Origin of the sequence: Pseudomonas sp. TWP3-2 (genome assembly GCF_049897765.1) — a bacterium.
In the GTDB taxonomy this organism is placed as follows: Bacteria; Pseudomonadota; Gammaproteobacteria; order Pseudomonadales; family Pseudomonadaceae; genus Aquipseudomonas.
The window spans coordinates 1-55,768 of the sequence record NZ_JAFCWW010000010.1 but is presented as its reverse complement, the minus strand read 5'-3'; the positions used below and the strand labels follow the sequence as shown (position 1 = coordinate 55,768).

The window sequence follows — 55,768 nt, the reverse complement described above, 5'->3', positions numbered from 1 at the left end:
GGGCGGCTGCGGATCAAGGCTGACTACACCGCGCAAATTCGGCAGGCGCTCGCTGCGCAATTGGCCGATGGATTGTTCCGCCAGTTCCGGCAGCAGGCCCTGCAACATGCCGTGGTAGTCGGAGGTCTTGAACGATCCCGCGCACACCAGCCATTGGCAGCCGGATTGCTTGAGCACGTATTCCAGTTCGGAGCTGCGATAGGCCGGATTGATGTTGACCAGGATCACGCCGATTTTTGCGCTGGCGAACTGGCTGATGCACCACTGCGCGCAGTTTGGCGCCCAAATGCCGAGGCGGTCGCCGGTCTGCAAACCCAACGCCAGCAATGCTCGGGCATGCACATCCACCGCGTCGGCCAGTTGTTGCCAGGTGTAACGCAGCTGCTGATGGCGCACCACCAGCGCTTCGCCATCCGGGTATTGCGCGACGGTGTCGTCGAACTTCTGGCCGATGGTCATCGCCAGCAAGGCTTTGTCCTGGGAGCCGCGAGAGTAGCTGCGCTGCGGGTTTGCACTGGGTTGATCCATGACGACCCCTATTGTGTTTATTTATGGGTTGCCGACGCTTACTGGAGGAACACTTGTGGCGAGGGGATTTATCCCCGTTGGGCTGCGAAGCGGCCCCAAATCCTGCTGACTGGGACTGTCTGACACACCTCGGTGCATGATTCAGGTCTGCTTCGCAGCCCAACGGGGATAAATCCCCTCGCCACACGAGCTTACTCCTCCAGGTTTGGTCCGCTTTCTATCTTGAACTGGCCCTACTCTCGCCTAAGTTGACGTTAACGTAAAGGGTGATTGACAGCCATCCGCAGCAAGCTTACGTTAACGTAAAGGTGAGAGCCGAACCGCAGCCCTCCCCACCCTACAAAAAAGCCAAAAGGTGACCCATGAGCTACCCATCCCTGAACTTCGCCCTCGGTGAAACCATCGACATGTTGCGCGATCAGGTGCAGTCCTTCGTTGCCAAGGAGATCGCCCCACGCGCGGCGCAGATCGATATCGACAACCTGTTTCCGGCTGATCTGTGGCGCAAGTTCGGTGACATGGGCCTGCTCGGCATTACCGTGCCGGAAGAGTACGGCGGCGCGGGTCTGGGTTACCTGGCGCACGTCGTAGCGATGGAAGAAATCAGCCGTGGCTCGGCATCGGTGGCGTTGTCTTACGGCGCGCATTCCAACCTGTGCGTCAACCAGATCAACCGCAACGGCAACCACGAACAGAAAAGCAAATACCTGCCGAAACTGATCAGCGGCGAACACGTCGGCGCACTGGCGATGAGCGAGCCGAACGCCGGTTCCGACGTGGTTTCGATGAAACTGCGCGCGGAGAAACGCGGCAACCACTACGTCCTCAACGGCAGCAAAACCTGGATCACCAACGGCCCCGACGCCAACACCTACGTGATCTACGCCAAGACCGACCTGGAAAAAGGCCCGCACGGCATCACTGCATTTATCGTCGAGCGCGACTCGAAGGGTTTCAGTCGCAGCAACAAGTTCGACAAGCTCGGCATGCGCGGCTCGAACACCTGCGAGCTGTTTTTCGATGACGTCGAAGTGCCGGAAGAAAACATTCTCGGCGTACTCAACGGCGGCGTGAAAGTGCTGATGAGCGGCCTCGACTACGAACGCGTGGTGCTGTCCGGCGGACCGACCGGGATCATGCAGGCGTGCATGGACCTGATCGTGCCGTACATCCACGACCGTAAACAGTTCGGCCAAAGCATCGGTGAATTCCAGCTGATCCAGGGCAAAGTCGCCGACATGTACACCCAACTCAATGCCAGCCGCGCCTACCTTTACGCCGTCGCGCAGGCCTGCGAGCGCAATGAAACCACGCGTAAAGACGCGGCCGGCGTGATCCTCTACAGCGCCGAATGCGCCACGCGCATGGCGCTGGACGCGATCCAGATTCTCGGCGGCAACGGCTACATCAACGAATTCCCGGCCGGTCGTCTGCTGCGTGACGCCAAGCTGTACGAAATCGGCGCTGGCACCAGTGAGATCCGGCGCATGTTGATCGGTCGCGAACTGTTTAACGAGACGAAATAAATTTCGTTAGCGGCAAGCCGCAAGCTTCAAGCCGCAAGAGCAATCAGCTTTTGCTTCACTTGTAGCTCGTAGCTTGAAACTTGAAGCTGCTACGGAGTAGCCCATGATCTTGCATACCCAGCTCAACCCGCGTTCAGCGGAGTTCGCCGCCAACAGCGCGGCGATGCTCGAACAGGTCGACGCGCTGCACACCCTGCTCGCCCAAGTGGCACAGGGCGGCGGCGCCAAAGCCCAGGAACGGCATACCTCGCGCGGCAAATTACTGCCGCGTGAACGGATCAATCGCTTGCTCGATCCCGGCTCACCGTTTCTGGAGATCAGCCAATTGGCCGCACACGCGGTGTACGGCGAAGACGTTCCGGCCGCTGGCGTGATCGCCGGAATCGGTCGCGTTGAAGGCGTCGAATGCATGATCGTCGCCAACGACGCCACGGTGAAGGGTGGCTCGTACTATCCGCTGACCGTGAAAAAACACCTGCGCGCGCAGACCATTGCCCAGCAAAACCGCCTGCCGTGCATCTATCTGGTCGACTCCGGCGGCGCCAACTTGCCGCGTCAGGACGAAGTATTCCCGGATCGCGAACACTTCGGGCGGATCTTCTTCAACCAGGCCAACATGAGCGCGATGGGAATTCCGCAGATCGCCGTGGTCATGGGCTCGTGCACCGCTGGCGGCGCCTATGTGCCGGCGATGGCTGACGAAGCGATCATGGTGCGCAATCAGGCGACGATTTTCCTCGCCGGCCCGCCACTGGTGAAAGCCGCAACCGGCGAAGTGGTCAGCGCCGAAGACCTTGGCGGTGCCGATGTGCACTGCAAGATTTCCGGGGTCGCCGACCATTACGCCGAGAGCGACGAACACGCGCTGGCCATTGCTCGACGCAGCGTTGCCAACCTGAATTGGCGCAAGCTCGGCGAACTGCAACAACGCGCGCCGATTGCCCCGCTCTACGCCAGCGACGAGTTATATGGCGTGGTCTCGGCCGACGCCAAGCAGCCGTTCGACGTGCGCGAAGTGATTGCGCGACTGGTCGACGGCTCGGTGTTCGATGAATTCAAAGCACTGTTCGGCACCACGTTGGTGTGCGGTTTCGCTCATCTGCACGGCTACCCGATCGCCATCCTCGCGAACAACGGCATCCTCTTCGCCGAGGCCGCGCAGAAAGGCGCGCACTTCATCGAACTGGCCTGCCAGCGCGGGATTCCGCTGCTGTTCCTGCAAAATATCACTGGGTTCATGGTCGGCCAGAAATACGAGGCCGGCGGCATCGCCAAACACGGCGCAAAACTGGTCACCGCTGTGGCCTGCGCCAAAGTACCGAAGTTCACCGTGATCATCGGCGGCAGCTTCGGTGCGGGTAATTACGGCATGTGCGGCCGCGCTTACGATCCGCGTTTCCTGTGGATGTGGCCGAACGCACGGATCGGCGTGATGGGCGCCGAACAGGCGGCTGGCGTGCTGGTGCAGGTCAAGCGCGAACAGGCCGAACGCAGCGGTCAGGCGTTCAGCACCGAGCAGGAAGCCGAGATCAAGCAACCGATTCTCGACCAGTACGAAGAACAGGGTCACCCCTACTATTCCAGCGCACGGCTGTGGGACGACGGCGTCATCGACCCGGCGCAAACCCGTGATGTACTGGCCCTGGCCTTGTCCGCGTCGTTGAACGCGCCTATCGAACCGAGCCGCTTCGGCGTGTTCCGGATGTGATCGGGAGAACCTTATGAGCGATTTCAACACCCTCGAACTGCAAACCGATCCACGCGGTTTCGCGACCTTGTGGCTCAACCGCGCAGAAAAGAACAACGCGTTCAATGCCGAAATGATCCGCGAATTGATTCTGGCCATCGACAAAGTAGCCGGCGACAGCAGTCTGCGCTTTCTGCTGCTGCGCGGACGTGGCAAGCACTTCAGCGCCGGCGCCGATCTGGCGTGGATGCAACAATCGGCCGAACTCGATTACCACACCAACCTCGACGACGCCCGCGAACTCGCGGAGCTGATGTACAACCTCGCCAAACTGAAAATCCCCACCGTTGCTGTAGTGCAGGGCGCGGCGTTTGGCGGAGCGCTGGGTTTGATCAGTTGCTGCGACATGGCAATTGGCGCCGATGACGCGCAGTTCTGCCTGTCGGAAGTGCGCATAGGTCTGGCGCCAGCGGTGATCAGTCCGTTCGTGGTGCAAGCCATCGGCGAACGCGCGGCCCGGCGTTATGCGCTCACTGCCGAGCGCTTCGGTGGCCAGCGTGCACGGGAAATCGGTTTGTTGTCCGAGAGTTTTCCCGCCGCTGAGTTTGAGCAAAAAGTCGAACAGTGGATCGACAACTTGCTGCTCAACAGCCCGGCCGCGATGCGCGTCAGCAAGGACTTGCTGCGTGAAGTCGGCAACGGCGCACTGACCCCGGCCCTGCGCCGCTACACCGAAAACGCCATCGCCCGGATCCGCGTCAGCCCCGAAGGTCAGGAAGGCCTGCGCGCGTTTCTGCAAAAACGTCCGCCGAGCTGGCAAGCCGCAACCACCCCCAAGGAGCCGCGTTGATGAGCGCACCTGTTCTCACCACCCTGCTGGTGGCCAACCGTGGCGAAATCGCTTGCCGCGTCATGCGTACCGCCAAGGCCTTGGGCCTGACCACCGTCGCCGTGCACAGCGCCACCGACCGCGATGCGCGGCACAGCCGTGAAGCGGACATCCGCGTCGATCTGGGCGGCAGCAAAGCGGCTGACAGTTATCTGCAAATCGGCAAGTTGATCGCAGCGGCCAAGGCCAGCGGCGCGCAGGCGATTCATCCGGGTTACGGTTTTTTGTCGGAGAACGCCGGGTTCGCTCGTGCGATTGAAGCGGCTGGCCTGATCTTCCTCGGCCCGCCCGCCTCGGCCATCGACGCGATGGGCAGCAAGTCCGCCGCCAAGGCGTTGATGGAAACCGCCGGCGTGCCGCTGGTGCCGGGTTATCACGGCAAAGCACAGGATGTGGAAACCTTCCGCGAAGCCTGCGAACGCATCGGCTATCCGGTGCTGCTCAAGGCTACGGCGGGTGGTGGCGGCAAGGGCATGAAAGTCGTCGAGGACGTCAGCCAACTCGCTGAAGCGCTGGCCTCGGCGCAGCGTGAAGCGCAATCGTCGTTCGGCGACTCGCGGATGCTGGTGGAGAAATACCTGCTCAAGCCGCGTCATGTGGAAATTCAGATTTTTGCCGATCAGCACGGCAACTGCCTGTATCTGAACGAACGTGATTGCTCGATTCAGCGTCGCCACCAGAAAGTCGTCGAAGAAGCGCCGGCACCGGGCCTCAGCCCTGAGTTGCGCCGGGCAATGGGCGAGGCGGCGGTGCGTTCGGCGCAGGCGATTGGTTACGTTGGCGCCGGCACGGTCGAGTTTTTGCTCGACGCGCGCGGCGAGTTTTTCTTCATGGAAATGAACACCCGGCTGCAGGTCGAGCATCCGGTGACCGAGGCGATTACCGGGCTGGATCTGGTGGCCTGGCAGATCCGCGTCGCGCGTGGCGAAGCGTTGCCGATCACCCAGGAGCAAGTGCCGCTGAACGGGCATGCGATTGAAGTGCGCTTGTATGCGGAAGATCCGGCGAATGACTTTTTGCCGGCCACCGGACGTCTGGATTTGTATCGAGAGTCGTCTGAAGGCCCGGGGCGGCGCGTAGATAGCGGGGTTGAAGAAGGCGATGAGATTTCACCGTTCTACGACCCGATGCTCGGCAAGCTGATTGCCTGGGGTGAGGATCGCGAGCAGGCGCGTTTGCGGCTGTTGAGCATGCTCGATGAATTTGCGATTGGCGGGTTGAAGACCAACATCAACTTTCTGCGGCGGATCATTGCGCATCCGGCGTTTGCGGCGGCGGAGCTGGATACCGGGTTTATTCCGCGTTATCAGGAGCAGTTACTGCCGGCGCCAAGTGCGCTGAGTGATGAGTTCTGGCAAGTGGCGGGACAGGCGTTTATGCAAAGTCTGCCGCATGTAGGTCGGGGAGATGATCCGGCTTCACCTTGGGCGTTCAATAGCGGTTTACGCACTGGGCTGCCTCGGGAGATCGCACTGCATCTGAGTTGCGAAGGTCAGGATCGGGCGTTGACGCTCGGTGCTGGCACCGACGCAAAACTGCTCGGTGAGCACTTGCGGATTGAGCACGCTGGTGTGCGTCGTCAGCTGCGAGCGATCCGTCAGGGCAACGCGGTGTATTTGCAGTGGGACGGCGAACTACGGCGCATCGAAAGCTACGATCCGATCAGCGCCGTCGAAGCCAGCCACAGCCATCAGGGCGGACTGACCGCGCCGATGAACGGCAGCATCGTGCGCGTGTTGGTGGAGGCCGGCCAAGCGGTCGAGGCTGGCGCACAACTGGTGGTGCTCGAAGCGATGAAGATGGAACACAGCATCCGCGCGCCGCATGCCGGAGTGATCAAAGCGCTGTATTGCCAGGAAGGCGAAATGGTCAGCGAAGGCAGCGCGCTGGTCGAACTGGAAGAAGCGTAAAAGGGAGATCGATCCTACGCCTGGCGAGGATCGATCTGACTAGAATCTGGCCGTTGCCTCCACCACAACACCGATGATTCGGCACTCGTCGGTGAACAATGCCTTCGGCCAGGTCGGATTGAGCGGTACCAGATAACGCTGGCCGCCCTCTTCCACCAGCTTGCGAAAGATCGCTTCGTCGCTGTCCGGCCATTGGGCGATTACCAGTTTGCCGGGCACGGCTTCAGCCGCAGGATCGACCAGAATCAGCATCCCTTCAGCGATACTCTGACCGCTGGGCGCGGTCATCGAATTTCCGCTCACCATCAGCCAGAACGCTGCGCCGCCGGGGGCGTGATAACCCGTCAGCTCGAAACGCCGCTTGTCCTTCGCGCCTGAATACGCCGGCTCGCTTTCACGCACCTCGCTCGGCACGCTCCAGTCGCTGACCGGGTAGCGAAAGTATGGGTTGTACTTTTGCGCGAGAGGCATTTCATCGTCCGCGTCCACCTGCGGCTCGCGGATCACCACCGCCACTTCGAGAAAGTCCATTCCCAAGGCTTTGAGCACCTTATTCATTTCAGTGACGCCCGGCTCGCGACGCTTGTTCAGCCAGTGGCCAATGCCACCCTGAGACATGCCGACGCGCTCGCCGAGCACGACTTGAGTGACTTTGAGTTCACTCATTTTGGCTTTGACCAACTCAATCCATTTATCCATGTGCCGCACCTTACTGCGCTGCCTTCGGCCAACAAAACACATACTGTAGTATTTAAATTCTGGTCACAACTACGATAGGTATTATGCTTGGGCCACGGATTTGAATCGACCAAGGAGTGACCTTTCACCATGAATATCACCAGTAAAGACTTGCCCGATCTGCAAATGGACACCACGTTCACCTCGCCACAAGGCAACGCCGCCGCGCAGCGAGCGATGGACTATTACTTGAAACCAGCTGTGTCAGAACCTGACGTTGACGAGCGCTTCTTCGGCGTCAACCGCAACCTGAGTGGCGAAGAATCCTTGGTGCACGCATCGGATCTGTTGCGCTGTGCAGCGGCAACCGCGTTCAAGGCAGCTGACGGCCTGCAGGGCGTGAGTCGAGACCTGGCTTTTTCGGTGGTGCACATGGTGGACATGGCACGGGCGATGGTCGACCACTCGATTGATGGCGCTGGTCGCTGAGGGGAAAGCTGCGGACGTGCAGGAAAGAGTTTTCCAATCGCGCAGATAAAAATGTTTGACTTGCAAATGATAATGATTATTATTGCAGGCAGCTGGTCGCGAGATCAGTCGATGGACCAGAGACCTTAGGTCGGTCTTCTGGACTATCTCCTCATCAGGCTAATCACGGTTTTTGACCCGGCTTTTTGCCGGGTCTTTTTTTGCCAGTTTTTCTGGCTTGTGTCTTCAGGCTAATGAAGTCTTTGGGTGCTGCAAATTCGATGGCGCGGATAATAGCAAAAGAATATCGCTTGGCAAGGGACACCCGGCTGCATTGGACCAAAGTAATGCCAAATAGCACTTGAGAATCAATCGCATAGACACTAAGCTGCCTCCGCGTCATGGAGGACGCCCCCCGCCCTACCCTCTAAATCCCCTCGGTTTCAACCCTGTCTTGCGTGTAAAGTGGCTGCCATAAAATCATATTCAGGAAGCGACTATGACCGTGGCCAAATCTTCGTTCGACATCAGCGCCAACTTCGACAGCGGCAACATTCAAGTGCTGGATATCAGCAATCCGCTGCAAGCCCTGCTGGCGATCAAGCCAGACACCCGCAGTCAGCATTTCCAGTGGTTTCACTTCAAGGCCAGTGGCCTGCATGTCGGCCAGGAACATTGGTTTCGCCTGAACAACGCCAGCCAGTCCTCATACAACAAAGCGTGGGATGGTTACCAGGCCGTTGCCTCCTACGATCACGTCAACTGGTTCCGCGTCCCGACCATTTTTGAAGGCGATTGCCTGCGCTTCAGCCTCGAAGCCACGGCCACTCACGCCTGGTTCGCCTATTTCGAACCTTACAGCCGTGGTCGCCATGACTGGTTGATCGAGCAAGCAGTAAGCAAGGCCGGCACTGAGCTGCTGGCCACCGGCAAAAGCGTCGAAGGTCGCGACATTCAGCTGCTGCGCAAAGGCACTGGCGCCGAAGGCCAGCGCAAAATCTGGATCATCGCCCAACAGCATCCCGGCGAGCACATGGCCGAATGGTTCATGGAAGGCGTGATCGAGCGTCTGGAGCGGCACGACGATCCAGTGCTGAACAAACTGCTGGCCAGCGCCGACCTGTATCTGGTGCCGAACATGAACCCGGACGGTGCCTTCCACGGTCACCTGCGCACCAACGCCATGGGCCAGGATTTGAACCGCGCATGGCAGAACGCTTCGCAGGAAATCAGCCCGGAAGTACTTTTCGTACAGCAGCAGATGGAAAAGTACGGCGTGGATCTGTTCATCGACGTACACGGTGACGAAGAAATCCCCCACGTGTTCACCGCCGGTTGCGAAGGCAATCCCGGTTTCACGCCGCGGATCGAGAAGCTCGAAGAGCACTTCCGCAGCCACCTCAAGCGCACCACCAAAGACTTCCAGACCAAATATGGCTACACCCGCGACGAACCGGGGCAAGCCAACATGACGCTGGCGTGCAACAGCGTCGGTCAGAAGTTCGACTGCCTGGCACTGACGTTGGAAATGCCATTCAAGGATCACGACGATCATCCGAATGTCGAAACCGGCTGGTCGGGCAAACGCTCGAAACAACTGGGCAAGGACGTGCTGACCACGGTTGCCGACATGGTCGACAGCCTGCGCTGACACCCTATGCGCGCCGCACAAAAAATCGCAGCCAGTCTGCGATTTTTTGTGCGTGCTCCGCAGCAATCAGTCGCGCGGCTTGCCGTGCAGCATGCTGTCGAGCACTTCATCGCGGCGCACCCAGCCATGGAACAGCGCCGCTGCCAGATGCAGCAACACCGTCAGAAACAGCAAATACGCCAGATAACCGTGAGCCTTGCGCAACAACGCAAACACCTGCGCATCGGCCGGCAGAATCGACGGCAATTGCAACGAACTGCCGAGCATCACCGGATCCCCCGCCGCACTGATCATCGCCCAGCCCAGCAGGGGCAAGATCAGCATCAACGCGTACAGCAACACATGCGAAGCCTTGGCCGCCATCACTTGCCAGCCCGGCAAGTCATCGGGCAGTGGCGGCTGACGGGTGGACAAACGCACCAGCAGACGCACGATCACCAAGGCGAGTATCGCAATGCCCAGCGGCTTGTGCAGGTTGATCAGCCATTCATGCCGCGCCGAGACCGAGGCCACCATGCCCGCGCCAATAAACAGCATGGCGATGATCATCAGCGCCATCAGCCAGTGCAGAAGCCGCGCGAAAAGAGCGAAATGAGTTGGGCGCGGGCTCATGGGCGAGCCTCCTGTTTGGTGGCGGGCAATTGACTGACTTCGCTGGTGCGACGCAGGTAGGAATCGGCGTAACCAGCTGACCGTGCGGCGAGCAACGGGTCGGCGGAACCTTCGATACCGGCCGGCAAAACCAGCGGATCGTAATTGATGTCGCGGCACTCACCACTGAGTTGTGGCTGAGTCTTTTCCAGCACCAGCGTACCGGCATTCAGCACTTTGCGACCTTGCGGCCAGGCCTTGCTTGCGTCATTCACCGGATCGTCGGCGTTGGCCAAGGTGATGTTCAACTGGAAGCGCAGCGGCCCGGAGGCCAAGCGTTGCACCAGATCTTTTTCCAGAAAGTCTGCGCCCTCCGGGGCAGTCGCGCCCGCCGCATCTTGTGCCAGTGGCGTCATGCTCCAGCGCACCGCTTGTTTCTTGCCGCTGGCATCGACCAGATAGAACGCGTTGACGCTGTTGTAGGTTTCCGTGGCATAGCTGGCCGATGGCTTGGCAGTCTTTATCCAGGTCAGGAACGGTACGGCTTCCGGATGACTGCCGAAAAACGCCGGGACCTTGGCCGGATCGGGTTTACCCGTGGCCGGATCCGGTGACTGCGCCTGCTGCAATTGATAGAACGCCTCAGGCGTACCCACCGGAAACACCGGCATGCTGTTCATCCCGGTGCGCCACTGCTGGCCGTTGGCTTGAGTGAAGCGCAATGCCAGACTGCGGATCGGCACGCTGCTGTCCGGCGCGTAGGGGCTACCGGCCGGCAGTGCGAAACGTCCGACCACAGGCGTGCGCGACTCACTGAATACTTGCGCTACGGAAAACGAGCGCGCCTCGCCGCTGTTCTCGAAATGCCCGATCACGCAGACACCTTTGGCGTGATTGCGGCGAAATCCCGCGTGCACGCCGCTGTTCTTTTCCAGCACATCGACCAACGCCTTGGGCGTCAGACGTTGTGGGTCAAAGGTGCCATGCACGTAGGCAAACGCCCCGGCCACCGCCGCGACAACCACGGCAATGCCGCCAAGGCGCAGCACCAGGCTCGCGGCACTCAGTGGCGGGCGTTGCGGCCCACCAGAAGGTGAGTTGCGATCAACCATGAACGACTCCAGGGCCAGCGGCCTCAAGTAGGAAGAATCAACAAGACGCACGCCATGCGGATTTATTCCACGGCCCGGTTTTTATTTTTCCGAACGTGGAATAACCTCGAACGCCGGGCGTCTTCCTAGTCCACAGCGTAGTGACTAGCAGAACTTCATGAGCGAAATCGACGAACAACTGCGAGAAATCATTCCCGGCATGCGCCGCTTTGCCCTGTCGTTGACGCGCAACAGCAGCAGCGCCGACGATCTGGTGCAGGCCAGCCTGGAACGTGCCCTGTCGAGTTGGGCCGGCAAACGCGCGGACGGTGATTTGCGCGCGTGGCTGTTTTCGATCCTCTATCGGCAGTTCCTCGATGCCCATCGACGTTCACGGCGTTATGCGCGGATGCTCGAATTTCTCACCGGCCGCGACGATGCCGAGCCCTCGGCGGAACGCACGGTGATCGCCCAATCGACTCTGCAAGCTTTCGACCGCTTACCCACCGAGCAGCGCGCCCTGCTGCTGATGGTTTCAGTCGAAGGTTTGACCTATAAAGAGGTTGCCGAGATTCTCGACGTCCCCACCGGCACCGTGATGTCGCGTCTGTCCCGCGCGCGCCAGGCTTTGCGTCAGCTCAGCGACGGCGAAATCAGCAGCCCTCCCTTGCGGATACTCAAATGATCAGCCTGCCGCCCAACAAGCGTGATCTGCACGCCTACGTCGACCACCAACTCAGCGCTGCCGACCGGCTTGTGCTGGAAACCTGGCTGGCCAGCCACCCTGAGCAAGCCGCGCAAGTGCGTGCCTGGCAACTGGATGCCCAGCACCTGCGTGCCGCACTCGGCGGTGCATTGCAGCAGCCGGCCAATCCGGAACTCGATCCGGCGCTGATCCGCCAGCGCCTCCAACGGCAGTCGCGCAAGGCCTGGGCCAGCGCCGCTGTGTTGCTGATTGCGGTCAGCGTCGGTGGATTCGGTGGCTGGCAAGCGCGGGACATGACCGTGGTGCATTCCCCGGCGCCGATGACCGATGCCTTGCAGGCTTACCGCCTGATTGCTCAGCAGGGCATTCTGCCGGCGGACTATAAGGTCGATGGCGACGGCGACATGCAGCGTTGGCTCGACCGTTATTTCACTCAGGCCAATCGCCTGCCGGATCTGAGAGCCGCCGGGTTTTCTCCGGTCAGCGGACGCTTGCTGAGTACCGATGAAGGCCCGGCGGCGATGGTCATGTATGAGGATCACGGCGGACACAAAATCAGCTTTTACGTGCGCCCACCGGGTCCGAAGAATACTTTTCTGCCGCGCGGCAGTCGCAGTGACGGCGAATTGCGCGCGGACTATTGGTCGGGTAGCGGTTACAACTATGCGATGGTCAGCCCGACCGATACACCGGCGGCGCAGGTGCTCAAGCAATCGCTGCAATTCTGAGAAATCAGAACCCGACATCCAGCACCACATTGTCCACATAGGTCCCGCCCGGCGGCGTGGCCTGATCGGTATAAATCTTCGCGTTGTAGTTGAAGATCTGACTGCCGGTGCCCAGTCCGTTGCCGGGATTCACTTCGGCATCCGTGCTGGCGCGGCGGGCGGCACCGACGCTGCCCCAACGCGTGGTGCCAGCGCTTTTGAAGATGTCGTAGGCCAGATAATTGCCCGAAGACACCATGCGCCGCCGACCGCCGACGCTCAGCGGATTTTGTCCGTCGCTCAAACCCACGGTGTAGGCGCTGCCCTTGGTGCAGGCCAGATTGATCGTCTGCCCGGTCACCGGGGTAAACGCGCTGACCACCGGGGCGCTGCCGAACGCGATGTTCGGCGCGGTAATCGTGCAATCGTTGGACACCGTCAGGTTGACCGTCAGCGTGGTGGTGCCGCTGCCGATATCGCGGCCCAGACAAATCGCGCCGATGCCGATTCCGGAGCAGTAATTCCAGTTCCAGAAGATGCTCAAAGTTTCGGTATACACCCCCGCCGCGACGTTGCTGCCGATGGTGGTGCCGAGGTACAGCGGCACGGTTTTCGGCACCGGGCCAGCGAGCAGGCCGAGCGCATCGATGATGCCATTGCGGGCGAAGTCGTAAGCGGTGCCGCGTGTCAGCGGGTAGCTGGTGCTGTTGTTGGCGTAGATCGTGTAGCCGATCACATCGCCGGTCGGCCCGAGCAAGCCACTTTGACTGGAAGTGACAGTCGCCCAGAAGTGATCGCCGCTGCTCAGCAGCGACAGCAAAGACCCGGTGCAACTCAAACCGCCGTTCAAGGTGGAGCTGTTTTGCGCCGTGGTGCGTAGCGCAATCGAACTGATTGAACCGAACGCTGCCGGCGTGGTGCTGACCACCGAGCACGCGGCTTGCACCGCCCCCGGCAGCATCAGCAACAACCACAGATAAAACCTGCTCATCGGCACACCAGCGGGCCAATCAGCGGCACTTGATCCTGATTCATATCGACGTCGAATTGCACCTGACAGCTTTTTCCATCCGCCAGACTCACCTGCAGCGAGTTCTGCGGCTGGAGATTTTCCAGATAGACCAGGCCGTCCCAGCCAACAACCGTGCGCGCGCCGCTCTGCTCATGCAGCACGCCACTGCCGAGGGGCAATTCGCGCTGTTGCGCATCCACCAGCACGATGCTCGCGGCGATCACCCGACTCAATGGAAACTCCAGCAAATACCCGCTGCCACGCCGCACCGCGATGCGCTGTTCGACATTCGGGGTGCGCACGTTGGCCGGCAGGTTCAGCGGATCGATTTCGTATTTGCCGCGGTAGTAAGCGCTGCTCCACGCCACCAGCAAGTGACCGTTGCGATCGGTCTGGCCGACTTGCTGATTCTCGTAGCGCACCGGAATGTCCGCATAGCCATCGGTGCTGACCACCACAAACGCGTCGTCGATGCGGTTGGCGGCGAACATCTGCCGATCCATCCACACCAACGAACCGCTGGCGTCCGCCCAACGGGTTTCGGCATCCGCTGAGCCATAAACCCCGGCCTGCAACTGCACCGATTGCAGACGCCAGGTCACGTCGGCCTGACGGTAATCGGCGCCGTCACCCTTGGCATACCCCAGATTAAAACCCACCCCGCCTTCGGAAGGCACGGCGCGGCTGTAGTTGACCCGGTGCTGCGATTGCCCGGTTTTGCTGCGCTCGCTGCTGATCGCCAGACTCCCACGCAGGTCGAACGGGACCACCAGTTGCGCCTGCACCGCCCAGTTGCTGTCGCCGATCTCGCGGTTGGCCGACAGGTAGAAACTGCTGTTGCGCCACAGCGGTTTGCTCCAGCTCAGGTTGAGCAAGCGGGTGCGTGAATCGTCCGCCGCGCGAATGTCGAAATAACCGGCGCCGAGGCTGCCCCAGCGCTCGAGGTTGAGGCTCAGGGTCGCCTGTTCACTACGGCGACTGAGGCTGATGTAATCACTGTCGACCACCGTCAGATCGGCGTACTGATCGCGGCGTTGCAAGCGTTGATACGAGAAGCTGAAACGCTGGTTGCTGTACTGATAGCCGAGGCTCAGTTGCTGGCCGCTGTCGCCATCGAAACGGCTCTGGCTGAGCGCACTGTTGAGGACGCCGAAATTACCCAGACGCAGATTGCCGCCGAGCCCGCCAAGGGTCAGGGTATCGGCTGCTTCGGCGTGGCTCTCGAGGGTGAAGCTGTCGCTGATGCCGTAGCGCAGACTGGCCGAGGACACGCCCGGCCCGTAACTGAAATCCTTCAAACCGTAATCCCGGCGCAAGGTACCGGCCGCCACTGAAAAATCGCTCAGGCCTTTTTGCAACAGGTTGCTGGTGACGTAGAACGGCACAGTGGTCGACACCTGCCGACCGAGTGCATCAGTGGTGACGACGACCGCTTCGCCCGCGCCGTTGATAAACGGAATATTGGTCAGGGTGTACGGCCCCGGTTGCAGATCGGCGCTGCTGGATTTGTAGCCGTTGATGAACAGATCCACCGAGGACGGCACTGCCGCTTCCCCGGCGAATTGCGGCAGCGGATAGGTCACCAGATCCGGACGCACCGCAAAGTCACGGGAAAACTGCACGCCGCCGAGTCGCACCGAACTACTCCAGGGCAAGGCGCTGCTGATCACGTCGCCCGCCTCGTAGGTGAGCATCTGTTCGTCATCGGAATAGCGCCATGTAGTGTCGTAGCGCAGATATCCGTTGCTCAGCGTACTGACGGCATCGCCGGATAACGTGCGGCGGTACTGCCCGGTGTTGGACAGCGTGCCCCAACTGTCGAATAGCCGCACTTCGTTCCACGCGGCTAGATAAGTGCCGGCGTCATCCGTGTCATTGAGATACAGATCGTAGTTGAACAGCGCGCCGAAACTGCTCAGCGCCGGGGTGCGCGGGTAGACCTCGCGGTTGCCGATGAACTGCTCGGGCAGCCAGTCCGGCGGCACATCCAGCAGCAAGCGTTGGCCGACGCTGTCGTAATCGCTGTGCAGGCCCGGCAAGCCGTCGAGATCGACTTCGGCGCCTAGCGTGTCGGGCAGTTGCATGCCGGTATCGCGCAACACACTGGCCGGCAGAAACAGCCGCCCGCCGCGCTGCGCCACCGCCACCACGCGCCCGGTATTCATCTGATTGACCACCAGCTCCAGAAACAACTGTGCATCGCTCACGGCCTCCATGCCGCTGGGCGGCGGCGGCAGATCGCCGGCCCCCGATGGATCAACAAACACCAGGCAACACGCGCCGGTCATGAGCCACAACGGACGCTGAATACGACGAGCCCATCCCGAACTCATTAGCGCTGTACGTCCATCAATGGACAGAATCCTCCTGATCCCGCTCGCAGCCGCCCGGTCAACTGCCTGCCCTGGCGGTCCCGTATTGCTTGTTTAGCTGGCTAGCGTGCAGGAGCGATGCTCTGTACCTGCGGCGCACCATTGACTCGCCCCGCCAGTTCGCCTGCCACCGGCCCCGGCGCCGGCCAACGCATCACCGCGCCCGGCAGCACGTAACCCAGCAACCCTTCGGCCAGCGGTTTGCTCTGTCCACCCTGCTTGAATGCCACATCGGTCAACCGTGCATGCACCGCGCCCTGATTGCGCACTTCCACGTACGGACGGCCATCCACTGCAACGGTGCGCCAGCTCAATTGCGGCAGGCCGATGCTCTTGGGATCGCGCTGGCGGGTGGTGTCTTCCTTGCTCCACAGCCCGGCGCCATAGGCGAACAGCGGCACTGAATAGCGCATCTGAAAACGGATCGCTGCGGCGGTCTTGCCGCCCTCGGCGGCGGGCGGTTGGGCGGAAGGGATTTCATCGATGATGATTCGGTAGGCGAGTTCCTGCCCCGGTGGCACGTCCCGGGTTCGGGTCAGGCGTACCAGTTGCTTTTGCCCCGGCTCGATCTTCGCCACCGGCGGGCTGCCGATCACGTCGCGCTGATTCTGGTACTGCTCGGCGAAGCCGCTTTGATTCCAGGCGAACACGCGGATCTGCAGGTTGGCCGTTTCAGTGCCGCGATTTTCCAGCCACAGCGCACTGGCCTGTTGATCGGCCTCAAGCACCGGATCGATCGGCCAGATCAGCACCGAACTCGCCGCCTGCGCATTCCCTCCCGTAAACATGACCAGCGCCAGCATCGCGCAACGCACGAACATATGCCGTGACGTGGAAAACCCCATAAAACCACTCCTTGTCATTCACATCACCACGACAGCTGCACCTGCAGCACGTCGCTGTAAGTCCCCCCAGGCTGATTGCCCGGTAATTGCACCTGACCGTAAATCGGCAGGCTGATGTTGTTCGCATCGCCGTAGGCCACCGCCACGCTCTGGCCGATGCCCAGGCTCTGGCTGTAAGCCGCGTCGCGAAACAGCGCATACGCCACCCGCGCGCTGCCGCTGTTGAGCTGCATGTGCCGGCCACTGCTGTTGTACTGGCCGCCATCGACGGTCATGTTCAACGTGACGCCCGGCGTGCATTGCAATTGCACGCCGCCGGTCAGCGCGACCTGCACGGTGTCGGTGGCCAGGGCCGAGCGTGTGCCGAAATTCAAGCCGCCGTAATTCGACACCCCGCCCACCACCAGGCAACCCGGCGTCACCGTGGCGCTGACCTGAAAACTCTGGCTGGTCACCGCCGCCAGCGGCAATGGCACGCTGCACGCGCACAGCGAAAACAACGCCGCGCAACCTGGTCGGCGCATGGCACTAGAACGTCAGTTCAACAGCAATGGTGTCGGTGTAAGTCCCGGCTGGCAGCCCGGCCTTGCCGACGGCCTGACCGTAGAGATTCACCGTTTGCGCCACGCCGGTACTCGCCGAGAGGTTGACCACCCCGTCGATGGCCAACAACTGCGAATGCCCGGCGTCGGTGTACAAGTCATACGGCACGTAGTTGGCGACGCCGTCGTAAAGCGCGCGCGTGCCGCCCGGCGACAGCCCGTCATGCGCACCGGCGCGTACCTTGACCGTCGGCGTGGTGCCGGCCGAGCACAGAATCGACAACGCCCCGCCGCCACCGCCAAGCACTTGCCCGGTGGCAGTGGTGAACAGACTGTTGGCGGTGCCGAAGTTCAAGGCACCAAAGTTCAGCCCGGTGGAACCGCCGGATCCGTTGACCTGGCAACTGCTGGTCAGAATCAGGCTGGAAGTGATCTGCCCGGTGACCGTGGTGGCGGCGTTGACGCTGGAAGCCAGCGTCAGGCCGAGCAACGACAAACCAATCCTTGATGCAATCGTACGCATGGTGTCCGTCCTCTACGGGGTTACCAGTCGAGCGTTACCGTCAGGGTGTCGGTATAGACCCCGGCCGGTACCGCGCGGGTGTTCGCCACCACCGAGCCAAATACCGGGATCGGTATTTGCGCGCCGTTGGTGACAGCGAAGTTGTGTTGTTGACCGATGCTGTAGCTCTGCATGCCCGAAGGATCGAGGGAGAGCTGATAGGGGATGGTCTGGCGCCCGTTGCTCAGGCGTCGGGTGGTGCCGTCGCCATGCGCGCCGCCGTCGATGGTCACAATGAAACCGGTGACTGAAGGATTGCACGCGACATTCAGCTTGCCGCTGCTGTCAGTGCTGAGGCTGGCCTTGATCGGCGCGTACCAGGTCGGGCCTTGCTGACCGAAATCGAGTTTGCCCAGATCGCCGACCGGGCCCGGGCTGGCGCCGTTGGTCACTTCGCAACCTGCGATCAGCACCAGCCGCGCGTGGATTTGCCCACTGACCGCCGCTCGTGCGTGTTCGGTGAGCAACAGCAGCGCGCCCGTGGCGATTACCAGCCAGTGCTTGCTTGTCATTGCGCTTGCCCTACTCCTTCAGGATCACTCGACCATCGCGCTTGTCATTGAGCGCCCCTTCCTTGCGCAACCCGAATCCAGCGGGTTGCCGACTGACCCGATGCAATCACCAGGTCACAGTCACTTTGACCAGATCCGAATAACGGCTGACGCGCGGCACTTCGGCCATGCGCTCAATCCGCGCGTATAACGGCAATTCCACTGTGCCGGTGTCCGGCACTCGGCCACTCACTGGCACATCCACCACCAGCGGCATCCGCCGCGCAGCATCTTGATACAAGCGATACGGAATCGGTTTGCTGCCCGCCTCGCCCGCCATGTAGCGCACCTCACCGACACCGCCGTGCAAGCCACCATCGACACGCATCTGATACGGCGTGTCCGGGTTGCATTGCAGCCGTGGCAGGCGCTGATTGGTGAGTGCCGCACCGAGCGGCCCGGCCGGGTCATCAAGCCGCGCGGTGCTGCCAAAGTCGAGCACGCCCAACTGCTCGATTCCGGCCTCGCGCTGCTGGCCGACCAACTGGCAGCCGCGCTGCACATCGACTCGCACCTCGACCTGCAAGTCGGCGGCGAAGACTGGCGCTGCGAGCCCGCCGAGCAATCCCCAGACCACCCTTGTGTTCACTGCGCGTTCCTTGTGTGCGGTGGTTACTGGGTTCCAGATTAGCAACGGACGGCGATTGCGCCAGTCGATTGGATCCAGTGTTCTGCCGGGATATGTTTCGAAAGGTTGACGAGACTGCCGCTTATGCCGCTGAGAAAAGCTGTACGCGCCGCAGATTGTTGTCCAGCCACAGCCCGGGTGAGCAACCGCAGTGGAAGGCAAACTACCCATCTGGTTACACTACCCCGCCGCGCTCGGGGGAGCCGGTCTGCCGCCATCGGAGTGACCTTACAGTGCCCGCTCGACCACCCAAACGCCCGCCCCTGACCCAGCGCTTTTCGGTGTTGGGCCGACTGCTCGGCAAAAGTCGCCCGTCCAGTGCGGGGCATTGCGTCAGTGCACAAGCGATCCGTGATTACTTTCGCAACCAGGCCCACGCGCAGGGCTATACCCTCAGCCATAGCCAGCAACGCGTCATCGATTGCCTCGCACAACAAGCCGGACTTTTGCTTGGCAACAAGCCGCAGATACCACCAAGCCTGTACCTGCACGGCGCCGTCGGGCGCGGCAAGAGCTGGCTGCTGGACGGTTTTTTTCATGCCCTGCCAATCGAGCAGAAACGCCGCCTGCACTTCCATGAGTTTTTCGCCCAATTGCATCAAGGCATGTTTCGCCATCGCGACCAGGACGATGCCCTCGCCGTTACCCTCGACGCATTGCTCGAGGACTGCCGGGTGCTGTGTTTCGACGAGTTTCATGTGCATGACATCGGCGATGCGATGCTCATCAACCGGCTGTTCAAGGCCCTGTTCAAGCGTGGGATTTTGCTGCTGGTCACTTCCAATTATCCGCCGGAGGGTTTGCTGCCCAATCCGCTGTATCACGCGCGGTTCAAACCGGTGATCGACCTGATCAACGCGCGCATGCAGGTCATGGAAGTCGGCGGCCCGCACGATTACCGCAGCCAGGTGCGCCACCACGCGCATCAGGTATTTACCCACGGGCATTACGTGTGGCCAGCCAGCGCCGAGCAACGCCGGGCTTTGAAGTTGCCGCAAAGCAATGCCCCGGCGCAGCAGCTCAAGGTCGGTGCACGAGAACTGCAAGCGCGGCTGTGCGAAGAGCGCCGCGTCGGTTTCACCTTCGCCGATCTGTGCGAACAACCGACAGCGGTCATGGACTATCTGGAGCTTTGTCGGCGCTTCGACCGCTGGATCATCGACGACCTGCCGCAACTCGGTGCATGCTCGATCGCCGCTCAGCAGCGCTTCATCAACCTGATCGACGTGCTTTACGATCAGGACAAACACCTGACCCTGCTCGGCCAGCTACCCTTGGGCGAAAGCCTTGCCGGTGACGCCATCGACCTCGCCCGCACCCGCAGTCGCTTGGGGCAATTGTCAGAAGTGCGCGAATAGCCAACCGTCTGGCGCTATCATGTCGCGCAATTTCCGGCGCCTCGCGCCTATCTGTCTAAAGCGAACACCTTCATGCACACCCTTGCTCAATTGCGCGCCGGCGAGTTGTCGGGCATCACTCGTCTGGATCTGGCAGAAGGCCTGAGCGAATTTCCGCGGGAAATTTTCGACCTCGCCGATTCGCTGGAAGTCCTCAACCTCAGCGGTAATGCCTTGAGCAGTCTGCCGGATGACCTGCATCGGCTGACGCACCTGCGAGTGCTGTTTTGTTCGGATAACCTGTTTACCGAGTTGCCGGCGTGCCTGGGTCAGTGCCCGGCATTGACGATGATCGGCTTCAAGTCCAACCGCATCGCCCATGTGCCCGGCGCGGCGCTGCCGCCGCTGTTGCGCTGGTTGATCCTGACTGACAACTGCATCGAAACCCTGCCCGTCGAACTCGGCGAGCGCCCGCAGTTGCAGAAGCTCATGCTGGCGGGCAATCGTCTGCAAACGTTACCGCCATCGTTGAGCCAATGTCACAGGCTGGAGTTGCTCAGGATCGCCGCCAATCGGATGACCGAACTGCCGCAATGGCTGCTGACCCTGCCGAGCCTGACCTGGCTGGCCTATGCCGGCAATCCGCTGGAGACCGAAGCAGACGCGGCGGCACTTGAAGCGACGCCGATCATTGACTGGTCGACCTTGCGTCTGGAACAGCAACTCGGTGAAGGCGCTTCCGGGGTGATTTCCCGGGCGATCTGGCAACCTGCCGATCAGCCGACCTCGCAAGTGGCGGTAAAACTCTACAAAGGCGAAATGACCAGCGACGGCTCGCCGCTGCACGAAATGAACGCCTGCATCACCGCTGGATTGCACCCGAATCTGATTCGCGTCGAAGGACGCATCGGCAACCATCCGGATGGTCAGCAAGGGCTGGTGATGCAACTGATCGACCCGAGTTATCTCAATCTGGCCGGATTGCCAAGCCTCGTGTCTTGCTCGCGGGATGTGTATGCCGAGGACTGCCGTTTTACGGCCGAGGTCGCGTTGCGCATTGCGCGGGGCATCGCCGCAGCTGCCGAGCATCTACATCGACAAGGCATCACCCACGGTGATCTATACGGGCACAACATCCTGTTGAATGAGCGTGGTGATTGTCTGTTGGGGGATTTTGGTGCGGCGTCGTTCCATACCACCGAAGACAGTCTGGAAACCCGTGCCTTGCAACGCATTGAAGTACGCGCGTTCGGGGTGCTGCTGGGTGAATTGCTGGCGCGCATCGACTCGGGGTTGAGCGATGGGCAGCGTGTGGCGCTGGAAGGCCTGGAGCGGCGCTGCTGCCAGCCGGATGTGCTGGGGCGGCCGGGGTTCAGCGAGGTTGTGCAGTTGCTGCATAACCTGTGATCGCCTGGATTCCGTGGCGAGGGAGCTTGCTCCCGCTCGGCTGCGTAGCAGTCGTCTGATTGGGACGGCTTCGCCATCCAGCGGGAGCAAGCTCCCTCGCCACAGGTCGATCACATCTGCCGCAGGTTAGCCCGCCAATCCGACAAACATGTCCTGCACGTCGTCATGGTTATCGAGGCCTTCGAGGAAGGCTTCGACTTCAGCCATCTGCTCATCACTCAAACCGCTGACCGGGTTCTTCGGCTGGTAGCCAAGCTTGGCCGACAACACGGTGAAGCCCTGCTCCGGCAGTGCTTTCTGCACGGCATCGAGGTCAGTCGGATCGGTCAGGAACAACGTCGCGCCGTCTTCACCCGCCTCGAAATCCTGCGCACCGGCTTCAATCGCAGCCATTTCCGGATCGGAATCCGCGCTGTCCGCCGAAGCTTCGATCATGCCGACGTGGTTGAAGTCCCAGGCCACCGAACCGGACGCACCCAACTGTCCCTTGCGGAACGCCACGCGGATTTCCGCCACGGTGCGGTTGATGTTGTCGGTGACGCATTCGACGATCAACGGCACCTGATGCGGAGCAAAACCTTCGTAGGTCACGCGATGGTATTGCACGGTTTCGCCAAGCAGGCCCGCGCCTTTCTTGATCGCGCGATCCAGGGTTTCTTTCGGCATCGAAGCTTTTTTGGCCTGTTCGACCACCAGACGCAAATGTGCGTTGGTCGCGGTATCGGCACCGTTGCGCGCAGCAATGGTGATTTCCTTGACCAGTTTGCCGAAGATCTTGCCCTTTGCGTTGGATGCCGCTTCTTTGTGTTTAACCTTCCACTGTGCGCCCATTACTCACTCTCTTGATCTGTGGCGCCGAGACATTTATTGGCCGACGCGGTGGCGCCAAGTTTATACGGCCTAAAGTCGGCAATCGACCAAAAATTCGGTTGCCGAATCGACATCTTCTACGCGGCTTGTAGGGCAATTCTGAAAACCCCCTATGCCATGCCTATTTCGCGCTGCGGTTTCGTACCCTCTGCCGTCCGTATTGCCTGACAGAGCCGCGCGAATGCTCAATGACAAGGAAAGCCCCTTCACCCTGACCCTGCTCGATGGCGGCCTCTGCCTGCCGGTGCTGCGTTTCAGTGGTCATGAAGCGCTGAATCAGTTGTATCGTTTCGAGATTGAAGTCATCGGCCTGGCCCCGGCGCAACCGCCGGGTAGTCTGCTGCACCAGGCAGCGTTCCTGCAGCTGGATAACGATCAGGGGATTCACGGCATCATTCAAAGTGTCAGTTGCGAACATCGCGGAACGCATCGGATCGGTTATCAACTGGTGCTGATGCCGCATTTAAGCGCGCTCGACCTGCAGCCGCGACGCCGAGTGTTCACGCGCTCGGACGTGCCGGCAATTATTCAGCAACTGCTGACCGAACACTGCCTGGCACCGCACAGTTACCGAATCGAGATGAACGTCGGCCACTATCCGCCCCGACCGTTCTGCATCCAGTACGACGAGAGTGATCTGGCGTTGTTGCAGCGCCTGTGCGAAGAAGAAGGCATCCACTATCACTTTGAGCACCAGCCCGACGGGCATGTGGTGGTGTTCGCCGATGACAGCCTGAGTTTGCCGCAACAACCGACATCGATCGGATTCAGCAACGAGAATGACGCGCCGTCGCCCACCGTCAGTGCACTGTTCCAGCGGCATAAAGCAGTGATCCCGATGCTTGCGCAAAGCTTTCGCGAGCGTGGGCAAGTGCAAAGTCAGGAGGAAGCGGCCAACCATTCAGTGCCCGCCAACGAACCGGGATTAGTGCCGAGCGAACAGCGCCATGCCGAGCAGCGCAGTCGTCGGCAACTGGAGCGCCAGCGTTGTGAGTATCGCTCGATTCACGGCCGCAGCGATTGCCCGCGTCTGCGAAGTGGCCAACTGCTCCAAGTGGCCGATCACCCGCTCAGCGGCTTCAACGAGCAATGGCTGATCACCGAGTTGCGCCATCAGGGGCAACAGCCGTCGATCCTTGAGCCGATGCCCGCAACCCGCGGATATCACAATGAATTTACCGCGCAACCATGGTCGACCGACTTCCGTCCGCCACTGCGCCACGCGCGCCCGAGCATTCCCGGGTATCAACTGGCACGAGTGCGCGGTACACCCGGCCAGCCGCCGCAACCGGATGACCAGGGCCGCATCGCCGTGCAGCTATGGCCCGCGCTCGGCGAGACTGAAAATTTGTGGCTACCGATTGCCACCAGCGGCCGACTCGCAGCAGACGCATTGCCTCGTGCCGGCAGTGAGGTCTGGGTGAGTTTTCTCGACAGCGATCCGGATCGACCGATCCTGTGCCTCGACGCCTGTGGTTCCCGTCCACTCCGGCAAACCATGCCTGAGCCCGACACGGACGACCCTTTACTCAACTGGCTGCTCAACCGCGCCGCGCCTTGAGCTTTAGCCTTTGTCAGCCTTGCCCGCGATTGCGGCGACTCGGTATTTCATGAAGGCGCCAAATCGAAAAACGCCTGAATCAGGCGCAACTCCCGGCGCCGCTCGACGCATCCGAGCATGTGCCGGTTGACCAATCCCTCTCCGGCAAGCGCAATCGCCACCACGCGCGGGTCATGGCTGACCTCCACCGAAGACACCACGCCGACGCCGAGCTCGGCCGCCACGGCTTCGGTCACTGCCTCGCGACTGTCCAGCTCCAGCAGCACCCGTGGATTGACCGACGCCTGCGCACAGGCCTGATCGAAGGTGCGCCGGGTGATCGAACTGGGCTCGCGCAGCACCATGATCACTTGATCCAGTTCCTTGAGCTGCACTTCAGACGTACGCGCCGCCCAAGGATGCCCGGCCGGCACCAATGCGCAAATCCGCGATTCGCTCAGCGCTTGCAGATGCAGGCCCTTGCGCGGCTCGACTTCGGTCAACACCGCCACGTCGGCATGCTCGGACATCAGCGCGGCGAGGGTTTCCTGCGCGTTGCCCAACCGCAGGTTCACCGTAATCCCCGGATACCGCGCGCGCAGGCTGGCGAGCATCGGCATGACCATGTGCGGGCCGTCAGCCGCCACTTCAAGACGACCGCTTAGCAGTTGCCGATTGGCTTCGAGCAACGCCTGCGCCTCTTCGGCCATGCCGAACATCGCCCGGGTAATGGCCGCGAGTTTGCTGCCCTCCTCGGTCAGCTCGACCCGCCGCGCGGTGCGCCTTAGCAGGGTGATCTGGTAGTGCTCCTCCAGCGCCTTGATGTGCCCGGTGACCGCCGGCTGACTGATGAACAGCCGCGCAGCAGCGCGGGTGAAGCTGCCTTCTCGGGCGACAGCATCGAAGGCGCGCAGCTGAAACAGATTCATGAATAACTCTCACTGATGGCTGGCATAACAACAAACAATTTGATTGATGGCTCGCCGAATTGCAACTTAGGCGCCGTAGCTTCATCCCCCAGCGCTTTCGCGAGGACACACGAATGAGTATTGCCGCCCCCATCCTGCTCACTCCCGGCCCGTTGACCACTTCGGCGCGAACCCGCCAGGCGATGATGGTCGACTGGGGTTCATGGGATGACCGCTTCAATCAACTGACCGCCAGCCTCTGCGAACAATTAGTGGCGATCCTCAACGGCGCGGCGACGCACCACTGCGTGCCATTGCAAGGCAGCGGCACCTTCGCCGTCGAAGCCGCGATCGGCACCCTCGTGCCGCGTGACGGCAAGATTCTGGTATTGATCAACGGCGCGTACGGCAAGCGTCTGGCGAAGATCTGCGAAGTGCTCGGCCGCTCGTTCAGCACCTTCGAAACCGCCGAAGATGAGCCGACCACCGCGGCCGACGTAGACCGCCTGTTGCGCGCCGACGGTGATATCACCCACGTCGCACTGATTCATTGTGAAACCAGCACCGGCATCCTCAATCCACTGGCAGAAATTGCCCAAGTTATTGCGCAGCACGGCAAACGCCTGATCATCGATGCCATGAGTTCTTTCGGCGCCTTGCCGGTGGATGCGCAACAAGTGCCGTTCGATGCGCTGATCGCCGCTTCGGGCAAATGCCTGGAAGGCGTGCCGGGCATGGGTTTCGTATTCGCCCGCAAGGAATCACTGGCCGCCTCCGCCGGCAATTCGCATTCGCTGGCGATGGATCTGTTCGATCAGCACAGCTATATGCAAAAAACCGGGCAGTGGCGCTTCACCCCGCCGACCCACGTAGTCGCCGCGCTGCACGAAGCGCTGCTGCAATACCACGAAGAAGGCGGCCTGCCGGCGCGGCATGCGCGTTATGCGGCCAACTGTCAGGCGCTGATGGAAGAAATGGCCACGCTTGGGCTGCGCAGTTTTCTGCCGGCAGAAATTCAGGCGCCGATCATTGCCACTTTCCATGCGCCCAACGATCCGCGCTACCAGTTCAAGGACTTCTACGAACGGGTCAAGGCCAAGGGTTACATCCTCTACCCCGGCAAACTGACCCAGCTCGAAACCTTCCGCGTCGGCTGCATCGGCCACGTCAACCCGGCGCAAATGCGCGAAGCCGTGGCGGCGATTGGCGAGGCGCTGCGCGAGATGGAAGTCCTCGCTATCTGATTTCCCGGCACACAGCTTTTTCAGTCATTTACCACAGGATTTGATCAGCATGAACTACAGCAACCCAACCCAGCTGCAAGCCGCGATCCTCGACTGGGCCGGCACCGTAGTCGATTTCGGCTCATTCGCACCCACGCAGATTTTTGTCGAAGCCTTCGCCGAATTCGACGTTCAGGTCTCCATCGAAGAAGCCCGCGGGCCGATGGGCATGGGCAAGTGGGATCACATCCGCACCTTGTGCGACCAGCCGCAAGTCGCCGAGCGTTATCGCAAGGCGTTCGGTCGCACCCCGACTGACGACGACGTTACCGCCATCTATGAGCGCTTCATGCCGTTGCAGATCGAAAAAATCGCCGAGCACTCGGCACTGATCCCCGGCGCACTGGAGACCATCGCCAACCTGCGCCAGCAAGGGATCAAAATCGGCTCGTGTTCCGGGTATCCGAAGCAAGTCATGGACAAAGTCGTCGAATTGGCCGCGAGCAACGGCTACGTCGCCGATCACGTAGTCGCCACCGATGAAGTGCCAAACGGCCGCCCTTGGCCAGCTCAGGCATTGGCCAACGTGATTGCGCTGGGCATCGATGATGTTGCTGCGTGTGTGAAAATCGACGACACCGTGCCGGGCATTCTCGAAGGCCGCCGCGCCGGGATGTGGACGGTCGCGCTGATCTGCTCAGGCAATGCGCTGGGGCTGGATTACGCTGGTTATCGCGCGCTGAGCAGTGACGCACTGGCCAGCGAACGCGAGCGCATTCACGCACTGTTCGCAGCCTCGCGCCCGCATTACATGATCGACACCATTACCGATTTGCCAGAAGTGATTGCCGATATCAACCAACGTCTGGCAAATGGAGAAATGCCGCAAAGCTTTTAATCACACTATAAAAACCGCCAACCCGGAAAGGCCTGGCGGTTTTTTTATTTCGTCTGACAACTAACAAAACTCAGCCAATAGTAAAAAACAATATGACTCATTATTGACGAACCTGGTTATTCACTCAGAAATCAGATTACCGTCAGCATCGTATGCCAGTCCGTCCGGGTATTTAATCGAACCGTCGGGCAGTTGCTCGGTTCCATCTGCCCAGACAATACGTCCATCGGGATATTCAATGGTGTCATCCGGCCAGACAATGCGTCCGTCTGGATGCTCCACTCGACCATCCGCGTGCTGAATGATCCCGTCGGGACGCGTTACTGCAGTCTGCTCGGGGTTGATCACACTGCCATCAACCAGCGCAGTGGACCCGTCAGGGTTGCGCGTGCTGCCCAGCGCATTCAGCAGGTTGTACAGCGCAACCGGATCGACGTTGATATTCAGCGTAGGCCACGGCATTGGCGGCCTGACACCTGCTACGGGCTTGACCGGAGGTGTGCCTGGCGGCACTGGAGGCTTGACCGGTGGCACGGGCGGCTTGACGGGTGGTTTGACCGGCGGCACTGGCGGTTTCACCGGAGGTTTGACCGGCGGTACTGGTGGCTTCACCGGAGGTTTGACCGGCGGCACTGGTGGCTTGACCGGCGGCACTGGCGGCTTTGGCTTCGGCACGGAAATCCCGGGTTTCGATACCGGAGGTTTGGCCATGGCCTTGCGCACGATATATCCAGATTTGTTATCCAGCAAAATACTGAAAGCCATATATACATCCATTTATTCAAGCAGCTGATTTATTGCTGCCGTTGATTTAGGCAATCAAATAAAACTTCAATTACCGACTGCCAACGACAATAACCACTCGACTAAAAACACTCAAACTTTCGCAAATACAAGATATAAACAACACTCGGTTACAGCGTTGCATTCAAAATGTTGAACACTCTGAAAACATCACCTCCCGAACGCCGTAAAAAAAGATGACCTCGATCAGGAAGAAAGTCCGCAACGGGATTACAGTTAAAGCTTGCCGTCGTTCAAGAACGGCACGCTTGGCCCCTGACCCGTGAGGAACACCCTATGTCGTGGACAAATTCCGCCTCTCGTTACAGCACTGTGTCGATCCTGCTGCACTGGCTGATGCTGGTGCTGTTGGTACTGGTGTACGCCAGCATGGAACTGCGTGGTTTCTTTCCCAAGGGTAGCGGAGGGCGCACGCTGATCCGCGAAGTGCATTACCTGCTGGGGCTGACGGTATTCGTGCTGGTGTGGTTGCGCCTGTTTGCCCGCAGCCTGGGGCCGGCGCCGCAGATCTTTCCGGCATCGCCGCAATGGCAAACGGTCTTGGCGCGGCTGATGCATTGGGCGTTGTACCTGTTCATGATCAGCATGCCGATTCTCGGCTGGCTGATCACCAGCGCCGAGGGGCATCAGGTGATGTTCTACGGTTTCGACCTGCCGCTATTGGTGAGCGAAGACAAGGCGTTCGCCAAGCAAATCGAATACTGGCACGTGCTCATCGCCACCATCGGCTATTGGCTGATCGGGCTGCATGCGCTGGCGGGGATTTATCATCATTATGTGGTGCGCGATAACACCCTGCTGCGGATGATGCCCAAACGCGGCTAGCACCTGCCATCGAATCCCCGGCGGCCCTGCAAGCCGCCGGTGTGGATGAAGATCAGCCGTGTACCGCGAGCGAACTTGCCCGCCTCGACCTGTTGCTTGAGCGCGAGCAACGCCTTGCCGGTGTACAGCGGCTCGAAGGGAACACCGCTGGCCTGTTCGGTGTGTGCGATGAACTCCAGCAATTGCGCATCGACTTTGGCGAAGCCGCCACGGCTGGCGTCGAGCAGTTCGTAGGTCGAATTGGATATTCCGGCTTCATGAAGAATCGCCTCGACCTGCGGTGCGACACCGTGATCGTCGGGCACTGCCAGTGCGCCGTAAACCCCGTGCTTACCCGCCTCCGCCAGCACCATGCCGGCCAGCGTAGTGCCCGTGCCACACGCCAGCCACCAGCCGTGAAAATCATCCCAACCCAACGTTTTTAACTGCGCAACCGCCTGCTGCCTGATCGCCGAGCAGCCCAGCGCACCGGGCAATCCGCCACCGCCCTCGGGCACTGGATGCAGCTGGGGATACTGCGCTCGCCACGGCTCCCAGAATCCCGACTCATTACGCGCCCGATAACCGCCATACCCGAGCCAGTGCAGATGCATACCGAATGCTTGCAGATCCCGCACCGTCGGCGTGTCCTGCGCATGCCCGCGCAACAGGCCGACCGTGGTGAACCCCAGACGTTTGCCCGCCGCCGCCAGCGCGTGCAAATGATTGGAGTGCGCGCCACCGAGGCTGATGATGCCTTCGGCACCGGCAAGGTCAGCGGCTTTCAGATGTTCGACGAGCTTGAACCACTTGTTGCCGCTGATCAGTGGGTCGATCTGGTCCAGACGCAGGATCGCCACTTCGATTCCGGCGGCATGGAGCCAGTCCAGATCGAGTGATTGCAAAGGGGCTTGAGGAAGCCAATCGGAGGGGGGCAAAAGCATAAATGCCGGCTCTGTTTAAGGAGCCGGCAGTTTAAGGTGGATTACAGCTCGGCAGCCAGACGCGATCCCTGATTGATCGCGCGTTTGGCATCCAGCTCCGCCGCGACGTCAGCGCCACCGATCAGGTGCACGTTCTGCCCCGCTTCAACCAGACCATCATGCAGCTCACGCAGCGGATCCTGACCGGCGCAGATGACGATGTTGTCCACCGCGAGCAATTGCGGCTCGCCGGTTTCGCCGATGCGGATATGCAGGCCATCATCATCGATCTTCAGGTACTCGACGCTGTTGAGCATCTGCACTTGTTTGTTTTTCAGCCCGGTGCGGTGAATCCAGCCCGTGGTCTTGCCCAGACCGTCGCCGACCTTGGATTTCTTGCGTTGCAGCAGAAACACCTCGCGCGCCGGCGCGTGCGGTTGGGCCTTGATCCCGGCCACGCCACCGCGAGCCTCAAGCTGGGTATCAATGCCCCACTCTTTCCAGAACGCCGCGCGATCCTGGCTGGTGGCCACGCCTTCATGCACGAGGAATTCCGAAACGTCGAAACCGATACCACCGGCACCGATCACCGCGACACGCTTGCCGACCGGTTTACGTTCGAGGATCACATCCAGATAGCTCAGGACCTTGGCGTTCTCGACGCCAGGAATCGCCGGCAGACGCGGTGCAATACCGGTGGCGAGGATGATTTCGTCATAGCCGCCATCAACCAGTTTCGCCACGTCGACGCGGGTGTTCAGGCACACCTCGACATTCGTGGTCTGCAACTTGCGATTGAAATAACGCAGGGTTTCGAAAAACTCTTCCTTGCCCGGCACACGCTTGGCGATATTGAACTGGCCACCGATTTCGCTGGCGGAATCGAACAGCGTCACCTGATGCCCACGCTCGGCGGCAACGGTAGCGGCGGACAGACCGGCAGGCCCGGCGCCCACCACGGCGATCTTCTTGATCTGTTGCACCGGCAGATAATTGAGCTCGGTTTCATGGCAGGCACGCGGGTTGACCAGGCAACTGGTGAGCTTGCCGCCAAAGGTGTGATCGAGGCAGGCCTGGTTGCAGCCGATGCAGGTGTTGATTTCGTCGGCCCGCCCTTCGGCAGCCTTGTTGACGAAGTCCGGGTCGGCGAGGAACGGCCGCGCCATCGAGACCATGTCGGCGTCGCCCTCAGCGAGGATCTGCTCGGCGATTTCCGGGGTGTTGATGCGGTTGGTGGTGATCAGCGGAATGCTCACCGAACCACGCAGCTTGGCCGTGACCTTGCTGAACGCCGCACGCGGCACTTTGGTGGCGATGGTCGGAATGCGCGCTTCATGCCAGCCGATGCCGGTGTTGATGATGGTCGCACCCGCCTGCTCGATGGCTTTGGCCAGGGTGACGATCTCATCCCAGGTGCTGCCGCCTTCGACCAGATCGAGCATCGACAAGCGGAAGATGATGATGAAGTTCGGGCCGACGGCTTCCCGCACGCGGCGCACGATTTCCACCGGCAGGCGCATGCGGTTTTCGTAGCTGCCACCCCAACGGTCGGTGCGATGGTTGGTGTGCGCGGCGAGGAACTGGTTAATGAAATAACCTTCGGAACCCATGATTTCCACGCCGTCATACTCAGCGGTTTGTGCCAGTACCGAACAGGTGACGAAATCGCTGATCTGCTTCTCGATGCCTTCCTCGTCCAGCTCTTTGGGCTTGAACGGGTTGATCGGTGCCTGGATCGCACTCGGCGCGACCTGCTTCGGGCTGTAGGCATAACGCCCGGCGTGCAGGATCTGCATGCAGATCTTGCCACCCGCCTCGTGTACTGCGCGGGTGACGATCTGATGCTTGAGTGCTTCTTCCTCGGTAGTCAGCTTGGCCGCGCCGGAATACACGCCGCCCTCATCGTTGGGGCCAATGCCGCCGGTGACCATCAGGCCAACACCGCCACGCGCGCGCTCGGCGAAGTACGCCGCCATGCGCTCGAAGCCACCCGGTTTCTCTTCAAGCCCCGTGTGCATCGAACCCATCAGGGTGCGATTGCGCAAGGTGGTGAATCCCAGGTCCAGCGGGGCCAGCAGGTGCGGGTAATGGGCGGCGGTCATCGGTAACTCCACAACGAGCAATCACGGAAAATATGCGGGAGCTCTGCGTCCCCCGTCAGTCATGTTCGACAGCCTAAGAGTCGCGTCGCTGTCACTCAATGACCGTAACTGACAACTTATTGATCCAAATGCGCAGCGCCCCTTGGCAAGCCTCGGCATGCGCCCTACCCTAGGCCCACACTCTGTACCCGGTTTTTGTTGGTTTTCATGCGCAAACTTTTGTACCTGACTTTTTCCATGGCCCTCGTGGCGGTCCTCACTTCCTACGCCATGTGGGCGGCAGACCGGCCGGCCGGCCATTATCTCTCGGACTTGCGCATCAAACTGACGGTCGACCAAGGCACGCCCGGTGATCGCGGCAATCTGCTGGGCATCCAGCCAGAACTGTTCCCCACCGACTATCAAAGCCCCGCACGGCTGCATCGCAAACTCGCTGCTTATCTCCAGCAAGCGCAGGATCAGGGACTGCTCAGCGAAAAAACCGTGGTGGTGCTGCCGGAACACATCGGCACCTGGTTGATGATCAGCGGCGAGAAAGACGAGCTGTATCAGGCGCCGACCCTCGCCGAAGCGATGAACTGGCTGGCGGCGAGCAATCCGTTGGAATTTGCCCGCGCCTGGCTGCGCGCCAAGGGCGAAAACCGTCTGGATGACGCGCACCTGCGCATGAAAGCCAAGAGCATGGCCAAGGACTATCAGGCGCTGTTCGGGGGGCTGGCCAAAGAGTTTCACGTCACCCTTGTGGCCGGTTCAATCGTCTTGCCCGAACCGAGCGTGATCGACGGCAAGCTCAAGCCCGGCAGCGGCGCACTGTTCAACAGCAGCGTGGTGTTTGGCAGCGACGGCGCACCGCTCGGCCAACCGCAGCGGCAGATGCACCCGATCTTCGATCAGCGCGAAGTGCTCGCAGCCAGCGACGAGCACAGCCTCAACGTGGTCAACACCCCGGCCGGGCGCCTCGGCGTGCTGATCGGCAGCGACAGCTGGTATCCGGACAACTACCGCAAACTCGACGCGCAAGGTGCGCAATTGATTGCGGTGCCAGCGATCATCGTCGGGCATGGTGCGTGGGACAAACCGTGGCGCGGCTACAAAGGTTCGAGTACGCCGAGTTCGGTCAGCCTCAAACCCGGCGAAGTCAGTGAAGGTCAGGCTTGGCATCGCTTGACCCTGACCGCGCAACCGCCGAGCAATCAGGCGATGGGGGGCGTCAGCGTGTTCATGCGCGGGCAGTTCTGGGACAAGCCGAGTTCGGGCCAAAGTTTTCTCAGCAGCAACGGCCAGCAGTTCGCCGACGGCGAGGCGCGTGGCGCGCGCTTGCTCAACCTCTGGTTGTAAATCGTGAAACCATTGCCGATGCGCCTCGGGGATCTGTCGGTGGGCTTTGTGCATAGCCTTGCCGATGCGGTGCGCAGCCATGGCGCTGATCCGCAGCCGTTACTTGAGCAATACGGCCTGGACGCGGCGCGGCTGGCTGAGGCTGGCGCGCGCTTGTCGATCCCACGTTATATGCGCCTGGGTCACGGCGCGATTCAGCTGACCGGAGATCCGGCGCTGGGTTTGCGCATGGGTCAGCTCAGTCGCCTGAGTCAGGCCGGACTGGCCGGCGTTACCGCCTCTCAAGCACCAACAGTGCGTGAAGCCGCGCGCTGTCTGATCCGCTTTGAAGCGCTGTATGGTTCCAATTATCGTGGTCAGTCGAGTTTCCACGAAGACGCCTCGGGCGCGTGGCTGCGCTTCTATTCGATCAGCCCGTATAACGCCTACAACCGCTTCGTGGTGGATTCGATCATCGCTGGCTGGCTGCATCAACTGTCGAGCATCAGTCCCGCGCCATTGCGCGCGGAGCGGATCGAGATCGAGTTTGATGCGCCGGATTATCGCGACGCCTACAGCGCGCTCGGTAACTGCCCGATGCAGTTCGGCGCCGAACGCAATCAACTGCGCCTGGATTTGGCGAGTCTTGCGCAGCGCAACCCGGAGCATTGCCCGAGCACCTGGAAGCATCTGTTGGCGTTGTGTGAGCGCGAACTGGAACAACTGACGCGCACTCGCAGCCTGCGCGAACGCATCACGCAATTGCTCGGGCCGTTGCTCAATGGTGGCCGGGAACCCGACCTCGAAGAAGTGGCTGCACGCCTTAAGCTGCCAACCTGGACACTGCGGCGCAAACTGACCGAGGAAGGCACGCAGTTTCGCGCGATCCTCAATGACACTCGGCGTGATCTGGCGATGACCTACATTCGCGACACTGAACTGGCGTTCGGTGAAATCGCCTACCTGCTCGGTTTTGCCTCAGCCGAGGCGTTTCAGCGCGCCTTCAAGCGCTGGAGCAGCCAGACACCGGGCGAATTTCGCCGCAGTCATCGCAAGACGGCTTGAGAATTTACAGCTCGGTCGCGTCTTCTGCCGGTTCCGGCGAATCCAGCTCGTAAGCCTGATACTCGAGCAGTTCTTCTTGATAGTCATCCATCGTGTAATCCCCCCTACCCGTTCGCTTTGAAATGGCCTGAATCAAATGACCCGCGCCTCGAGCATAAAGTGCCCGTGTGAAGGAAAAATGAAATCTCGCCTTCATCAAATAAACGTAGCAGGTGGTCAGGAATTTATCGCGAGGGATTTGCAGAATGTGTGAGCTGAGGTTTCAGCTCACACATTCGCCTGAAGCGATCAGTAACTGGCAGGCATCGCCGGGATCGGCTCGGACGGTGGCGGCAGATCGGAGGGATTGGCTGGCGGGGTAATGGTTTCTGCGGCTGGTGCAGGCTCTGCGGCCGGCTCAGGAGTGATCGGCGCGGCCTCGGCAGGTGGTGCGACCGGTTGCGAGACTGGAACAGCTTCAACTGGCGCTGGTACAGGTTCGGCCGCCGGAGTCGGCGCGGGAGCTGCTGCCGGAGCTGCTGCTGGCGCTGGTACTAAAGCTGCCGGAGCAGCCTTGGCTTCAGGCACACCCAGGTCGGTCTTGGGTTTCTCTTCGATGTGCGCAGCCTTCTTCGTTTCAGCCGGCAGGAACAACTCGACCAAGGTAAAGAAGCGCTCGTAGAACTTCTGTGAAGACACAGTTTCACTGGCGACCTTGACCATCGAGTCGTCCGAAGAGCCGATCGGCATCGATACCGATCCGAGCACACCAACGCCAACGCTCGCGGAATTATTGGTCTTCTTCAGCGCGTAACGATCCTGCAAGGCATTCGCGAACATCGTGGCATGGTGGCCGGCGCTGCCGTCATCGGCACACACGATGTTGAAGCTGATTTCCAGGTGCGTCTCACCGGTCTGCTGGAAGCTCTTGTGACCACTGACCTGCTTCGGGTCGTTGCTGGTGATGATGTAACCCTGACTGAGCAAGGCACGGCGTGCCGCTTCGCACGTCACGGCGTCGGTCACCGGGTATGTGCGCGAGAAAGTGCCGGAGTCGTCAAAGTTCTCATGCTCGTACATTGGCTTGTCTTTGGTGCAGCCGGCAGCGGCGGTCAGCACCAGCGCCAACCCGATGAAACGCACGGGAATAGAATTCAACATTAAACATCCTGAGGGAAAACGGTCCGGGGCGTATTGTGCAACAGATCGTAGCTGCGCGGAGCATGGATTAGTGTCTTAAAACAGTTACAGCTGTACCGACCGTGAATATGCAGAAAAGATCGCACAGTTCGATGGCTGGTATAGGCCCGCCTGCAGCAATCACCAGACACAAAAAAGCCCCGGATTTGCATCCGGGGCTTCATTTTGCAGCTCAGTCAACCATCAGAAACGCTTGATGTCGGCTTCGCTTTCCAGCTGTTTGCGATACGCCGCGAAGTCCTGCTGACCCACACGCGACGCGAGGAAGCGACGATATTGCGCTTTCTCTTCGTCAGTCGGCGCAGCGGCTTCGTTCACAGCGTTGAGACGCACGATGGTCAGGCTGCCGTCCGGCAACGTTACGCTGCTGAACGACGGCTTGTCCTGGCCAGCCGGCTTAGGCATGCGGAACAGCGCTTGCAGCACGGCCGGGTCAACGCCTTCCTGAGCGCGAGTGGCCGCTGCAGTGACTTTCCAGCTTTGACCGTCAATAGCCTTGTCGAGCGGAGTCTTGCCGTCACGCAGACCGGCGATCAGTTGATCGGCCTTGGTCTTGGCAGCAGCGCTGGCGTGCTCTTTAGCCAGTTGGGTGCGAATGGCGGTTGCCACGCTCTCCAGCGGCAGTTGAGCAGGCTTCAGGTGCTCCTTGGCGCGCAATACAATCACGGTTTCCGGGTCCAGTTCGATGGCGGTGCTGTTTGCGCCTTCATCGAGAACTTCGGTACTGAACGCAGCAGTCACTACGGCACGGTTGGCCGCAATGCCTTCGCCGCCTTCACGACCAAACGGCTTGGTGGTGTGCACGGTCAGCTTCAGATCCTGCGCTGGCTGGGCCAGATCGGATGCCTCGAACGAAGAGTCTTCCAGTTGCTTGGTCGCCTCGACGAAACGCTGCTCCACTTGCTGGGTTTTCAGCTCGCGGGTCAGTTTGTCTTTCAGGCTGGCCAGCGTCGGGACTTCCGGCGCTTCGACGCCCAGCAACTTGATCAGGTGAAAACCGAAGTCGGTGCGCACCGGCTCGGAAACCTGGTCTTTAGCCAGCGAGTACAGCGACTTTTCGAAAGCCGGATCGTAGACGCCAGGGCCTGCGAAACCAAGATCACCGCCATTGCTGGCCGAACCCGGATCCTGCGAGAACTCCTTGGCCAGCGCTTCGAACTTCTCGCCCTTGGCCAAGCGTGCCTGGATCTCTTCGATCTTGGTCTTGGCCTGAGCTTCGGTGGTCTTGTCGTTGACTTCGATCAGAATGTGCGCCGCACGACGCTGTTCCGACAGGTTGGCGATCTCTTTCTGGTACGCCGCTTGCAGGTCCTCGTCTTTCACGCTGACCTGATCGAAGAACGAAGCCTTTTTCAGCTCGAGGTAATCGATGATCACCTGATCCGGCGTCATGAATTCCTTGGCATGCTCGTCGTAGTAAGCCTTGACCTCATCGTCAGTCAGTTTGACTGCGGCAGGGTCAGCCTTGACGCTCAGGGTAGCGAAATCGCGCGTCTGTTTTTCCAGACGGGCAAATGCCAACACTTGAGCGTCGGTCACGAAGCCACTGCCGGCAACACCGGCGCGCAGCTGACCGATCAGCATTTCCTGAGCCAGCATCTGGCGGAATTGCATGCGGCTGTAACCCAGTTGACGGATCACCTGGTCGAAGCGCTCGGAGCTGAACTTGCCGTCAACCTGGAATTCAGGTGTCTGCAAAATCACTTGGTCGAGTGCAGCTTCGGAGAATGCGAATTTAGATTTTTCTGCGCCTTGCAGCAGCAGTTTGCGATCGATCAGGCCTTTGAGAGCCGAGTCGCGCAGCATTTTTTCGTCGAGCAAAGAAGCATCGAAGTCTTTGCCCAGCTGTTGCATCAGCTGACGGCGTTGCATATCAACGGCCTGGCTCAGCTCGTTCTGACTGATTTCTTCACCATTGACCTTGGCCGCATCCTGGCTGTTGGTAGTGGCCTGGAAAATCGCCTCGATACCGGTGAAAGCCATCAATACAACGATGATCCCGATGATGGTTTTGGCAATCCAGCCTTGTGAATTGTCCCTGATATTCTGCAGCATGCGTCCCCCAGAAACGGTTGAACTTCAAAATTAGGCAACCGTGGAGCGTGGGTAAAATCCGGATAGAAGAAAGGCGCATCCGAGGATGCGCCTTCTCGTAACTGGCGGAGCGGACAGGGCTCGAACCCTCGATCCCGGTGTGACAGGCAGCTATTTCAACCACCTGCTCTACCGCTCCGCTGCCAAGTCAGGCTTGACCCCGACCCGGATGGGTAAAAACTTGAAAGAGACTTAGTTGACGGCTTCTTTCAGGGCTTTACCGGCTTTGAAACCTGGTTTTTTAGCCGCTGCGATTTCCAGCGTCTTACCGGTCTGTGGGTTACGACCAACGCGAGCTGGACGATCAGTTACGGAGAAAGTACCGAAACCCACCAGAACAACGGAGTCGCCAGCCTTGAGAGCGCCAGTGACGGATTCGATTACAGCGTCCAGCGCACGGCCAGCAGCAGCTTTCGGGATATCAGCGGATGCAGCGATAGCATCAATCAGTTCCGACTTGTTCACTCTAAGTCCCCTTATATCTATTTGAGTTTGATTCTAAGTTTTTTGGTGAAAGCAAAAACCAGTGCTGAATGGCCTACAGACACTTAAGAGCCGCTTTATAACAAGGGCTCTAAAAAGCTGTCAAGGAAGCCCCTCAGGCAAATGCATACTAATGCGTGCTAATTCTTTCCTTAGAGTCAGACTCACGTTTTTCGTCCTTGGCAACTATCTCGGGAGCCACATCCGGCAAGGGCTCCGGCGCGTATTGCAGCGCAATTTGCAGGACCTCGTCAATCCATTTAACCGGTTTAATCTGCAGATCCTGCTTGATATTGTCAGGAATCTCCTTCAAATCGCGCACGTTCTCTTCCGGAATGATCACAGTCTTGATCCCGCCGCGGTGTGCCGCGAGCAGTTTTTCCTTCAGACCGCCAATCGCCAGCACCTGACCACGCAAGGTAATTTCACCGGTCATGGCGACATCGGCGCGCACCGGAATCCCGGTCAACGCCGAAACCAGCGCCGTGCACATGCCTACGCCAGCGCTCGGACCGTCTTTCGGCGTCGCGCCTTCCGGCATGTGGATGTGCGTGTCGCGCTTCTCATGGAAGTCCAGAGGAATGCCCAGGCTCTTCGCACGGCTGCGCACAACAGTCAGCGCCGCAGTGATCGATTCGACCATTACATCGCCCAGCGAACCGGTCTTGATCAGCTGACCTTTACCCGGCACAACCGCAGCTTCGATGGTCAGTAATTCGCCGCCAACCTGAGTCCAGGCCAGCCCGGTCACCTGACCGATCTGATCCTGCTGCTCGGCCAGACCGTAGCGGAATTTACGCACCCCGAGGAAATGCTCCAGCAGATCGGCTGTCACTTTTACCGAGAAGCGTTTTTCCAGCGCATGCTCTTTGACCGCCTTGCGGCAGACCTTGGCAATCTGCCGCTCGAGGCCGCGGACACCGGCTTCACGGGTGTAATAACGAATAATGTCGCGAATGGCTTCAGCGTCGAATTCCAGCTCGCCCTTCTTCAAGCCGTTGGCCTGAATCTGTTTTGGCGACAGGTATTTAACGGCGATGTTGATCTTTTCATCTTCGGTGTAGCCCGGCAGACGGATCACTTCCATCCGGTCGAGCAGCGCCGGAGGAATGTTCATCGAGTTCGAGGTGCACAGGAACATCACATCCGACAGGTCGTAATCGACCTCCAGATAGTGGTCGTTGAAGTTGTGGTTTTGCTCGGGATCGAGCACTTCCAGCAACGCCGACGCCGGGTCGCCACGCATGTCGCTGCCCATTTTGTCGATTTCATCGAGCAGGAACAGCGGGTTGCGCACACCCACCTTCGTCATCTTTTGAATCAATCTTCCTGGCATCGAACCGATGTAAGTCCGACGGTGACCACGGATTTCCGCTTCATCACGCACACCGCCAAGGGCCATGCGCACGAATTTGCGGTTGGTGGCATGGGCGATCGACTCGGCCAGCGAGGTTTTACCCACGCCCGGAGGACCGACCAGGCACAACACCGGGCCACGAATTTTCTTCACACGCTTTTGTACGGCGAGGTATTCAAGGATGCGCTCCTTGACCTCGTCGAGGCCGTAATGGTCGGCGTCGAGAATGTCCTCAGCGCGCGCCAGATCGAGACGCACTTTGCTCTGAGCCTTCCACGGCACCTGCACCAGCCAGTCGATGTACGAGCGCACCACGGTGGCCTCAGCGGACATCGGCGACATTTGCTTGAGCTTGTTCAGCTCGGCGGTGGCCTTGGCCAGAGCGTCTTTCGGCAGGCCCGCAGCGTCGATACGCTTTTTCAGGTCTTCGATTTCGTTGTGGCCTTCGTCGCTGTCGCCGAGTTCTTTCTGAATGGCCTTCATCTGCTCATTCAGGTAGTACTCGCGCTGACTGCGCTCCATTTGTTTTTTGACACGACCGCGAATGCGTTTTTCGACTTGCAGCAGGTCAATCTCGGCATCCAGCAACGCCAGAACGTGCTCGACCCGGGCCGACAAATCAATGATTTCGAGGATTTCCTGCTTCTGCTCGATCTTCAGCGCCATGTGCGCGGCCATGGTGTCGACCAGACGACCAGGCTCATCGATGCTGTTGAGCGAAGACAGGACTTCAGCCGGGACTTTCTTGCCCAACTGCACATATTGTTCGAATTGCGACAGCAGTGTGCGCACGAACACTTCGGATTCGCGCTCTGGGGCGTCGACTTCGTCGATCAGCGACACTTCGGCACGGCAATGGCCATCTACTTCGCCGAAGCGCTCCACGGCGCCCCGCTGCTCGCCTTCGACCAGAACCTTGACGGTGCCGTCCGGCAGCTTGAGCAATTGCAGAACAGTGGCGATGGTACCTACGCGATAGAGTGCATCTTCACCGGGATCATCGTCAGCCGGGTTTCTCTGGGCCAACAGCAAGATCTGCTTGTCGCCCGTCATCGCAGCTTCGAGGGCTTCGATGGATTTCTCGCGCCCCACGAACAGCGGGATAACCATGTGCGGATAAACCACGACATCACGCAATGGCAGGAGAGGCAATTCGATGGTGGTCTTCATGATTTCGCCTCTACGGCGGCCGTACGGCCGTAATCGGATGGAATTGAGCTTGAAACCAAGATGGGGGCTGCTTTGGAAAAAAACAAGCGCTATGAAGATGTTAAAACTTTCTTAAAAAAAAAGAGGCCCGAAGGCCCCTTCTTTACTCCAGCAGACTGAACGCTTAAGCGTCCGGCGCTGCCTTGGCAGTCGGCTCACTGTTTTCGTAGATATACAGTGGCTTGGACTTGCCTTCGATCACGCTTTCATCGATCACGACTTTGCTCACCTCGGACTGCGAGGGGATTTCATACATCGTATCGAGCAGCACACCTTCGAGAATCGAACGCAGACCACGGGCACCGGTTTTACGTTCCAGGGCACGTTTAGCGACGGATTTCAGTGCGTCGGCACGGAATTCCAGGTCGACGCCTTCCATCTCGAACAGCTTGGCATACTGTTTGGTCAGAGCATTTTTCGGCTCGGTGAGGATCTGCATCAACGCAGCCTCATCCAGCTCATCCAGTGTCGCCAGAACCGGCAGACGACCAACGAATTCCGGGATCAGACCGAACTTGACCAGATCGTCAGGCTCGACTTCACGCAGGGATTCACCGACCTTCTTGCCTTCTTCCTTGCTGCGAACTTCGGCGTTGAAACCGATGCCACCTTTGGTGGACCGATTCTGGATGACTTTCTCCAGACCGGAAAACGCACCACCGCAGATGAACAGGATATTACGGGTGTCGACCTGCAGGAATTCCTGCTGCGGATGCTTGCGGCCACCTTGCGGCGGAACGGAAGCGACCGTGCCTTCGATCAACTTGAGCAAGGCCTGCTGCACGCCTTCACCGGAAACGTCCCGGGTGATCGACGGGTTGTCGGACTTGCGTGAAATCTTGTCGATTTCATCGATGTAGACAATGCCCATCTGGGCTTTTTCTACGTCGTAGTCGCACTTCTGCAGCAGCTTCTGAATGATGTTCTCGACATCTTCACCCACGTAACCCGCCTCGGTGAGGGTGGTTGCGTCGGCGATGGTGAACGGAACGTTCAGCAAGCGCGCCAGAGTTTCGGCAAGCAGGGTTTTACCCGAGCCTGTCGGGCCGATCAGCAGGATGTTGCTCTTGCCGAGTTCGACGTCGTCATTCTTTTTGTCACGCTGGTTCAAGCGCTTGTAGTGGTTGTACACCGCTACGGCCAGAACCTTCTTCGCACGCTCCTGACCAATCACATACTGGTCAAGGATGCCGCTGATTTCTTTAGGCGAAGGCAATTTATGCGCGCTGCTCTCGGCCTGGGCTTCCTGCACCTCCTCGCGGATGATGTCATTGCACAGGTCGACGCACTCGTCGCAGATAAAGACCGAGGGGCCGGCAATCAATTTGCGCACTTCATGCTGGCTTTTGCCACAGAAGGAGCAATAGAGCAGCTTGCCGTTGTCCTCGCCGTTGCGGGTGTCAGTCATTCGTTCGATCCAAATCCGATAGGCTTGCAACACAAGATGAAGGCTATTGCGGGCTTTTTCAAGCCCGCAGGTGATCGGACAAGCCGACCAGCCCTATTTTGAGCTGCTTATTTTAAGCTGGACGCTGGGCGATCACTTCATCGATCAACCCATACGCACGCGCGGCTTCAGCACTCATGAAATTGTCGCGGTTGGTGTCGCGCTCGATTTCTTCGAGCGTGTGCCCGCTGTGCTTGGCCATCAGCGTGTTGAGGCGCTCACGAATGAACAGGATTTCCTTGGCATGGATTTCGATATCCGAAGCCTGGCCTTGGAAACCGCCCAATGGCTGGTGAATCATCACACGCGAGTTAGGCAGGCAGAAACGCTTGCCCGGCGCACCGGCAGTCAGCAGGAACGCGCCCATGCTGCACGCTTGACCAATGCAGGTAGTCGATACATTCGGCTTGATGAACTGCATGGTGTCGTAGATCGACATGCCCGCTGTCACCGAACCGCCTGGCGAGTTGATGTAGAGATGGATGTCCTTGTCCGGGTTTTCCGCTTCAAGGAACAGCAATTGCGCACAAATCAGGTTGGCCATGTAGTCCTCTACCGGACCAACCAGAAAGATCACTCGCTCCTTGAGAAGGCGCGAATAGATGTCATAGGCGCGTTCGCCACGAGCGGATTGCTCGACAACCATCGGGACCAGGCCGCCTGCGGCCTGGATATCAGAGTTCTGCTGAATATAAGAATTACGGAACATGCTCTGCAGTCGCTCCCAAATAGTTATGTCTTGAATACGCATAAGCCAGCTCGAGAGCTGGCTTATGGTGTGTTCTTCTAACGCAAAAACAATCAGTCGGCTGTTGGAGCTTCTACCGGCTTGACCGCTTCTTCGTAAGAGACCGATTTGTCGGTCACGCTAGCTTTCTGCAGAACAGTATCCACAACTTGTTCTTCAAGCACAACCGAACGGACTTCGTTCAGCTGCTGCTCGTTCTTGTAGTACCACGATACGACCTGCTCAGGCTCTTGGTAAGCCGAAGCCATTTCCTGAATCATTTCGCGAACGCGAGCGTCGTCAGGCTTGAGGTCGAATTGCTTGACCACTTCGGCCACGATCAGACCCAGTACTACACGACGCTTGGCTTGTTCTTCGAACAGCTCGGCCGGCAGTTGATCAGGCTTGATGTTGCCGCCGAACTGCTGAACAGCCTGCACGCGCAGACGGTCAACTTCGTTGGACAGCAGAGCTTTAGGCACTTCGATCGGGTTGGTGGCCAGCAGACCGTCCATTACCTGATTTTTTACTTTCGATTTGATGGCCTGACGCAGTTCACGCTCCATGTTCTTGCGAACTTCGGTGCGGAAGCCGTCGATGCCGCTTTCCTTGATGCCGAATTGCGCGAAGAACTCTTCGTTCAGCTCAGGCAGTTTTGGCTCGGAAACGGTGTTGACGGTAACGGTGAACTCGGCGGTTTTGCCAGCCAGGTCCAGGTTCTGATAGTCCTCTGGGAAGGTCAGGTTCAGAACGCGCTCTTCGCCAGCTTTAGCGCCAACCAGGCCTTCTTCGAAGCCCGGGATCATACGGCCGGAACCGATTACCAGCTGAGTGCCTTTGGCGGAACCACCAGCGAACACTTCGCCGTCAACCTTGCCGACGAAATCGATGTTCAGCTGGTCTTCGTTCTGGGCAGCGCGATCGGCCACTTCAAAACGGGTGTTCTGCTTGCGCAGGATGTCGAGCATCTTGTCCAGATCGGCGTCAGCCACGTCAGCGCTCAGGCGCTCAACGGTGATGGCGTCGAAGTCGGCAACTTTGAACTCTGGGAACACTTCGAATACAGCAACGTATTCCAGGTCTTTGCCTTCAACGATCGACTTAGGCTCGATCGACGGCGAACCAGCCGGGTTCAGTTTCTGCTCAACCACAGCTTCGTAGAAGGAGGACTGGATCACGTCGCCTACAGCTTCCTGACGCGCATCAGCACCGAAACGGCGCTTGATTTCGCTCATTGGCACTTTGCCTGGACGGAAGCCAGCGATCTTGGCCTTTTGTGCGGTCTGCTGCAGACGCTTGGTTACCTGGCTCTCAATTTTCTCCGCCGGCACGGTGACACTCATGCGGCGCTCAAGAGCAGTAGTATTTTCAACAGAAACTTGCATGGATATTCCTCGTTGCACAGACGTTAGCCGGCCGTTTCCGACCCCAGAATCAAGGGCATGCATTCTAGTGGGTCAAACTCAAGAAGTCACCCTACTGAAAACGGGTAAAAAAACAGCAGGCAATTTGAAGGCAGGGACAAACGGTTTGCGCCCTGCCCTGTTCGCAATACAGCTAATCTCGCCAAGGCTCTGCAGCGACCTCTTCTATATATAGAAGCGCCAACGCATCGCCCTTTCTGCAACCCGAAACCGGCGGTCGCCGAATTTCGAATCCGTAAAACAAAAAAGGCGCCAGACTGTTAAATCTGGCGCCTTTCGAAATATGGGGTGGACGATGGGGATCGAACCCACGACAACGGGAGTCACAATCCCGTGCTCTACCAACTGAGCTACGCCCACCATATTGCGTTACAAAGAAGACAGACAACTTCACTTCTTTGTTGAACCTCACCAGGCCTGCGGCTTGAATGAAGCTTTAATTGGTGCGGATGAAGAGACTCGAACTCTTACGTCTTGCGACGCTGGAACCTAAATCCAGTGTGTCTACCAATTCCACCACATCCGCAGATGAAGCTTTAAAACAAAAACGCCAGACCGTTAAATCTGGCGCTTTTCGAAATATGGGGTGGACGATGGGGATCGAACCCACGACAACGGGAGTCACAATCCCGTGCTCTACCAACTGAGCTACGCCCACCATATCGCGTTACTTGTGCCAATGCTGCCTAATGGCGCACCCGGCAGGACTCGAACCTGCGACCATCCGCTTAGAAGGCGGATGCTCTATCCAGCTGAGCTACGGGCGCCTTGTTAGCTGTACCCTTGGAGGACTACAAACTAAGTGCTTTCCAGTTTCGCAGAACGTTAATCCTGCTCGACCTTCTTAACCAGTGCTAGGCTGTGCCCGACAAGTGCGACGAATAGTATAGAGCGCTCCCAAGGTCGTCAAATCCTTTTTAAAAAAAATTCATTTAATTAAAGGGCTTAGGGGAATTTGCTGACCAAGCGCCTTTGCCCTCACCGCCTGACATGCGAGAATGCGTTCTCTTTTTTTCCCCTCTCGATGGTTAATCACGCGCAATGACTGCACAACTAATCGACGGCAAATCGATCGCCGCCAGCCTGCGTCAGCAGATCGCCAAACGAGTTGCCGAGCGTCGCCAGCAAGGTCTGCGCACTCCAGGCCTCGCGGTGATCCTGGTCGGCAGCGATCCTGCCTCTCAGGTTTATGTCTCGCACAAGCGTAAAGACTGCGAGGAAGTCGGCTTTATATCCCAGGCCTACGACCTGCCCGCCGAAACCACTCAAGACGCGCTGACCGATCTGATCGATCGCCTCAACGAAGACCCGGCAATCGACGGCGTTCTGCTGCAGCTGCCGCTGCCGGAACACCTGGACGCCTCGAAACTGCTCGAGCGCATCCGCCCGGACAAAGACGTCGATGGTTTCCATCCTTATAACGTCGGCCGTCTGGCCCAGCGCATCCCGCTGCTGCGCCCGTGCACCCCGAAAGGCATCATGGCGCTGCTGGAAAGCACTGGCGTCGATCTGTACGGAATGGACGCAGTCGTTGTCGGCGCTTCCAACATCGTCGGTCGCCCGATGGCCATGGAGTTGCTGCTGGCCGGTTGCACCGTGACCGTCACTCACCGTTTCACCAAGGATCTGGCGGGCCACGTCGGCCGTGCTGATCTGGTGGTGGTTGCCGCCGGCAAGCCGGGCCTGGTCAAGGGCGAGTGGATCAAGGAAGGCGCGATCGTGATCGACGTCGGCATCAACCGTCAGGACGACGGCAAACTGGTCGGTGACGTCGTCTACGAAACCGCCCTGCCCCGCGCCGGCTGGATCACTCCAGTACCTGGCGGCGTTGGCCCGATGACCCGCGCCTGCCTGCTGGAAAACACCCTCTATGCAGCGGAAACACTGCACAGCTGAGTCGTGTTTTTGACACCACAAGAACCCCGCCCCGTGCGGGGTTTTTGATGTCCTCGAAAAAACCTTTACCGTTCGCCGGAAACCTCTCTTTTTACAGGGCTTTTCACAAGTTTTTCATGCCTTTCGAACAACCATCGACAGTTCTTCGACCATACTTCTACAATGCGGCGCTTTGAGACATATACCGTTACAAATAACGGCATTTCCAACCTTTATGAGTTCGCCTGCGTGAATATTCGTCTTTCTCTCCTGAGCCTGGTTTTCGTCTTGTCAGGCACGCTCATCATGCCAGCGGCCAATGCCGCCGAAACCACCGCTGCGCCTCGTGATGCCAAGCAACTGAAAATCGCCTCGGGCAGCGCCCTGCTCATGGACCTGCAGACCAACAAAGTCATTTATTCCAGCAACCCGGACGTGATCGTGCCGATTGCCTCAGTGAGCAAATTGATGACCGGCCTGGTGGTTGCCGAAGCCCGGCAGAACATGGATGAATGGATCAACATCGATATCAGCAGTACCCCGGAAATGAAGGGTGTGTTCTCGCGGGTCAAACTGAAAAGTGAACTGCCGCGACGCGAGATGCTGCTGATCGCCCTGATGTCCTCGGAAAACCGCGCCGCTGCCAGCCTCGCCCATCACTATCCGGGTGGCTATGCAGCCTTCATCGCCGCGATGAACGCCAAGGCCAAGGCGCTGGGGATGACCCATACGCACTTTGTCGAACCGACCGGCCTGTCACCACGCAACGTCTCCACCGCCCGCGACCTGAGCAAGCTGTTGATGGCGGCGCAAAAGCAACCGCTGCTCGTTCAATTGACCAGCACCAAAGAAAAAACCGTGGCGTTTCGCAAGCCCAATTACACCTTGGGTTTTCGCAACACCAACCATCTGGTGAACAAGGACAACTGGGACATCAAGATCACCAAGACGGGCTTCACCAACCAGGCCGGACATTGCCTGGTACTGGTGACCAAAATGGGCAACCGCCCGGTGGCGCTGGTGATTCTCGATGCATTCGGCAAATACACACACTTCGCCGATGCCAGCCGCATCCGTAGCTGGGTGGAAACAGGCAAGAGCGCCACTGCGCCGGCCGTGGCGCTGCAGTACAAGTCCGACAAGAACCTCAAGAGTCGCCAAAGCGGTGTGATCGAAGCGTCCAAGTAAGAAGCTTCCAGATAAACTGCGGCAAAGGAAAAAGCCCCGAATTCGGGGCTTTTTTTCGACTCGACTTTAGTCGTTAGGCAGCGGCATCTTGTCGTCATCCGGAATGCCATCGCCCGCGCTCGGATCACGCGGATGCTCGGTGGTTACCACTGCCGGGCGCGCCATCGGATCGCGCATCGGACTGTCCGGATCGAGCACTGGATCGACGTCGGACTCCGGCGTGGTCGGCACGCTGTCAGGTTTTTTATCATCAAAGCTTGAATCGGTACTCATACGCACCTCACATCAAGGTTTCAGGTTACCCAAAGGGTCGTAGGGCTTGGCCGGACGCTTGTCGTCGTCACCTGCCTCAACGTCCTTCGGCGCCTTGGCCGGGCCGATGGGATCGACTTGCGGATCGTCGACATCCGGCGAGTCCGGATCGAATCCGAGATCATTTCCGGAGGAGTGCTCCGATGAGTGCGGGCCGCTGGGGGATTGGGAATTTGCCATGTTCGCCTCCTGGGACATGGCCCGGAAATGCCGGGCGCTTCCTTATAGGAGACTCGCCACACAGCGGGGTGCCCGGCAAACGACGAACGGGGTTCAGTGCGCCGCCAGCGCTTTGCGTGCCTGCGCCGCTTCACGCTCCTGGCCAGCCTGCGCCAGGTCATCAGCCGCTTTCAGCCAACGCTGCTGATCGACTGCCGCCGGAATCTGCGAGGGCTTCTGGATCAGCACCGCCCACTCCAGCGCTGACTCGAAACTGCTGAAATTCATCAACGTACGCCGGTTCATCCCGGCCCGCAGCAGCACGGTCTGCTTGTTGCGATCGTAGCCGGACAAGATCGCGTAGCGCGGTTCAGCCCAGAACGCCGAGCCTTCCTTGAAACGCACCATCACCGGATATCCCGCCGCCACCTGAGTCAGCAACGCCGGCAGCGTGCCGTCCAGCGGGTAGACGACCATGCCGTATTCGCGGGCAAGGCTCTGCAAGTTCTGCTGCAACTTATCTTCCGCGCCCGGCAAGTGCAGCGGTTTTTCCAGCATTCCGGGGGTAATCGATATGCCCTGTTGCGCCAACAAGCTCGCCAGTACCTGCGGCCCGCTCTGATTGGCCTGGCCGCGATAAAACGTGCCACTGAGCTCGACCCGTTCCGGCAGACGCTGTACCTCGGGCGTCACGCTGCCGGCACAACCAGCCAATGCCACCACGCACCCCGCCACCAACGTTGCCGCACGAATTCGAGAAAATAGCTGCACCATCGTCGCTCTCTGTTCAGGCGCCGGTCATCGTGTTCCGGCTTGGGCCACGATCATAGGACGGCTCAAGCCTGCGGTATAGCCCGAAACACCAGACGCATCGATTACATAGAGCAAAGTGATTGGTCGCCCGCGACCTTTGGTCAATAGCCTGAAACACAGCAACGACTAGACTGTCGTTATTAAAGACTGAATGAAGAACAAGCGTGCGCCCGATGCAGGGCGAAGAGGAGGCACAGATGAGCCTGACCATGACCATCGTAATGCTGATCGCCGGCTGGCTGGCCGTAGCCGCTGCCATGTTGTGGGGGGTGCTGCGGATTTCCCGGCGCCACCATCATCCTGTGCAATCTGCACCAGCCGGGAAAATCGACAAACACCACGCGCGCCCTGTCACTGCGCACTGATTTCCTGCAAAAACCCGCATAAACAAAAAAGGCCGCCTGAACTCTTGCGAGTTCAGGCGGCCTTGTGGTCTTCAGCGATTACGCTTGAGCAGTCAGCTTCTTCTGCCGGGCGCGCCGCGAGAGCATGTTCAGCACTTCAATCGCTGCCGAGAACGCCATGGCCGCATACACATAACCTTTCGGGACGTGGGCGCCGAAGCCTTCGGCGATCAGCGTCATGCCGATCATGATCAAGAAGCCCAGAGCCAGCATCACCACCGTCGGGTTGTCGTTGATGAACTTGGCCAGCGGATCAGCCGCCAACAGCATCACCAGTACCGACACGACTACCGCGATGATCATGATCGGCAAATGCTCGGTCATGCCGACAGCGGTAATAATGCTGTCGATCGAGAACACCAGGTCGAGCAACAGGATCTGACCAATCGCCGCGGCGAAACCCAAGGTCACGGTCGAAGTAGCCGACTTCGGATCTTCCGGCGCCGGGTCCATGCTGTGATGGATCTCGGTGGTGGCTTTCCACAACAGGAACAGGCCGCCGGCAATCAGAATCATGTCCTTCCACGAGAACGCGTGGCCGAGGATTTCCAGCACTGGCGCGGTCAACTGCACGATAAACGCGATGGTACTGAGCAACGCCAGTCGCAGGATCAGCGCCATGCCGATACCAATGCGCCGCGCTTTCTGCCGGTGCTGCTCGGGCAGCTTGTTGGTCAGGATCGAGATAAAGATCAGGTTATCGATGCCGAGCACGATCTCCATCACCACCAGTGTGGCCAAAGCTACCCAAGCAGTGGGGCTGCTGGCGAGTTCAATCAGATATTCCATGGGTCAGTCCTGACTCTCTGTTTAAGACGGTTTAGATTTCCTGGGAGGACGATTCGGATTTCTCCGCATCTTCTTCCGATTGTTCTTTTTTGCTGATCAGGCCGCCAGTAGCGTCGCTGAGCGCCGATTCTGCAGCTTTATGCGTGTCGTCGATGGCTTGCTTGGCTGCGTCAGCCGCTTGCCCCATGAGTTGCTGGGCACTCTTTTCAGCCTGATCGCAACCGGCCAGGACCAGTAAAGACGTAAACAGCAAAGCAGTCATTTTGAGTTTCATCATGCATCCCTTTGATAGACCAGACGGGCCATCCAAACCGGCCGTTGATGGGTGGGCATTCTAGGGAGATGAACAGTTCAGGAAAATTCGTATTTTTAGCGGCTATACTTCGGTTTATACGAACTGTACTCGCGGACTGAACGCCATGCTCAATTACCGACAACTGCATTACTTCTGGGTGGTAGCCAAGACTGGCAGCATCGTGCGCGCCTGCGAACAGCTGAACCTGACGCCGCAAACCATCAGCGGGCAGATTTCCCTGCTCGAACAAACTTATGGAATCGAGTTGTTTCAGCGCGTTGGCCGGCAACTTGAGCTGACCGAGGCCGGGCGCCAGGCCCTGCCCCTTGCCGAGCAGATGTTTCAAATCGGCGGCGATCTGGAACTGATGCTGCGCGCGCAGCCCAACGAGCAGCAGATTCTGTTCCGGGTAGGCGTGGCAGACGTGGTCCCGAAATCCATCGTCTACCGCCTGATCGCGCCGACCATGGAGCTCAGCGAACCGCTGCGCATTACTTGCCGCGAGGACAAACTCGAACGCTTGCTGGCGGATCTGGCGATCCAGCGCCTCGACCTGGTGATCTCCGACAGCCCGATGCCCTCGCATTTGGACATCAAGGGCTACAGCCAGAAACTCGGCGAGTGCGGCATCAGTTTTTTCGCCACGGCCGATCTGGCGGCGCGCTACGGCCAGGATTTCCCACGCAGCCTGCACGGCGCCCCGTTACTGATTCCCGGCGCGGAATCGGTGGTGCGCAGCCGCTTGCAGCGCTGGTTCGCCGAGCTGCAGATTCAGCCAAGAATTGTCGGGGAGTTCGATGACAGCGCCCTGATGCAGGCGTTTGGTCAGTCCGGCAGCGGGATTTTCATCGGCCCGAGCGTGATTGCCGATGAGGTGCAGCGCCAGTACAACGTGGAGGTAATCGGCCAGACCGATGCAGTGAGCGAGTCGTTCTATGCGATCTCGGTGGAGCGCAAGGTCAAGCACCCCGGCATCGTTGCGATTACCGAAGGTGCCCGACGCGAACTGTTTACTGCTGTTTAAGCCGCCGCGCAGACATCACGCGGCTTGAGTGCCATCAACACCATGGCGAGGAAGATCGACAACAGAATGAATCCGGACGCAGCAAAACCGAGGAAGCCCAGACCCGCGCTGTCGATCACTCGGCCGCCGATCATGGCGCCCAGACCAATCCCGAGGTTGGCCCCGGCAATGTTCAACGACGCGGCAAACGCCGGCGCTTCAGGTGCAGCTTTCATTAAACGCACATGGCTGACCAGAAACAGCGCTGCCTGAGTCACGCCCCAGATAGCCATCGCCGCCGCGAGCCCCAGCGACGAATGAATGTTCGGCACCAACGCGACCATTCCCGGAATCATGAACGCACAGAACATCACTGAGGCCATCAGCGGGTGACGATCCACCGCGCGCCCGCCCAGTGAGTTACCGATCAAGCCCACGGCGCCGAAGCCCATCAGGCACCAGCCGACGACGGTGCCATCGAAACCGGCCAGCCGCTCAAGGATGTCCGCCAAATACGTGTAAGCGGTAAACATGCCGCTGAACACCAGGATCGACAGCACGACATGGCCGATCATCAGCGGGCTGCGCAGGATTTTGAACTGCGAGCGGAAGCTGACCTGATGTTGATGCAGACTGGTTTGCGGCAGATAAACAAACAGCAATAACGCTTTGGCAAACGCGATCACCGCCAGAATGCCGAAGGCACTGCGCCAGCCGAACGCATCGGAAATCAGCGTGCCCACCGGGATCCCGAACACCGTCGCGCAGACGATGCCGAAGCCGATCTTGGCAATTGCGCGGCCGGCGAAGTCCGGGCCGGAGATGTCCACCGCTGTCTCACTGGCCAGGGCCCAGAACACGGGCAAGCCCAGCGCCGGAATCAAGCGGGCAACCGCCATCACCCAGATATTCGGTGCCAGCGCCGCCACCGTGTTGGCCAGACCAAACATGATCAGGATGCTGATAAACAGTTTGCGCCGTTCGAAGCGGGCGAAATATGCGGTCAAAAATGGACCGAACAAGGCCACGGTGAAAGCGAATAGAGTCACCAGCAATCCGGCTTGCGGGATGGTGACTTCCAGATCTCGGGCTATCGCCGGCAGCAAGCCGACGATGACGAATTCCGTGGTCAGCACCGTAAACCCGGCGGCGGACAACAGAAGGATGGGCAACAGCATGAGGAACTCCAGCAAAACGACGACACCAGCGCTGACCCGAAGGGTGCGCTGGCAGAACTTGAAAATGAGGATGGCGAATCTTAACAGAGTGTTTCCAGGCTGACTTGCACAAACCTGTCTATGTTGTAGATCAATCAAGTGGCAGATCGTCACATGCCTGAAGGATCGGGATGACGCTGTGATAAAGTCCGCGCCCTGCAAAACGTACACCTTTCGGGGCTGATCCGTGGCCCGCCCTGATTTCACCGCCCGGATCACGCACCTCGCACCCTATAAAAAATCAGAGACGCCGTTATGACCGCTGCATCCCCTTCTTTATTGCTACGCCTGAAAAACCTCAGCCTGGTCGCGCAGATCCTGATCGGCCTGATTGCCGGTATTGCTCTGGCGCTGTTGGCCCCGGAAGCGGCCAAAGCCACTGCGTTTATCGGCAAGGTATTCGTTTCGGCACTCAAGGCCGTGGCGCCGATTCTGGTGTTCGTGCTGGTGATGGCTTCGATTGCCAACCACAAGCACGGTCAGGAAACCCATATTCGGCCAATTCTGTTCCTGTACCTGCTGGGGACTTTTGGTGCTGCGGTGGTCGCCGTGGTAGCCAGCACGATGTTCCCGTCGCATCTGGTGCTCTCCACTGACAATGTTGCGGTGACCGCACCCGGCGGCATCGGTGAAGTATTGCAAAGCCTGTTACTGAGCGTGGTGGATAACCCGGTGACTGCGCTGATGAACGCCAATTTCATTGGCATTCTGGCCTGGGCGATCGGCATGGGCGTGGCGATCCGGCATGCCGGCGACACCACCCGCGAGGTGGTCAGCGACCTGTCCAACGGCGTGACCCTGATCGTGCGCGTGGTGATCCGCTTCGCCCCGCTGGGTATTTTTGGTCTGGTGGCTTCGACCCTGGCCACCTCGGGTTTCGGCGCGCTGCTCGGTTACGCGCACCTGTTGGCGGTGCTGCTCGGCTGCATGCTGTTCGTGGCGCTGGTGATGAACCCGCTGATCGTGTTCTGGAAGCTGCGTCGCAACCCGTATCCGCTGACCCTCAAGTGCCTGCGCGAAAGCGGTATCACCGCGTTTTTCACCCGCAGCTCGGCGGCGAACATTCCGGTCAATCTGGAATTGAGCAAACGCCTGGGTCTGCATGAAGACACTTATTCGGTGTCGATTCCGCTCGGCGCGACCATCAACATGGCCGGTGCGTCGATCACCATTACCGTGCTGACGCTGGCGGCTGTGCATACGCTGGGGATCGCGGTGGATATTCCGACGGCGATTCTGCTCAGCGTTGTGGCGGCGGTCTGCGCCTGCGGCGCTTCGGGTGTGGCCGGTGGTTCGCTGCTGCTGATTCCGTTGGCGTGCAGCTTGTTCGGCATTCCGAGCGAGATTGCGATGCAGGTGGTGGCGGTGGGTTTCATTATCGGCGTGTTGCAGGATTCTGCGGAGACGGCGTTGAATTCGTCGACCGATGTGCTGTTTACCGCGGCGGCTTGTATGGGTGAAGAAGAGAAAGCTCAGCGGATGGCGTAAACCGCATCCAGTAAAAAGCCCGCCAAGGCGCGAACCTTGGCGGGCTTTTTTGTGCCTTGGCGGCTTAGAACGCGCCCATGTAATCGCGCTTGCCCACTTCCACACCGTTATGACGCAGCAATGCGTATGTGGTGGTGACGTGGAAGAAGAACTGCGGCAGGCCGTAGCTCAGCAGGTAAGACTGGCCGGAGAAGCGTTTTTCTTTCGGCGTGCCCGGACGGGTAACAATCTCGATGCCTTCCTTGCCATCGATCTGCTCAGGTTTGATCTCGCCGATGTACCCCAGCACTTTGGTAATCAGCGCTTGCAGCTCGGCGAAGGTGGTTTCTGTGTCGTCGTATTTCGGAACTTCTATTTCAGCCAGACGCGACGAAACGCCTTTGGCGAAATCCACAGCGATCTGCACCTGACGCACCAGCGGGAACATGTCCGGGTACAGACGTGCCTGCAGGAAGGCGTTCGGGTCGATGTTTTTCGCGGTGGCGTGGGCTTCAGCCTTCTTCAGCACATCGCTGAGGGCGTTGAGCATTTGTTGAAAAACCGGGACGGATGCGGCGTACAGGGAAATGGTCATGGCAGTCTCACGTGGTGGCAGGGTCAATCGTGGGGCGATTATAGCCATGCCGCGAGACGCCTGCGGCTTGTCTTTTATCCTGCAAGGATTAGGCTAGGCGCCTTCGACTGCTGAGGGAACGCGCGATGACCACCGAACAACAAACCACCTTCGACGAACCACGGCTCAACGCCACGGAAATCCGCATTCTCGGTTCGTTGATCGAAAAGCAGGCCACCAGCCCGGAAAGCTATCCGCTGACCCTCAACGCGCTGCTGCTGGCGTGCAATCAGAAAACCAGCCGTGAACCGGTGATGAACCTGACGCAAGGCCAGGTCGGTCAAAGCCTGCGCGCGCTTGAAGGTCGTGGTTTTACCAAGCTGGTCATGGGCAGTCGCGCCGACCGCTGGGAGCACAAGGTCGACAAGGCTCTGGAACTGGTGCCGGCGCAGGTGATTCTGACCGGGCTGATGTTTCTGCGCGGTCCGCAGACCATCAACGAGCTGCTGACCCGCAGCGGGCGTATGCATGAGTTTGAGGACGCCGAGCAGGTGCTGCATCAGCTGGAGCGGTTGATTGCTCGTGGCTTGGCGGTGTTGATCCCGCGTCAGGCGGGGCAGCGGGAAGATCGCTATACCCATGCACTGGGCGATCCGGCGGATATCGAGGCAATCATGGCAGCGCGACAGAATCCTGCAGATCGCGGCGCGGCCAGCGGTGTTTCCGTGGAACGCATAGAAGAACTGGAGGCGCGGATCGCAGCGCTGGAAGAGCGCCTGTCGCGCCTGGAATGATCACCACTTGATCTGTGGGAGCGGGCTTGCCCGCGATAGCGTACTGTCAGTCAACATAGATGGCGGCAATGCCGGCCTCATCGCTGGCAAGCCAGCTCCCACAGGTACGTCGTCTATTACTCACCGTCCCAGTAATCCACCCCGTCCACCTGCCGCGCCACCGCTACAAAACCTGAAGCATTGCCCTCTGCGTCCACGCTGAAGTTATCCATCACCGCGTATTTGTTCGAATCCGGGTACTCGCAGATTTCCGGTTGCTGCTGGGTACTGACCGCCAGATATCGCAACTCAGCCTGACTGGTATTGATGATTTGATGCGCTTTCTCCGGACCACCCGGCGGGCAGGCAATCACGTCGCCAGCGCGGATCGGAAAACGCTCGGCACCCAGCCGAACCTCGCCCTCCCCGGCCACCACGTAAAACATTTCCTCATTGACCCGGTGACTGTGAAACGGGCTACCGCGCATCCCCGGCGGCAGCGCGTATAGGCGATAGCCAAGTTTCTGCGCGCCCAATTGCTGACCGACCCGGGCCAGACGCTGCTGATAACGCCCGGCGGTTTCGCCTTCGGGCGCCAGCGCTTCAGGCAGTGTTTCGAGTTCTACATCGTTCAGGTTGAGTATTGGCGGATGCATACAAACCTCGATCACATCATTGAGAGGGGGCAGTCGGTGCCTGTTTTTGAAATTGCGGCACGGCCATCGCTAGCAGGCTAGCTTGTATGCTTAGTACTTGAAGGGAGGAGAAGGGACTAGGCTGGCTTCTGACTGTTGACGCAGTACAGATCCGTGGGAGATTTCGCCCCTCCTCCTTTCA

54 protein-coding genes and 4 tRNA genes (1 of these 58 cut by a window edge) are annotated in these 55,768 nt (G+C 59.5%); 22 read left to right on the top strand and 36 right to left on the bottom strand.

Annotation, left to right across the window (positions count from 1 at the left end; genetic code table 11):
- Positions 1-528, bottom strand: the 5' end (the start) of a protein-coding gene (locus tag ACP7EE_RS16545; protein ID WP_426235307.1) for an AMP-binding protein. Its footprint begins 1,170 nt before the window's first position; only the first 528 of its 1,698 coding nucleotides appear in the window; it begins with the start codon at positions 526-528; its stop codon lies off the left edge, out of view.
- A 362-nt stretch (positions 529-890) separates the two neighbouring features.
- Between ACP7EE_RS16545 and ACP7EE_RS16540 the strand changes: the two genes are divergently transcribed.
- The 4 genes from ACP7EE_RS16540 (at position 891) to ACP7EE_RS16525 (ending at position 6,540) form a co-directional block, all read left to right on the top strand.
- Positions 891-2,054 (top strand): isovaleryl-CoA dehydrogenase, encoded by a 1,164-nt coding sequence (locus tag ACP7EE_RS16540; RefSeq protein WP_426235305.1) that lies wholly within the window; start codon positions 891-893, stop codon positions 2,052-2,054.
- Positions 2,055-2,157: 103 nt separating this feature from the next.
- Positions 2,158-3,762: a carboxyl transferase domain-containing protein gene (locus ACP7EE_RS16535; RefSeq protein ID WP_426235303.1), complete on the top strand. Its 1,605-nt coding sequence runs from the start codon at positions 2,158-2,160 to the stop codon at positions 3,760-3,762.
- Between the two features lie 13 nt (positions 3,763-3,775).
- Complete coding sequence (locus tag ACP7EE_RS16530; RefSeq protein ID WP_426235301.1) at positions 3,776-4,591, top strand: gamma-carboxygeranoyl-CoA hydratase; 816 nt, start codon at positions 3,776-3,778, stop codon at positions 4,589-4,591.
- A complete protein-coding gene (locus ACP7EE_RS16525) occupies positions 4,591-6,540 on the top strand; it encodes an acetyl/propionyl/methylcrotonyl-CoA carboxylase subunit alpha (RefSeq protein WP_426235299.1) in 1,950 nt (649 codons plus the stop codon). The genes ACP7EE_RS16530 and ACP7EE_RS16525 overlap by 1 nt, the downstream gene beginning before the upstream one ends.
- Before the next feature lie 39 nt (positions 6,541-6,579).
- On the opposite strand, the gene ACP7EE_RS16520 is transcribed toward ACP7EE_RS16525, so the two are convergent.
- Positions 6,580-7,239 carry a S24 family peptidase gene (locus ACP7EE_RS16520; protein ID WP_426235297.1) on the bottom strand — a complete coding sequence of 220 codons (660 nt, stop codon included), beginning with the start codon at positions 7,237-7,239 and terminating at the stop codon, positions 6,580-6,582.
- Positions 7,240-7,368: 129 nt separating this feature from the next.
- Here ACP7EE_RS16520 and ACP7EE_RS16515 point away from each other — a divergent pair, with 129 nt between their 5' ends.
- Positions 7,369-7,707 (top strand): DUF6124 family protein, encoded by a 339-nt coding sequence (locus tag ACP7EE_RS16515; RefSeq protein WP_420650109.1) that lies wholly within the window; start codon positions 7,369-7,371, stop codon positions 7,705-7,707.
- A gap of 163 nt (positions 7,708-7,870) precedes the next feature.
- On the opposite strand, the gene ACP7EE_RS16510 is transcribed toward ACP7EE_RS16515, so the two are convergent.
- Positions 7,871-8,089: a hypothetical protein gene (locus ACP7EE_RS16510; protein ID WP_426235295.1), complete on the bottom strand. Its 219-nt coding sequence runs from the start codon at positions 8,087-8,089 to the stop codon at positions 7,871-7,873.
- Positions 8,090-8,185: 96 nt separating this feature from the next.
- Between ACP7EE_RS16510 and ACP7EE_RS16505 the strand changes: the two genes are divergently transcribed.
- Positions 8,186-9,337: a M14 family metallopeptidase gene (locus ACP7EE_RS16505; RefSeq protein WP_426235293.1), complete on the top strand. Its 1,152-nt coding sequence runs from the start codon at positions 8,186-8,188 to the stop codon at positions 9,335-9,337.
- A 66-nt stretch (positions 9,338-9,403) separates the two neighbouring features.
- Here the strand turns inward: ACP7EE_RS16505 and ACP7EE_RS16500 are convergent, their stop codons facing one another.
- Both ACP7EE_RS16500 and ACP7EE_RS16495 read right to left on the bottom strand, forming a co-directional pair.
- Positions 9,404-9,949: a cytochrome b gene (locus tag ACP7EE_RS16500; RefSeq protein WP_426235291.1), complete on the bottom strand. Its 546-nt coding sequence runs from the start codon at positions 9,947-9,949 to the stop codon at positions 9,404-9,406.
- Positions 9,946-11,040: a catalase family peroxidase gene (locus ACP7EE_RS16495; RefSeq protein WP_426235289.1), complete on the bottom strand. Its 1,095-nt coding sequence runs from the start codon at positions 11,038-11,040 to the stop codon at positions 9,946-9,948. Before ACP7EE_RS16495 ends, ACP7EE_RS16500 begins: the two co-directional genes overlap by 4 nt.
- A 157-nt stretch (positions 11,041-11,197) precedes the next feature.
- Here ACP7EE_RS16495 and ACP7EE_RS16490 point away from each other — a divergent pair, with 157 nt between their 5' ends.
- Together ACP7EE_RS16490 and ACP7EE_RS16485 are read left to right on the top strand one after the other, a co-directional pair.
- On the top strand, positions 11,198-11,704 hold the full coding sequence (locus ACP7EE_RS16490; protein WP_426235287.1) for a sigma-70 family RNA polymerase sigma factor: 507 nt from the start codon (positions 11,198-11,200) through the stop codon (positions 11,702-11,704).
- Complete coding sequence (locus tag ACP7EE_RS16485; protein WP_426235285.1) at positions 11,701-12,453, top strand: anti-sigma factor family protein; 753 nt, start codon at positions 11,701-11,703, stop codon at positions 12,451-12,453. The genes ACP7EE_RS16490 and ACP7EE_RS16485 overlap by 4 nt, the downstream gene beginning before the upstream one ends.
- Before the next feature lie 4 nt (positions 12,454-12,457).
- Here the strand turns inward: ACP7EE_RS16485 and ACP7EE_RS16480 are convergent, their stop codons facing one another.
- The 7 genes from ACP7EE_RS16480 to ACP7EE_RS16450 all read right to left on the bottom strand — a co-directional run bounded on the left by ACP7EE_RS16480 (position 12,458) and on the right by ACP7EE_RS16450 (position 18,905).
- On the bottom strand, positions 12,458-13,423 hold the full coding sequence (locus ACP7EE_RS16480) for a Csu type fimbrial protein (RefSeq protein WP_426235283.1): 966 nt from the start codon (positions 13,421-13,423) through the stop codon (positions 12,458-12,460).
- Positions 13,420-15,777 (bottom strand): fimbria/pilus outer membrane usher protein, encoded by a 2,358-nt coding sequence (locus ACP7EE_RS16475; RefSeq protein WP_426235281.1) that lies wholly within the window; start codon positions 15,775-15,777, stop codon positions 13,420-13,422. Before ACP7EE_RS16475 ends, ACP7EE_RS16480 begins: the two co-directional genes overlap by 4 nt.
- 101 nt (positions 15,778-15,878) lie before the next feature.
- Positions 15,879-16,661 (bottom strand): fimbrial biogenesis chaperone, encoded by a 783-nt coding sequence (locus ACP7EE_RS16470; RefSeq protein ID WP_426205444.1) that lies wholly within the window; start codon positions 16,659-16,661, stop codon positions 15,879-15,881.
- Positions 16,662-16,684: 23 nt separating this feature from the next.
- Positions 16,685-17,185, bottom strand: coding sequence for a Csu type fimbrial protein (locus tag ACP7EE_RS16465; protein WP_426205445.1), 501 nt, complete (start codon positions 17,183-17,185; stop codon positions 16,685-16,687).
- Between the two features lie 4 nt (positions 17,186-17,189).
- Positions 17,190-17,726: a spore coat U domain-containing protein gene (locus ACP7EE_RS16460; RefSeq protein WP_420650120.1), complete on the bottom strand. Its 537-nt coding sequence runs from the start codon at positions 17,724-17,726 to the stop codon at positions 17,190-17,192.
- Between the two features lie 20 nt (positions 17,727-17,746).
- A complete protein-coding gene (locus ACP7EE_RS16455; protein ID WP_420650121.1) occupies positions 17,747-18,277 on the bottom strand; it encodes a spore coat U domain-containing protein in 531 nt (176 codons plus the stop codon).
- Positions 18,278-18,383: 106 nt separating this feature from the next.
- Positions 18,384-18,905, bottom strand: coding sequence for a Csu type fimbrial protein (locus ACP7EE_RS16450; protein ID WP_426235277.1), 522 nt, complete (start codon positions 18,903-18,905; stop codon positions 18,384-18,386).
- Between the two features lie 272 nt (positions 18,906-19,177).
- On the opposite strand from ACP7EE_RS16450, the gene zapE reads away from it, so the two are divergent.
- Both zapE and ACP7EE_RS16440 read left to right on the top strand, forming a co-directional pair.
- Positions 19,178-20,302 carry a cell division protein ZapE gene (gene zapE, locus ACP7EE_RS16445; RefSeq protein WP_426235275.1) on the top strand — a complete coding sequence of 375 codons (1,125 nt, stop codon included), beginning with the start codon at positions 19,178-19,180 and terminating at the stop codon, positions 20,300-20,302.
- A 72-nt stretch (positions 20,303-20,374) separates the two neighbouring features.
- Complete coding sequence (locus tag ACP7EE_RS16440) at positions 20,375-21,688, top strand: protein kinase (protein ID WP_426235273.1); 1,314 nt, start codon at positions 20,375-20,377, stop codon at positions 21,686-21,688.
- Positions 21,689-21,814: 126 nt separating this feature from the next.
- Here the strand turns inward: ACP7EE_RS16440 and ACP7EE_RS16435 are convergent, their stop codons facing one another.
- Entirely contained in the window at positions 21,815-22,519 is a 705-nt protein-coding gene (locus ACP7EE_RS16435) for a YebC/PmpR family DNA-binding transcriptional regulator (protein ID WP_420650125.1), read from the bottom strand.
- 220 nt (positions 22,520-22,739) lie between these two features.
- On the opposite strand from ACP7EE_RS16435, the gene ACP7EE_RS16430 reads away from it, so the two are divergent.
- Positions 22,740-24,119 (top strand): type VI secretion system Vgr family protein, encoded by a 1,380-nt coding sequence (locus tag ACP7EE_RS16430; protein WP_426235271.1) that lies wholly within the window; start codon positions 22,740-22,742, stop codon positions 24,117-24,119.
- A 47-nt stretch (positions 24,120-24,166) separates the two neighbouring features.
- On the opposite strand, the gene ACP7EE_RS16425 is transcribed toward ACP7EE_RS16430, so the two are convergent.
- Positions 24,167-25,027: a LysR substrate-binding domain-containing protein gene (locus tag ACP7EE_RS16425; RefSeq protein ID WP_426235269.1), complete on the bottom strand. Its 861-nt coding sequence runs from the start codon at positions 25,025-25,027 to the stop codon at positions 24,167-24,169.
- Between the two features lie 113 nt (positions 25,028-25,140).
- On the opposite strand from ACP7EE_RS16425, the gene ACP7EE_RS16420 reads away from it, so the two are divergent.
- Positions 25,141-26,250 carry a 2-aminoethylphosphonate--pyruvate transaminase gene (locus ACP7EE_RS16420; protein ID WP_426205453.1) on the top strand — a complete coding sequence of 370 codons (1,110 nt, stop codon included), beginning with the start codon at positions 25,141-25,143 and terminating at the stop codon, positions 26,248-26,250.
- 49 nt (positions 26,251-26,299) lie between these two features.
- A complete protein-coding gene (phnX, locus tag ACP7EE_RS16415) occupies positions 26,300-27,127 on the top strand; it encodes a phosphonoacetaldehyde hydrolase (protein ID WP_426205454.1) in 828 nt (275 codons plus the stop codon).
- A gap of 120 nt (positions 27,128-27,247) precedes the next feature.
- Here phnX and ACP7EE_RS16410 read toward each other — a convergent pair whose 3' ends face one another.
- Entirely contained in the window at positions 27,248-27,892 is a 645-nt protein-coding gene (locus ACP7EE_RS16410) for a hypothetical protein (protein ID WP_426235267.1), read from the bottom strand.
- 315 nt (positions 27,893-28,207) lie between these two features.
- Between ACP7EE_RS16410 and ACP7EE_RS16405 the strand changes: the two genes are divergently transcribed.
- Complete coding sequence (locus ACP7EE_RS16405; protein ID WP_426235265.1) at positions 28,208-28,756, top strand: cytochrome b; 549 nt, start codon at positions 28,208-28,210, stop codon at positions 28,754-28,756.
- On the opposite strand, the gene ACP7EE_RS16400 is transcribed toward ACP7EE_RS16405, so the two are convergent.
- Together ACP7EE_RS16400 and ACP7EE_RS16395 are read right to left on the bottom strand one after the other, a co-directional pair.
- Positions 28,753-29,679 (bottom strand): 1-aminocyclopropane-1-carboxylate deaminase/D-cysteine desulfhydrase, encoded by a 927-nt coding sequence (locus ACP7EE_RS16400; RefSeq protein WP_426235263.1) that lies wholly within the window; start codon positions 29,677-29,679, stop codon positions 28,753-28,755. The two genes, ACP7EE_RS16405 and ACP7EE_RS16400, sit on opposite strands and share 4 nt — an antisense overlap.
- Before the next feature lie 41 nt (positions 29,680-29,720).
- Positions 29,721-31,760, bottom strand: a complete 2,040-nt coding sequence (locus ACP7EE_RS16395) for an FAD-dependent oxidoreductase (protein WP_426235261.1) — start codon at positions 31,758-31,760, stop codon at positions 29,721-29,723.
- 207 nt (positions 31,761-31,967) lie between these two features.
- On the opposite strand from ACP7EE_RS16395, the gene ACP7EE_RS16390 reads away from it, so the two are divergent.
- Together ACP7EE_RS16390 and ACP7EE_RS16385 are read left to right on the top strand one after the other, a co-directional pair.
- Entirely contained in the window at positions 31,968-33,098 is a 1,131-nt protein-coding gene (locus tag ACP7EE_RS16390; RefSeq protein ID WP_426235259.1) for a carbon-nitrogen hydrolase family protein, read from the top strand.
- A gap of 3 nt (positions 33,099-33,101) precedes the next feature.
- Positions 33,102-34,142: an AraC family transcriptional regulator gene (locus tag ACP7EE_RS16385; RefSeq protein ID WP_426235257.1), complete on the top strand. Its 1,041-nt coding sequence runs from the start codon at positions 33,102-33,104 to the stop codon at positions 34,140-34,142.
- Between the two features lie 288 nt (positions 34,143-34,430).
- Here the strand turns inward: ACP7EE_RS16385 and ACP7EE_RS16380 are convergent, their stop codons facing one another.
- The 11 genes from ACP7EE_RS16380 to ACP7EE_RS16330 form a co-directional block, all read right to left on the bottom strand.
- A complete protein-coding gene (locus ACP7EE_RS16380; protein ID WP_426235255.1) occupies positions 34,431-35,282 on the bottom strand; it encodes a DUF2242 domain-containing protein in 852 nt (283 codons plus the stop codon).
- A gap of 222 nt (positions 35,283-35,504) precedes the next feature.
- Entirely contained in the window at positions 35,505-37,376 is a 1,872-nt protein-coding gene (locus ACP7EE_RS16375; RefSeq protein ID WP_426235253.1) for a SurA N-terminal domain-containing protein, read from the bottom strand.
- A gap of 231 nt (positions 37,377-37,607) precedes the next feature.
- The gene (locus tag ACP7EE_RS16370; protein ID WP_096822334.1) at positions 37,608-37,880 is read right to left on the bottom strand and encodes an HU family DNA-binding protein; all 273 of its coding nucleotides are present in this window, start codon (positions 37,878-37,880) and stop codon (positions 37,608-37,610) included.
- A 148-nt stretch (positions 37,881-38,028) separates the two neighbouring features.
- On the bottom strand, positions 38,029-40,425 hold the full coding sequence (gene lon, locus ACP7EE_RS16365) for an endopeptidase La (RefSeq protein ID WP_426235251.1): 2,397 nt from the start codon (positions 40,423-40,425) through the stop codon (positions 38,029-38,031).
- Between the two features lie 163 nt (positions 40,426-40,588).
- The gene (clpX, locus tag ACP7EE_RS16360) at positions 40,589-41,872 is read right to left on the bottom strand and encodes an ATP-dependent Clp protease ATP-binding subunit ClpX (RefSeq protein WP_007901798.1); all 1,284 of its coding nucleotides are present in this window, start codon (positions 41,870-41,872) and stop codon (positions 40,589-40,591) included.
- A gap of 112 nt (positions 41,873-41,984) precedes the next feature.
- The gene (gene clpP, locus ACP7EE_RS16355) at positions 41,985-42,620 is read right to left on the bottom strand and encodes an ATP-dependent Clp endopeptidase proteolytic subunit ClpP (protein ID WP_122839346.1); all 636 of its coding nucleotides are present in this window, start codon (positions 42,618-42,620) and stop codon (positions 41,985-41,987) included.
- 92 nt (positions 42,621-42,712) lie between these two features.
- Positions 42,713-44,023 carry a trigger factor gene (tig, locus tag ACP7EE_RS16350; protein ID WP_426205462.1) on the bottom strand — a complete coding sequence of 437 codons (1,311 nt, stop codon included), beginning with the start codon at positions 44,021-44,023 and terminating at the stop codon, positions 42,713-42,715.
- A 323-nt stretch (positions 44,024-44,346) separates the two neighbouring features.
- Positions 44,347-44,422: transfer RNA gene (locus ACP7EE_RS16345), tRNA-His, on the bottom strand.
- A gap of 81 nt (positions 44,423-44,503) precedes the next feature.
- Positions 44,504-44,588, bottom strand: a tRNA-Leu gene (locus ACP7EE_RS16340).
- 56 nt (positions 44,589-44,644) lie between these two features.
- Positions 44,645-44,720 (bottom strand) — tRNA-His (locus ACP7EE_RS16335).
- Positions 44,721-44,752: 32 nt separating this feature from the next.
- Positions 44,753-44,829: transfer RNA gene (locus tag ACP7EE_RS16330), tRNA-Arg, on the bottom strand.
- Between the two features lie 274 nt (positions 44,830-45,103).
- Here ACP7EE_RS16330 and folD point away from each other — a divergent pair.
- Both folD and pbpG read left to right on the top strand, forming a co-directional pair.
- Positions 45,104-45,958 carry a bifunctional methylenetetrahydrofolate dehydrogenase/methenyltetrahydrofolate cyclohydrolase FolD gene (folD, locus tag ACP7EE_RS16325; RefSeq protein ID WP_426235249.1) on the top strand — a complete coding sequence of 285 codons (855 nt, stop codon included), beginning with the start codon at positions 45,104-45,106 and terminating at the stop codon, positions 45,956-45,958.
- Positions 45,959-46,186: 228 nt separating this feature from the next.
- The gene (gene pbpG, locus ACP7EE_RS16320) at positions 46,187-47,125 is read left to right on the top strand and encodes a D-alanyl-D-alanine endopeptidase (RefSeq protein ID WP_426235247.1); all 939 of its coding nucleotides are present in this window, start codon (positions 46,187-46,189) and stop codon (positions 47,123-47,125) included.
- 66 nt (positions 47,126-47,191) lie between these two features.
- Here the strand turns inward: pbpG and ACP7EE_RS16315 are convergent, their stop codons facing one another.
- From ACP7EE_RS16315 to ACP7EE_RS16305, 3 genes are all read right to left on the bottom strand, one after another.
- Complete coding sequence (locus ACP7EE_RS16315) at positions 47,192-47,398, bottom strand: hypothetical protein (protein ID WP_420650145.1); 207 nt, start codon at positions 47,396-47,398, stop codon at positions 47,192-47,194.
- Positions 47,399-47,410: 12 nt separating this feature from the next.
- Complete coding sequence (locus ACP7EE_RS16310; protein ID WP_426235245.1) at positions 47,411-47,617, bottom strand: DUF6021 family protein; 207 nt, start codon at positions 47,615-47,617, stop codon at positions 47,411-47,413.
- 93 nt (positions 47,618-47,710) lie between these two features.
- On the bottom strand, positions 47,711-48,370 hold the full coding sequence (locus tag ACP7EE_RS16305) for a peptidase C39 family protein (RefSeq protein ID WP_426235243.1): 660 nt from the start codon (positions 48,368-48,370) through the stop codon (positions 47,711-47,713).
- A 236-nt stretch (positions 48,371-48,606) separates the two neighbouring features.
- Between ACP7EE_RS16305 and ACP7EE_RS16300 the strand changes: the two genes are divergently transcribed.
- Positions 48,607-48,774: a hypothetical protein gene (locus ACP7EE_RS16300; protein WP_426205466.1), complete on the top strand. Its 168-nt coding sequence runs from the start codon at positions 48,607-48,609 to the stop codon at positions 48,772-48,774.
- Positions 48,775-48,852: 78 nt separating this feature from the next.
- Here ACP7EE_RS16300 and ACP7EE_RS16295 read toward each other — a convergent pair whose 3' ends face one another.
- Positions 48,853-49,602: a TerC family protein gene (locus ACP7EE_RS16295; protein WP_426235241.1), complete on the bottom strand. Its 750-nt coding sequence runs from the start codon at positions 49,600-49,602 to the stop codon at positions 48,853-48,855.
- Between the two features lie 31 nt (positions 49,603-49,633).
- Complete coding sequence (locus tag ACP7EE_RS16290) at positions 49,634-49,876, bottom strand: hypothetical protein (RefSeq protein ID WP_420650150.1); 243 nt, start codon at positions 49,874-49,876, stop codon at positions 49,634-49,636.
- 145 nt (positions 49,877-50,021) lie between these two features.
- Here ACP7EE_RS16290 and nhaR point away from each other — a divergent pair, with 145 nt between their 5' ends.
- The gene (gene nhaR, locus ACP7EE_RS16285; RefSeq protein WP_426235239.1) at positions 50,022-50,921 is read left to right on the top strand and encodes a transcriptional activator NhaR; all 900 of its coding nucleotides are present in this window, start codon (positions 50,022-50,024) and stop codon (positions 50,919-50,921) included.
- Here the strand turns inward: nhaR and ACP7EE_RS16280 are convergent.
- Positions 50,918-52,078: an MFS transporter gene (locus ACP7EE_RS16280; protein ID WP_426235237.1), complete on the bottom strand. Its 1,161-nt coding sequence runs from the start codon at positions 52,076-52,078 to the stop codon at positions 50,918-50,920. The two genes, nhaR and ACP7EE_RS16280, sit on opposite strands and share 4 nt — an antisense overlap.
- A 294-nt stretch (positions 52,079-52,372) precedes the next feature.
- Here ACP7EE_RS16280 and sstT point away from each other — a divergent pair, with 294 nt between their 5' ends.
- On the top strand, positions 52,373-53,605 hold the full coding sequence (gene sstT / locus ACP7EE_RS16275) for a serine/threonine transporter SstT (RefSeq protein ID WP_420650153.1): 1,233 nt from the start codon (positions 52,373-52,375) through the stop codon (positions 53,603-53,605).
- Positions 53,606-53,669: 64 nt separating this feature from the next.
- On the opposite strand, the gene ACP7EE_RS16270 is transcribed toward sstT, so the two are convergent.
- Positions 53,670-54,179: a DUF1993 domain-containing protein gene (locus ACP7EE_RS16270; protein WP_426235235.1), complete on the bottom strand. Its 510-nt coding sequence runs from the start codon at positions 54,177-54,179 to the stop codon at positions 53,670-53,672.
- A gap of 125 nt (positions 54,180-54,304) precedes the next feature.
- On the opposite strand from ACP7EE_RS16270, the gene ACP7EE_RS16265 reads away from it, so the two are divergent.
- Entirely contained in the window at positions 54,305-54,952 is a 648-nt protein-coding gene (locus ACP7EE_RS16265; protein ID WP_420650155.1) for a YceH family protein, read from the top strand.
- 116 nt (positions 54,953-55,068) lie between these two features.
- Here ACP7EE_RS16265 and ACP7EE_RS16260 read toward each other — a convergent pair whose 3' ends face one another.
- Complete coding sequence (locus ACP7EE_RS16260; protein WP_426235233.1) at positions 55,069-55,587, bottom strand: cupin domain-containing protein; 519 nt, start codon at positions 55,585-55,587, stop codon at positions 55,069-55,071.
- Positions 55,588-55,768 lie beyond the last annotated feature (181 nt).

Coding starts and splice junctions, on each gene's coding strand:
- ACP7EE_RS16540 (WP_426235305.1), top strand. CDS start 891: ATGAGCTACCCATCCCTGAACTTCGCCCTCGGTGAAACCATCGACATG.
- ACP7EE_RS16535 (WP_426235303.1), top strand. CDS start 2,158: ATGATCTTGCATACCCAGCTCAACCCGCGTTCAGCGGAGTTCGCCGCC.
- ACP7EE_RS16530 (WP_426235301.1), top strand. CDS start 3,776: ATGAGCGATTTCAACACCCTCGAACTGCAAACCGATCCACGCGGTTTC.
- ACP7EE_RS16525 (WP_426235299.1), top strand. CDS start 4,591: ATGAGCGCACCTGTTCTCACCACCCTGCTGGTGGCCAACCGTGGCGAA.
- ACP7EE_RS16520 (WP_426235297.1), bottom strand. CDS start 7,239: ATGGATAAATGGATTGAGTTGGTCAAAGCCAAAATGAGTGAACTCAAA.
- ACP7EE_RS16515 (WP_420650109.1), top strand. CDS start 7,369: ATGAATATCACCAGTAAAGACTTGCCCGATCTGCAAATGGACACCACG.
- ACP7EE_RS16510 (WP_426235295.1), bottom strand. CDS start 8,089: ATGACGCGGAGGCAGCTTAGTGTCTATGCGATTGATTCTCAAGTGCTA.
- ACP7EE_RS16505 (WP_426235293.1), top strand. CDS start 8,186: ATGACCGTGGCCAAATCTTCGTTCGACATCAGCGCCAACTTCGACAGC.
- ACP7EE_RS16500 (WP_426235291.1), bottom strand. CDS start 9,949: ATGAGCCCGCGCCCAACTCATTTCGCTCTTTTCGCGCGGCTTCTGCAC.
- ACP7EE_RS16495 (WP_426235289.1), bottom strand. CDS start 11,040: ATGGTTGATCGCAACTCACCTTCTGGTGGGCCGCAACGCCCGCCACTG.
- ACP7EE_RS16490 (WP_426235287.1), top strand. CDS start 11,198: ATGAGCGAAATCGACGAACAACTGCGAGAAATCATTCCCGGCATGCGC.
- ACP7EE_RS16485 (WP_426235285.1), top strand. CDS start 11,701: ATGATCAGCCTGCCGCCCAACAAGCGTGATCTGCACGCCTACGTCGAC.
- ACP7EE_RS16480 (WP_426235283.1), bottom strand. CDS start 13,423: ATGAGCAGGTTTTATCTGTGGTTGTTGCTGATGCTGCCGGGGGCGGTG.
- ACP7EE_RS16475 (WP_426235281.1), bottom strand. CDS start 15,777: ATGAGTTCGGGATGGGCTCGTCGTATTCAGCGTCCGTTGTGGCTCATG.
- ACP7EE_RS16470 (WP_426205444.1), bottom strand. CDS start 16,661: ATGGGGTTTTCCACGTCACGGCATATGTTCGTGCGTTGCGCGATGCTG.
- ACP7EE_RS16465 (WP_426205445.1), bottom strand. CDS start 17,185: ATGCGCCGACCAGGTTGCGCGGCGTTGTTTTCGCTGTGCGCGTGCAGC.
- ACP7EE_RS16460 (WP_420650120.1), bottom strand. CDS start 17,726: ATGCGTACGATTGCATCAAGGATTGGTTTGTCGTTGCTCGGCCTGACG.
- ACP7EE_RS16455 (WP_420650121.1), bottom strand. CDS start 18,277: ATGACAAGCAAGCACTGGCTGGTAATCGCCACGGGCGCGCTGCTGTTG.
- ACP7EE_RS16440 (WP_426235273.1), top strand. CDS start 20,375: ATGCACACCCTTGCTCAATTGCGCGCCGGCGAGTTGTCGGGCATCACT.
- ACP7EE_RS16435 (WP_420650125.1), bottom strand. CDS start 22,519: ATGGGCGCACAGTGGAAGGTTAAACACAAAGAAGCGGCATCCAACGCA.
- ACP7EE_RS16430 (WP_426235271.1), top strand. CDS start 22,740: ATGCTCAATGACAAGGAAAGCCCCTTCACCCTGACCCTGCTCGATGGC.
- ACP7EE_RS16425 (WP_426235269.1), bottom strand. CDS start 25,027: ATGAATCTGTTTCAGCTGCGCGCCTTCGATGCTGTCGCCCGAGAAGGC.
- ACP7EE_RS16420 (WP_426205453.1), top strand. CDS start 25,141: ATGAGTATTGCCGCCCCCATCCTGCTCACTCCCGGCCCGTTGACCACT.
- phnX (WP_426205454.1), top strand. CDS start 26,300: ATGAACTACAGCAACCCAACCCAGCTGCAAGCCGCGATCCTCGACTGG.
- ACP7EE_RS16410 (WP_426235267.1), bottom strand. CDS start 27,892: ATGGCTTTCAGTATTTTGCTGGATAACAAATCTGGATATATCGTGCGC.
- ACP7EE_RS16405 (WP_426235265.1), top strand. CDS start 28,208: ATGTCGTGGACAAATTCCGCCTCTCGTTACAGCACTGTGTCGATCCTG.
- ACP7EE_RS16400 (WP_426235263.1), bottom strand. CDS start 29,679: ATGCTTTTGCCCCCCTCCGATTGGCTTCCTCAAGCCCCTTTGCAATCA.
- ACP7EE_RS16395 (WP_426235261.1), bottom strand. CDS start 31,760: ATGACCGCCGCCCATTACCCGCACCTGCTGGCCCCGCTGGACCTGGGA.
- ACP7EE_RS16390 (WP_426235259.1), top strand. CDS start 31,968: ATGCGCAAACTTTTGTACCTGACTTTTTCCATGGCCCTCGTGGCGGTC.
- ACP7EE_RS16380 (WP_426235255.1), bottom strand. CDS start 35,282: ATGTTGAATTCTATTCCCGTGCGTTTCATCGGGTTGGCGCTGGTGCTG.
- ACP7EE_RS16375 (WP_426235253.1), bottom strand. CDS start 37,376: ATGCTGCAGAATATCAGGGACAATTCACAAGGCTGGATTGCCAAAACC.
- lon (WP_426235251.1), bottom strand. CDS start 40,425: ATGAAGACCACCATCGAATTGCCTCTCCTGCCATTGCGTGATGTCGTG.
- clpX (WP_007901798.1), bottom strand. CDS start 41,872: ATGACTGACACCCGCAACGGCGAGGACAACGGCAAGCTGCTCTATTGC.
- clpP (WP_122839346.1), bottom strand. CDS start 42,620: ATGTTCCGTAATTCTTATATTCAGCAGAACTCTGATATCCAGGCCGCA.
- tig (WP_426205462.1), bottom strand. CDS start 44,023: ATGCAAGTTTCTGTTGAAAATACTACTGCTCTTGAGCGCCGCATGAGT.
- folD (WP_426235249.1), top strand. CDS start 45,104: ATGACTGCACAACTAATCGACGGCAAATCGATCGCCGCCAGCCTGCGT.
- ACP7EE_RS16315 (WP_420650145.1), bottom strand. CDS start 47,398: ATGAGTACCGATTCAAGCTTTGATGATAAAAAACCTGACAGCGTGCCG.
- ACP7EE_RS16310 (WP_426235245.1), bottom strand. CDS start 47,617: ATGGCAAATTCCCAATCCCCCAGCGGCCCGCACTCATCGGAGCACTCC.
- ACP7EE_RS16305 (WP_426235243.1), bottom strand. CDS start 48,370: ATGGTGCAGCTATTTTCTCGAATTCGTGCGGCAACGTTGGTGGCGGGG.
- ACP7EE_RS16300 (WP_426205466.1), top strand. CDS start 48,607: ATGAGCCTGACCATGACCATCGTAATGCTGATCGCCGGCTGGCTGGCC.
- ACP7EE_RS16295 (WP_426235241.1), bottom strand. CDS start 49,602: ATGGAATATCTGATTGAACTCGCCAGCAGCCCCACTGCTTGGGTAGCT.
- ACP7EE_RS16290 (WP_420650150.1), bottom strand. CDS start 49,876: ATGAAACTCAAAATGACTGCTTTGCTGTTTACGTCTTTACTGGTCCTG.
- nhaR (WP_426235239.1), top strand. CDS start 50,022: ATGCTCAATTACCGACAACTGCATTACTTCTGGGTGGTAGCCAAGACT.
- ACP7EE_RS16280 (WP_426235237.1), bottom strand. CDS start 52,078: ATGCTGTTGCCCATCCTTCTGTTGTCCGCCGCCGGGTTTACGGTGCTG.
- sstT (WP_420650153.1), top strand. CDS start 52,373: ATGACCGCTGCATCCCCTTCTTTATTGCTACGCCTGAAAAACCTCAGC.
- ACP7EE_RS16270 (WP_426235235.1), bottom strand. CDS start 54,179: ATGACCATTTCCCTGTACGCCGCATCCGTCCCGGTTTTTCAACAAATG.
- ACP7EE_RS16265 (WP_420650155.1), top strand. CDS start 54,305: ATGACCACCGAACAACAAACCACCTTCGACGAACCACGGCTCAACGCC.
- ACP7EE_RS16260 (WP_426235233.1), bottom strand. CDS start 55,587: ATGCATCCGCCAATACTCAACCTGAACGATGTAGAACTCGAAACACTG.